Source organism: Serratia proteamaculans, assembly GCF_013337185.1.
GTDB classification, from domain to species: Bacteria; Pseudomonadota; Gammaproteobacteria; order Enterobacterales; family Enterobacteriaceae; genus Serratia; species Serratia proteamaculans_D.
Map to the genome: position 1 here is coordinate 113,128 of NZ_SWDE01000006.1, position 57,671 is coordinate 170,798.

Below are 57,671 nucleotides of genomic sequence, written 5' to 3' on the forward strand. Positions count from 1 at the left end.
TATCGCAATTTCGCGCTATACCCGCTGTCTTTTAAACCACCCTGTTGTTAGCTGCGCAGCAGAAGTGGCCTGATGTTAATCATCGGTCAGGTCGTGCGGTTTGCGGCCCAGTTGCCATATTTTTTCAGCGTAGTGGCCTAATGCCCACAGGCTCAGGCCGAGCAGCACAAAGAAAATCGCCTTCGGCATCGCGCCCCAGAAAAATTCGAAGAAGCGGGTATAGAGGTTAATGCCAAGGAAAGTCAGGCCGAATCCGCGCAACATGCCGTCGTCACGTTTCAGCCCCAGCCAAATGCAGCCGATGGCGACCAGGCCGAACAACAGGCTCCAGTGGAACAGTTCAATCTGACGCGCGTTGTACCAACTGTCGAGGTCACCATAGTTGCCAAAGATTGACAGCAACCACAGGGCAATAAACAGATACAACAAGCCCATCGCCAGGGAAACTCGTTCCAGCCCGCGGCTGGCGAGCACCGGTCGTAACAGCAAGGCCGCGGCGATCAGGACCACCCCGAAGGCGATAAAGCGCATCGGGAAGCTCATGCCCAGCCAATAAGCGCCCCAGCCGGACATATAACCGGTTTCGGCGCCGAAGGCGTTGCCGAGTGACAGCAGGGCAAACCACCACACCAACCCGGAGCGGCTGAACCAGCCAATCACGCCATACAATAGGGCGGCGAATATCAGCAGCAGCGAAACCCGGCCGCTGCCGTTATCCAGCCAGACGCCCATCTGCCACAGGGCACAGGCGGTAAACAGCACGGCAACGAACAGCGCGGCCTCATTACCGTAGCGTTTCTCCGGATGGTGCCGACGGCGACGCAGCGCCCAGACATAGCAAAGTGCGGCTACCACGGCTGTGATAGTCATGCGCACCGGTGCGTCGAAGCGGAACAGCTCGCTCAAACGATAAAGCAGCTCGCTGTCGGCGAACAGGCTGCTGATGGCAATCACCAGCGAAGCCAGCGCGGCGAGAAACGCATAACGCGCCAGTCGTCGCCAGTCGAAGGGCTGCACTTCGAGATGTTGCAACAGCTGTTGCTGCTGTTGTGTGGTTAATGCCCCTTCACCGACCCAACCGTCCAGCGCCTTGCGCACCACGACGGCATTCTTTTTGCTGAATTTCATGTTTCCTGTCCCTGAAAAACACTGTTATTCAATCAGTATATACCCGTTGTATTTCAAGCAGCAGAGTTCAACTTTGCTCCCACCTGTAGGGGGCGAATATATTCGCCCCGGCTAACACGGGCGCAGCATGCAGCGCCCCTACTGTGTATAATGCCCGCCGCAAAGTGCACGAGGAATGATGCAATGACTGAATATAACGATGAATACTGGATGCGTCAGGCATTGCGGTTGGCCCTGCGTGCGCAGGAAGAGGGTGAAGTACCGGTAGGTGCACTGCTGGTGCTGGATAATCAGGTGATTGGCGAAGGCTGGAACCGGCCGATTGGCCGCCACGATCCGACGGCGCATGCGGAGATCATGGCGTTACGGCAGGGCGGGGCGGTGCTACAGAACTACCGTCTGCTGAACGCGACCCTGTACGTGACCCTGGAACCCTGCGTCATGTGCGCCGGGGCGATGGTGCACAGCCGCATTCGTCGGTTGGTGTACGGTGCGGCCGATGTAAAAACCGGTGCGGCAGGGTCGCTGGTGGATATTTTGCGCCACCCGGGCATGAATCATCAGGTGGAGATCCTGTCCGGCGTGCTGGCCGAGGAGTGCGCCGCTACTCTGAGCAACTTTTTCCGTATGCGTCGTGAGCAGCAAAAGGCGTTGAAACAAGCGCAGCGCACCGATGTAGATAATAAGCCGGAATAATCAGAAATTCAGTGCCAGTTCCGGCGTCACGGCCGGATAGCCTTTCCCCAGTTCGGCCTGTTCGGCCGCTTCCTGTGCCGCTTTTCTCTCTTTTTCCAGCAAGTAACCCACCAAACTGACCTGATAGCGGCGAATGTTTTCCACGTAGTTATAGGCTTCGCGCCCACGCGCATAGCCGTAGGTTAATTGCGGGTAGTAGCGTTTCTGGCTGAGCATCGGCAGGCGTTGTTTGACGTCGACCCAGCTGTCCGGATTACCTTTTTGCATTTTGGTCAGTTTACGGGCATCGAGCATATGGCCCCAGCCCATGTTGTAGGCCGCCAGTGAGAACCAGATACGCTCATCTTCCGGCACGCTGTCGGGCACCTTGGCCATCAGCCTTTGCAGGTAAAGGGCACCGCCCTGAATGCTTTCCTCGGGATCGAGACGATCGTTAACCCCCAGGCCGTCGGCAGTGGCTCGTGTCAGCATCATCAGGCCACGCACGCCGGTCGGTGAGGTTGCCTGCGGGTTCCAGTGTGATTCCTGATAGGCAATGGCCGCCAATAGCTTCCAGTCGATCTCGCTAGCATATTTTTCGAACAATGAGCGGAAGGTCGGCAGTACCGAATCGATGGCGGACAGGAAGGTCTTGGTGTCGACGTAATCGAAACTGCCTACGTGGCCGAGGTACTTCTCTTCCAGCCGCGCCAACGTGCCGTCGTCAACCATCTGGCTGTAGAAGTCCAGCATGGCAGCATACAGGCTGTCGTCGGTGCCACGCTTAAGGTACCAGGTAACCGGTTCTTCATCGGTGACGTCGAAGGCCACCGCCAATTGCGGGTGGATGCGTTGCAGCAGCGCGATGGTAACGGAATCGCCGAGGGTATAATCCAGCTTACCGTCGGCCACCTGTTCCAACAGCTCTTTGGAGGTGAGATCGCTGGAGGCTTCCCAACTGAGATCCGGGAATTTACTTTGCTTGAGCTGTTTCAGGGTGCTGACGTGTGCCGAGCCGGAGGCCACCGCCAGTTTGCCTTTAATGTCGGCAAAGGTTTTCGGCCGGGCAGTACCCAGGCGATAAACCAACTGTTGGGAAACGGAATAATAGGCCGGGCCGGTGCGCGCGCGGCTGAGGCGATCCTGATTGTAGATCAGACCTGCGGCCAACAGGTCGGCATCGTCATCGTCCAGATCGTCAAACAGGTCATTAATGTTCTTGTGCGGGATCACCACCAGTTTCACGCCCAGGTAGTTGGCAAAGCGTTTCGCCAACTCGTAGTCGAGGCCGCTCGGCCCCTGCTTGGTGGTGAAATAGGTTAACGGCGAGTTTAGCGTACTGATACGCAACTCTCCGCGCGATTTGATCTCTTCGAGTTGCCCGCCCTGGCCGCCGCGCCAGGTAATATTGGGCCACAGGGCGAGCGCCAGAAGCAAGGTAACAACACCGATTAGAATGTAGTTTATTTTAAGGCGTTTCAAATAGTTATCCAGTGGTGGCACACATGCACTGCTGACGGCTGCTAAGCACTTTCTTATGGTTAAATCACCAGTGCCGGGGCATTTTGCGCAACAAAACGCCAGCGTGCAACTTTATTGACACGTTATGACAATTCGAGTGTGCGGAGAGCTTTTATCAATAATAGCTACGCAAACGGTTTCGTCGGCGGCGTAGATTCTCTATAATGGCGCGCGTTTTCCCCCTGTTGCGCCCAATGAAGTGCTGAAGTCAGTTGCTTCGAAGACGAGAGAACTTTGATTATGGAAATACTGCGTGGTTCGCCCGCTTTGTCGGCTTTTCGTGTTACCAAACTGCTGTCCCGTTGCCAGGACGCTCACCTTCCTGTCAGTGATATCTACGCCGAGTACGTCCACTTTGCTGATGTTAGCGCACCGCTAAATACCGAAGAGCACGCCAAGCTCGCGCGCCTGCTCAAGTACGGCCCCTCTCTCGCCGAACATGCCCCTGAAGGCCGCCTGCTGTTGGTGACGCCGCGTCCGGGTACCATTTCTCCATGGTCTTCCAAAGCCAGCGATATCGCCCATAACTGCGGTTTGAAGCAGGTGCTGCGGCTGGAGCGCGGTCTGGCGTTCTACGTCAAGGCAGAGACGCTGACCGAAGCCCAATGGCAGCAGCTTGCCGTCTTGTTGCACGACCGCATGATGGAAACCGTCTTCAGCAGCCTGCAACAGGCGGAGCAATTGTTTACCCAGCATCAGCCGGCACCTTACCAGAGGGTCGATATGCTGGGGGAAGGGCGCAGCGCGCTGGAGCAGGCTAACCTCAAGCTGGGTCTGGCACTGGCCGAGGACGAAATCGACTATCTGCTGAATGCCTTTACCGGTCTGGGGCGCAACCCGACGGATATCGAACTTTACATGTTTGCGCAGGCCAACTCCGAGCACTGCCGCCATAAAATTTTCAACGCCGATTGGATCATCGACGGCGAACAGCAACCGAAGTCGCTGTTCAAAATGATCAAGAATACCTTCGAACAGACGCCGGATTACGTGCTGTCGGCTTATAAAGACAACGCGGCGGTGATGGAAGGCTCGCAGGTCGGTCGTTTCTTCGCCGCACCGGAAAGCGGCCAGTATGACTACCATCAGGAGGAAGCCCATATCCTGATGAAGGTGGAAACCCATAACCACCCAACGGCGATCTCCCCATGGCCGGGTGCCGCTACCGGCTCCGGTGGTGAGATCCGTGACGAGGGCGCAACCGGTCGCGGTGCCAAACCCAAGGCCGGTCTGGTGGGCTTCTCGGTCTCCAACCTGCGTATTCCCGGCTTTGAACAGCCCTGGGAGCAGGATTTCGGCAAGCCAGACCGCATTGTGACGGCACTGGACATCATGACCGACGGCCCATTGGGCGGTGCGGCGTTCAACAACGAATTCGGCCGTCCGGCGCTGGTGGGTTACTTCCGTACCTATGAAGAGCAGGTCAACAGCCATAACGGCGTGGAACTGCGCGGCTACCACAAGCCGATCATGCTGGCGGGCGGTATCGGTAACATTCGCGCCAACCACGTACAAAAAGCAGAAATCACCGTCGGTGCCAAACTGGTGGTGCTGGGTGGCCCGGCGATGAATATCGGCCTGGGCGGCGGCGCGGCATCATCTATGGCTTCTGGCCAGTCTGATGCCGATCTGGATTTCGCTTCGGTACAGCGCGACAACCCGGAAATGGAACGTCGTTGCCAGGAAGTGATCGACCGCTGCTGGCAGTTGGGCGAACAAAACCCGATTCTGTTTATCCACGATGTCGGCGCCGGTGGCTTGTCCAACGCCATGCCTGAACTGGTCAGCGACGGTGGCCGCGGTGGTCGTTTCGAACTGCGCGATATTCTGAACGATGAGCCGGGCATGAGCCCGCTGGAAGTCTGGTGTAACGAATCACAGGAACGATATGTGATGGCGATTGCACCGGCACAGATGGCGCAGTTTGACGAGATTTGCCGCCGTGAGCGCGCGCCTTATGCGGTGATCGGTGAAGCCACCGAAGAACAGCATCTGACGCTGAATGACAGCCATTTCGACAACCAACCGATCGACATGCCGCTGGACGTGCTGCTGGGCAAAACGCCGAAGATGACGCGTGACGTGACTCGTCTGCAGGCCAAAGGTCAGCCGCTGCAGCGTGATGAGATCACTCTGAATGATGCGGTCAACCGCGTACTGCATCTGCCGGCGGTTGCAGAGAAAACCTTCCTGATCACCATTGGCGACCGTACCGTGACCGGTATGGTGGCGCGCGATCAGATGGTAGGCCCGTGGCAGATCCCTGTCGCCGACTGCGCGGTGACCACTGCCAGTCTGGACAGCTATTACGGTGAAGCGATGTCGATCGGCGAACGTGCGCCGGTGGCCCTGCTGGACTTCGCCGCCTCTGGCCGCCTGGCGGTCGGGGAAGCGCTGACCAACCTGGCAGCGACCGAAATCGGTTCGCTCAAGCGCGTGAAGCTTTCCGCTAACTGGATGGCGGCAGCCGGTCACCCGGGTGAAGACGCCGGTTTGTATGAGGCGGTAAAAGCGGTGGGCGAAGAACTTTGTCCGGCGCTGGGTATTACTATTCCAGTGGGCAAAGACTCTATGTCGATGAAAACCCGCTGGCAGGAAGGCAACGAACAGCGCGAAATGACCTCGCCGTTGTCACTGGTGATCACCGGTTTTGCTCGTGTAGAAGATGTGCGCCACACCGTGACGCCACAGCTGCGTACTGATAAGGGCGACAGCGCACTGCTGCTGATCGACCTGGGTAACGGCCATAACGCGCTGGGTGCCACTGCGCTGGCGCAGGTTTATCGTCAACTGGGCGACAAACCGGCCGACGTGCGTAACGTTGAGCAACTGGCAGGCTTCTTCAATGCCATGCAACAGTTGGTGGCCGATCGCGCGCTGTTGGCTTACCACGACCGCTCCGACGGCGGCCTGCTGGTCACGTTGGCGGAAATGGCGTTTGCAGGCCACTGCGGCGTGCAGGTGGATATCAACGCGCTGGGCGACGACGCACTGGCTGCGCTGTTCAACGAAGAGTTGGGCGCGGTGATCCAGGTCACCAATGACCAGCTTGCTGTGGTACAGCAGGTGTTTGCTCAGCATGGCCTGGTGGACAATGTTCACCACATCGGTAGCGTGCAGGCCGGCGATCGCTTTGTGATCACACAGGGCGATAAAACGGTATACAGCGAAAGCCGCGCTACGCTGCGCACCTGGTGGGCGGAAACCACCTGGCAGATGCAGCGCCTGCGTGATAACCCGGAATGTGCCGATCAGGAGCACCGGGCCAAGCAGGATGAACGCGACCCTGGCCTGAACGTCAAACTGAGTTTTGCTCCGGAAGAAGACATTGCTGCGCCGTATATCGCCAAGGGCGCACGCCCTAAAGTGGCGGTGCTGCGTGAGCAGGGGGTTAACTCCCACGTTGAGATGGCGGCAGCATTCCATCGCGCCGGTTTTGATGCGGTAGACGTGCATATGAGCGATTTGCTGGAAGGCCGTCGCGACCTGCAGGACTTCCATACGCTGGTGGCCTGCGGTGGCTTCTCGTACGGTGACGTACTGGGCGCCGGTGAAGGCTGGGCGAAGTCGATTCTGTTCAACGATCGCGTGCGTGACGAGTTCGAATCCTTCTTCCACCGTCCGCAAACCCTGGCGTTGGGCGTGTGTAACGGTTGCCAGATGATGTCGAACCTGCGCGATCTGATCCCAGGGGCCGAACATTGGCCGCGTTTCGTACGCAACCTGTCAGACCGTTTTGAAGCGCGTTTCAGCCTGGTGGAAGTGGCGGCCAGCCCGTCGCTGTTCATGCAGGGCATGGCGGGTTCACGTATGCCGATCGCCGTCTCGCACGGTGAAGGGCACGTCGAGGTGCGCGATGCGGCACATCTGGCGGCATTGGAGCACCATAACCTGGTGGCATTGCGCTTTGTCGATAATGCCGGTCAGGTAACGGAAACCTACCCAGCCAATCCGAACGGTTCACCGAACGGGATCACCGCAGTGACCAGCAGCAATGGCCGCGCGACGGTGATGATGCCGCATCCGGAGCGGGTATTCCGCACCGTCAGCAACTCGTGGCATCCGGAAGAGTGGGGCGAAGACAGCCCGTGGATGCGCATGTTCCGCAACGCCCGTAAGCAACTGGGCTAAGCGAGCATTTAGCGGTAGCCTGAGGGGCGCAAGAGATTGCGCCCCTTTTTATTGCTCCGCCTGCCGAGCGTTGTCGGCATTTTGCGACAGGGGCTATTTTCACTGTCTCTAAAAAGAGACACTTAACACATTGATTTTTAAGGGTGGAAAATTAATTGACTTAAGTTGTCGGTTTTTGGCGACAGGATGGCGTTTTTTTCTTCGCCGGATAGGCTACTTATTTTATAACTCTGGCGATGGTTTTATTTTTTATTTAATAATATCAATAAGTTAAAAATAACTTGAAAAGTTGGCACGCTAAGTGCATTATCCTCTCCAGTTGCTCATTCAACTATTTATGACGGCCCCGTATTTAGACGGAATTGTTGCCTCATAAGCCTCCGAATGATGCCAAAGAAATGGTGCCTATCGTCCAACCAAACCGATAACAGACGCGCAAGCGCTTTATCAAGCATCGGGCGACACGTGGAGTGAGGCACCGCCTGTATCCAACTGTGATGAGTGTTCATCAATCCCGGATACGTACGGATGCTATTCGTCCTGTTCGATGCCAGCCTGGTGCTACATCACCCTGGGGACGAGATTCAAGGGCATCCACACATTCTTGCGATGGGGCAGCCCTGCCCCAGCGTTAAATCTTCAAATTCCTGTTACCTCTCTTTCATTAGCGCCAGATCCAAACGCAAACTTCTGCCCAAGGCCCACTTGCCGGTATTTTCCTGACGCTGCGCTGAACGCCGGGCTTTCCTCTCATCGGCGACTCGGTTAGCATCAAAGCAGACTAGAGACAATGAGATGATTTCGTTGAAAAGATGGCGTTTATTTCCCCGTTCGCTGCGCCAACTGGTGCTGATGGCGTTCCTGCTGGTGCTGCTGCCATTGCTGGTGCTGGCCTATCAGGCTTACCAGAGCCTGGATCACCTCAGCGCGCAGGCGGCAGACATCAACCGCACCACGCTGGTGGATGCGCGACGCAGTGAGGCAATGACCAGCGTGGCGCTGGAAATGGAACGCAGCTACCGCCAGTATTGCGTACTGGTCGATCCCACTCTGGCGCGGTTGTACCAAAACCAGCGCAAACAGTATTCACAGATGCTCGATGCCCACGCGCCGATCCTGCCGGATGAACGTTATTATCAAACCTTGCGCGATCTGCTGACTCAGCTTGCGGCGATTAAATGCCAAAGCAGCGGCCCGGACGCACAGGCTTCGACGTTGCTGGAGTCATTCTCGCGTTCCAATGCCGAAATGGTGCAGGCCACGCGCGCCGTGGTGTTCTCTCGCGGCCAGCAGTTACAGCAGGCGATTGCCGAGCGCGGTCAGTTCTTCGGCTGGCAGGCATTGATGCTGTTCCTGGTCAGCGTGATGCTGGTGGTGTTATTCACCCGGATGATTATCGGCCCGGTAAAAGCGGTAGAGCGAATGATCAACCGTCTGGGGGAAGGGCGAGCGTTGGGCAGTACCGACACCTTCAAAGGGCCGCGTGAACTGCGTTCGCTGGCCCAGCGGATTATTTGGTTGAGTGAACGGCTGGCGTGGCTGGAGTCGCAGCGCCATGAGTTCCTGCGCCATATCTCGCATGAATTAAAGACGCCGCTGGCCAGCATGCGTGAGGGCACCGAGCTGCTGGCGGACGAAGTGGCCGGTCCGCTGACCTCCGATCAAAAAGAGGTGGTGGCCATTCTCGACGGCAGCAGCCGCCACCTGCAGCAACTGATTGAACAACTGCTGGATTACAACCGTAAACTGGCCGATGGCCCGGCAGAGCATGAGAATGTCGAGCTGGAAGAGATGGTCGAAATGGTGGTGGCGGCACACAGTTTGCCGGCCCGGGCAAAATTGATCCGCACCGAGATCCAATTGGATGCGGAAATATGCTGGGCAGAGCCTACGCTATTAATGCGTGTGCTGGATAATCTCTACTCCAATGCGGTGCACTACGGCAAGGAATCCGGTAACATTTGGATCCGCAGCCGTCAGGTTGGGCAACGGGTGCAGATTGATGTCGCCAACAGCGGCACGCCGATCCCCGAAGCCGAGAGAACCATGATTTTTGAGCCTTTTTTCCAGGGTAGTCACCAGCGAAAAGGGGCGGTAAAAGGAAGCGGTCTGGGGCTGAGCATTGCGCAGGATTGTATCCGCCGCATGCGTGGCGAACTGCAGTTGGTTGACGTCGCCGGCACAGACGTCTGCTTCCGTATTGAATTGCCATTAACCGCCGAGAATGAATAATAATGTATACATGGTCTAAACGCCTTCGTCTCTCGCAGACCGAACGTTCACCGCGTGCCACACAGGGCACGCCGCTCGGCAAGCGTCGATTTTCCTTTTTAGGCAGCGTTCTTTTTATGCCGTTTCTGTTGGCGGGTTGCGTCGATCGTGCGGTCAGCGGTGGCCTGAATCAGCCGCAGCAGGAAGCGATCCCGGACACCAAAGTGGTGGATTACCGTATCGCAGCGTGCGACAGCCTGTGGCCGCTCGATGAAAAAGACGCGCTGAATAACTCACTTTACTGGCTGCGTGCCATGGACTGCGCCGATCGCATCGGTTCAACCCAGGCTCGTGCGCTGGCGAAAACCCTGCCCGGCAATAGCTGGGACGGTATTTTCAAGCAAAGTATCCTGCTGGCCAGTGCCGAGCCGACCTCGGGCGAACGTCGCCAGATGATCGACCGCCTGAACAGTTATCGCATGGAGTTCCCAAGCTCACTGCGCCCGCTGTTACAGCTGTGGCGTCAACAGCAGGTGCTGCAGATCACCCTGTTTGATGAAAAGGCGCGCTATCAGCACCTGCAGGAAAGCTCCGACAGTCAGATAGATACGCTGCGTCAGAGTCAGGTGCGTTTGCAGGCGCAATTGCAGGACACCTCGCGCAAGCTGGAAAACCTGACCGATATCGAACGCCAGCTCTCTTCGCGCAAGCAGATGCAGAGTGACATCCCGGACAACAGCGGAACGCAGCAAAAAACCGACGCCACGGGCAAGAAAGTCGCGCCGGCCAAGGCTGCAGAACCGGATGCTGAACCTGAGAAGGGTACCGCTTTGCCGGTGGAGCCGGAAGATACCTACGCGCCGCCCCCCGCTAACAAGGAGTCTCACGCGCAATGACCGCACGCAAACCGGCCAATTTGTTATTGGTTGACGACGATCCCAGCCTGCTTAAGCTGCTGGGAATGCGCCTGACCAGCGAAGGTTTTCATGTCACCACCGCCGAAAGCGGCCAGGAAGCGCTGCGCCTGTTAGGGCGCGAGAAGATTGATCTGGTGATCAGCGACCTGCGGATGGATGAAATGGACGGCATGGCGCTGTTTGCCGAAATCCAAAAGCATCAGCCTGGCATGCCGGTGATCATCCTGACCGCCCATGGCTCAATTCCGGACGCGGTGGCGGCTACCCAGCAAGGGGTGTTCAGCTTCCTGACCAAACCGGTGGATCGCGATGCGCTGTACAAAGCCATCGACGATGCCCTGTCGCTGTCACTGCCGGCCGGTGATGACAGTTGGCGTGAAGACATCGTCACCCGCAGCCCGATTATGCTGCGCCTGCTGGAGCAGGCAAAAATGGTGGCGCAGTCTGATGTCAGCGTACTGATTAACGGCCATAGCGGCACCGGTAAAGAGGTGTTGGCGCAGGCGATCCACGGCGCCAGTCCTCGCGGTAAAAAGGCGTTTATCGCCATTAACTGCGGTGCATTGCCGGAGCAACTGCTGGAGTCCGAGCTGTTTGGTCATGCCAAAGGGGCCTTCACCGGTGCGGTCAGCAGCCGCGAAGGGTTGTTCCAGGCGGCAGCCGGCGGCACGCTGTTCCTCGACGAGATCGGCGATATGCCGCTTTCGCTGCAGGTTAAGCTGTTGCGCGTATTGCAGGAGCGCAAGGTGCGCCCGCTGGGCAGCAACCGCGATCTGGACATTGACGTCCGCATCATTTCCGCCACCCACCGCGATCTGCAAAAGGCGATGGCGAAAAACGAATTCCGCGAGGATTTGTACTACCGCCTGAACGTGGTGAACCTGAAGATCCCGGCGTTGAATGAGCGTGCCGAGGATATCCCGCTGCTGGCCAATCATCTGCTGCGCGAATCTGCCAAGCGCCACAAACCCTTTGTCCGCAGCTTCTCAACGGATGCCATGAAACGCCTGATGACCGCCACCTGGCCGGGCAACGTGCGCCAACTGGTGAACGTGATCGAACAGTGTGTGGCCCTGACCTCTGCGCCGGTGATCAGCGAAGCGCTGGTTGAGCAGGCATTGGAAGGGGAAAACACCGCCTTGCCGACCTTTGTCGAGGCGCGTAATCAGTTTGAATTGCACTATCTGCGCAAACTGTTGCAGATCACCAAGGGTAACGTGACCCAGGCCGCGCGTATGGCGGGCCGTAACCGTACCGAGTTTTATAAGTTGCTGTCGCGCCATGAACTGGACGCCAACGATTTTAAAGAATGATGTTTTCCGCCGTAGCCTGCGCACGCAGGTTCTCAACAAATGCGGCGGAATGATTTACACTCCGTTCTCTTGTTAGTGGCGTGGCCCAACACAGAGCACCATGGAACGTATTAAGCGGGATCCTAAACAATGAGCAGATCACTTTCCATCGCACTGGCCCAGCTGAATTTGCTGGTCGGTGACATTGAAGGCAACACCGAACGCATGTTGCAAACCGTGCAAGAGCAGCAGAAGGCGGGAGCCGATCTGGTCATGTTCACCGAGTTGGCGCTCTCCGGCTATCCGCCGGAAGACCTGCTGTACCGCAACGATTTTTATCAGCGCTGTGACGCGCAGCTGCAGCGTCTGCAGCAGGCCTCTGCCGAGGTCGCCATTCTGGTTGGCCATCCGTGGCGCGAAGGCGACAAGCTGTATAATGCGCTGTCGCTGTTTTCTGAAGGACAGCTGCTGGCGCGTTACTTCAAGCAGCAGTTGCCGAACTACGGCGTTTTCGATGAGAAACGCTACTTCCAGGCCGGCAGTGAAACCTGCGTGGTTGAGCTGAAAGGCTATCAACTGGGCCTGCTGATTTGCGAAGATCTGTGGTTCCCGGAGCCGGTCGATGCCGCCAAGGCTGCCGGTGCCGAAATGATTTTGTCGATCAATGCCTCACCGTACAATCGCGAAAAGCCTTACATCCGCAAGACGCTGATGGCCGGCCATTGCCAGCGTACCCATCTGCCGCTGGTGTATCTCAACCAGATTGGCGGGCAGGATGAACTGATTTTCGACGGTTGTTCGAAGGTGTTCGATGCGGCCGGCAATATGACCCATCGGCTGACGGCGTTTGCCGAGCAGGTAACCCTGCTTGAGCTCAATGAGCTGGAGGTGGTGCCAATGACCGCACCGGCCGCCGAGCTGCCACAGCTGGCGCAGGTGTACGAAGCTCTGGTATTGGCCGTGCGTGATTACGTCACTAAAAACGGCTTTAAGGGCGCGGTGCTGGGGTTGTCTGGCGGTATCGATTCGGCGCTGACGTTGGCGATTGCCGTTGATGCCTTGGGCAAAGATAAAGTGCAGGCGCTGATGATGCCGTTCCGCTACACCGCGGATATCAGCATCGCCGATGCCAAAGAAGAGGCGGAAATCCTCGGCATTGAATTCGATATCGTCTCGATTGAACCTATGTTCGACGCCTTTATGGGTCAACTGACGCCAATGTTTGCCGGTACCGAACGCGACACTACCGAAGAAAACCTGCAGGCACGCTGCCGCGGCGTGGTGTTGATGGCGCTGTCCAACAAGCGCCGTAGCATCGTGCTGACCACCGGCAACAAAAGCGAGATGGCCGTAGGCTACGCCACGCTGTATGGTGATATGGCAGGCGGCTTCGACGTACTGAAAGACGTACCGAAAACGCTGGTGTTCAAACTGTCTGAATACCGCAATACTGTTTCTTACGTGATCCCGCAGCGGGTTATCGATCGTCCACCGTCCGCAGAACTGGCACCGGATCAGCTCGATCAGGACAGCCTGCCGCCGTACGACATTCTGGATGCGATTCTGGAAGGTTACGTCGAACGTGATAAGTCGGTTGCCGATCTGGTGGCCGAAGGCTTCGACGAGGCGATCGTGCGCAAGGTTATCCGCCTGGTGGATATCAACGAATACAAACGGCGTCAGGCTGCCGTTGGGCCGCGCATCACCGCCCGCAATTTCGGCAAAGACCGCCGCTACCCAATCACATCCGGCTTTGGCCGCAAAAATTGGTAAAGGAAACAAGATGAAAAAGATCGACGCTATTATCAAGCCGTTCAAACTCGATGATGTCCGTGAAGCGCTGGCTGAGGTTGGCATTACCGGGATGACCGTCACCGAAGTGAAAGGCTTCGGCCGCCAGAAGGGCCACACCGAGCTGTACCGTGGCGCGGAGTACATGGTCGATTTTCTGCCAAAGGTGAAAATTGAGATCGTGGTGGCCGACGATATCGTCGATACCTGCGTGGAAACCATCATGCAGACCGCGCAAACCGGCAAAATCGGCGACGGCAAAATCTTTGTCTTCGACGTGGCGCGCGTAGTGCGTATCCGTACCGGCGAGCAGGACGAAGAAGCGATTTGATGTGACGTTTCTGGTCTGAAATCCCTGAGGGCGCAGCATGCTGCGCCCTTGTCATATCTGCAGTCTGTTATCTCCTCTCCCCGATTTATTTCTCCTTCTCTGTCATTGCTGCCGTTAGCGTTCTAAAAAAGCGAATGCTGTCGCATTTTTGATAGTTTATTCGATCGCTTTCCTCGCGGCATCTTACACTCAGCCCAACTGTTTTGATTGAGGTTGTGACCCATGATGACGCTGCGCCAAATCCGCCACTTCATTGCGGTGGCGGAAACCGGATCGATCTCCGCCGCCGCGCAGGCGGTGTTTGTTTCCCAATCCTCGCTGACGCTGGCCATCCAGCAACTGGAGACCGACATTGGCGTACGGCTGTTTGATCGCCACGCCAAGGGCATGAACCTGACGCACCAGGGCCACCAGTTTCTCCGCCAGTCTTATCTGATCCTCGCTACGGTGGACAATGCCAAACGCAGCCTGCAATTGGGCACCGAAAGCCTGACCGGCAAGCTGACCATCGGCGTGACCAGCCTGGTGGCCGGGTACTTTTTGGTCGAGCTGCTCAAGCGGTTTAAATCGGCCTATCCCAATGTCACCATTCAGATGATAGAGGATGAACGTCCTTATATTGAACACCTGCTGGTGAGTGGGGAGATCGATATTGGCGTACTGATACTGTCGAATATTGAGGATCGTGATGCGCTACAGACCGAAGTGCTGATGCATTCGCCTTATCGTCTGTGGCTACCGCCACTGCACCCGCTGCTGGATCATGAAAGTATCGGGCTGGCGGATGTGGCGAAGCTGCCGCTGATCCAGCTTAACGCCGACGAAATGGACGTGCATGCGCGGCGTATCTGGGCGCGCGCCGGAGTGAAACCGGAGATCGCCATGAAAACCGGTTCGACGGAGGCGGTGCGCAGCCTGGTCGCGGCGGGCATGGGCGTCTCAATTCTGCCAGACATGGCCTATCGCGCCTGGTCGCTGGAGGGCAACATGATTGAGGCTCGCAAGCTGGTGGATCTGCTGGAGCCGCTGGACATCGGCCTGGCGTGGCGACGCGGCAGTGCGCGGCCGGAACTGGTTACGCCATTCCTCACCATTGCCCGTGAGAATGGCAATATGCACGCTGCCGGGCTGAAGCATTCGATTTAATCGAACGCGGCGTTCAGTATTTAGAATTTGTTGGCTGCCTGATGCTCGCTTAGTCTGATTGAAACTAACTTATTCACATTTAGTTAACGTTTTGGTCACTTAGGGGCAATACACCATGGCAGATGTGCACCTCCTTTCAGGTTTATCCTGTCAGCAATTCATTAACGGTCAGTCGGTCGAGGGCGAAGGCCAGCAGGAGTGCATCGTTAATCCGGCCAATGGTGAAACGCTGGTTTCCATCACTGAAGCCTCATCGGCGCAGGTGGGCAGCGCGGTTAAGGCGGCACAGCAGGCTTTCGGCCACTGGTCGCGCACCACGCCGGCCTTCCGTGCTTCCATTTTGCTACGTATTGCCGACGCCATCGAACGTCAGGCCCCGCGCCTGGCCGGTCTGGAGGCGCTCAACTGCGGCAAGCCACTGCATCAGGCGCTCAATGACGACCTGCCGGCCGCCGTCGACGTGTTTCGTTTCTTTGCCGGCGCGGTGCGTACCCAGCAGGGGCAACTGGCCGGTGAATATATTGAAGGGCACACCTCGATGATCCGCCGCGACCCAATCGGCGTGGTGGCCTCGATTGCGCCATGGAACTACCCGCTGATGATGGCGGCGTGGAAGATCGCTCCGGCGCTGGCGGCGGGCAACACCGTGGTATTCAAACCTTCCGAACATACCCCGCTGACCATTCTTGCGCTGGTGCCTGCGCTGCAGGACATCCTGCCGCCGGGCGTGCTGAATATCATCTATGGCGGTGGCGAAGGGGTTGGCAGCCATCTGGTTGGGCATCCTCAGGTGCGCTTGGTCTCGGTGACCGGCGATATTGTCACCGGGCAAAAAATTCTGCAGGCCGCGGCGAAAAGCGTCAAACGCACGCATCTCGAACTGGGCGGCAAGGCCCCGGTGATTGTCTGTGACGACGCCGATCTGGATGAAGTGGTTAACAGCATCCGTACCTACGGCTATTACAACGCCGGGCAAGACTGTACCGCCGCCTGTCGCATCTACGCGCAGGCGGGGATCTATCCCAAGCTGGTGGAAGCGTTGGGCGAGGCGGTTGCCAGCCTGCGTTTTGCCCGCAAACGCGATGAAGATAACGAAATCGGCCCGCTGATCAGCAGCCGCCAGCGCGATCGTGTCGCCAGCTTTGTCGAGCGGGCGCTCAGCCAGCCGCATATTGAATTGATTACCGGCGCCGCCGCGCATTCCGGCCCGGGTTTCTATTACCAACCCACGCTGCTGGCCGGCTGCCTGCAAAGCGACGAAATCGTCCAGCGTGAGGTATTCGGCCCGGTGGTGAGCGTCACCCGCTTCGAACATCTGGAGCAGGCGGTCAACTGGGCCAACGATTCCGAATACGGCCTGGCCTCGTCGGTCTGGACGCAGAATATCGATCGGGCGCTGCATATTGCCGCGCATCTGCAATACGGCAGCACCTGGATCAACACCCATTTCACCCTGGCAAGTGAGATGCCGCACGGGGGCCTGAAACGCTCTGGCTACGGCAAAGATCTGTCCAGTGATTCACTGCAAGACTACAGCGTAGTCAGGCATGTAATGGCGAAGTTTAAAGCCAGCTTCTAATGAAACTAGAGCGGCAGCCGTTCCCTGCCGCACACAGATACGCAACACAGGGGTCATTACGATGGGAAAAACTACCGCAGTCACCACCACAGTTTCCGCACTCTGTTTCACCGTGCTTTGCGGCCTGGCTCAGGCGGCCGACTTGCCGCAGGCGCTGGGCAAAGGCGAAGGCCGTCTGGATATCATCGCCTGGCCGGGCTATATCGAACGTGGCCAGTCCGATAAAAACTATGACTGGGTCAGCCAGTTTGAAAAGCAAACCAGCTGCGCGGTGAATGTGAAAACCGCCGCCACCTCCGATGAAATGGTCAGCCTGATGGCCAAGGGCGGTTATGACCTGGTCACCGCTTCCGGCGATGCCTCGCTGCGATTGATCTTCGGTAAGCGGGTACAGCCGATCAACCCGGCGCTGATCCCTAACTGGAAAAATATCGACCCGCGTTTGCTGAACGGTGCCTGGTACACCGTAGACGGAAAAACCTACGGCACGCCCTATCAGTGGGGGCCAAACCTGCTGATGTACAACACCAAAACCTTCCCGACGCCGCCAGACAGCTGGGCGGTAGTGTTCCAGCAACAAAATCTGCCGGACGGCAAGAGCAATCAGGGCCGGGTGCAGGCCTACGACGGGCCGATTTACATCGCCGATGCGGCGCTGTTCCTGAAGGCTACTCAGCCGCAGCTTGGCATCAGCGACCCGTACCAGTTAAACGAAGAGCAATATCAGGCGGCATTGAAGCTGTTGCGCACCCAGCATGCGTTGATTCACCGCTACTGGCATGACACCTCGGTGCAGATGAGTGATTTCAAAAACGAAGGTGTGGTGGCCTCCAGCGCCTGGCCGTATCAGGCCAATGCCCTGAAAGGGGAAGGCCAGCCGATTGGCACCGTGTTCCCGAAAGAGGGGGTTACCGGCTGGGCGGACACCACCATGCTGCACAGCGATGCCAAGCATCCGAACTGTGCTTACCTGTGGATGAACTGGTCGCTGGAGCCGAAAGTGCAGGGCGACGTTGCCGCCTGGTTTGGTTCGGTACCGGCATCACCGGCGGGCTGCAAGGCCAGCACGCTACTGGGCGACAAAGGGTGTGAAACCAACGGCTTCAACCAATTCGACAAGATTGCCTTCTGGAAAACACCGCAGGCACAGGGCGGAAAATTCGTGCCATACAGCCGCTGGACTCAGGACTATATCGCCATCATGGGCGGTCGCTAACCCGCGGGGGCGTAGCCTGCTACGCCCGATGAATGCCTATCAGGAGCGCAGATCATGACCATTGCCGTGCAATTTATCGATGTTTCGCGGAGCTTCGGCGAGGTTCGCGCCGTAGACCGGGTTTCTATCGAAATACAAGACGGGGAATTTTTCTCCATGCTTGGGCCTTCGGGTTCGGGCAAAACTACCTGCCTGCGACTGATCGCCGGCTTTGAACAACTCAGCGCCGGTTCAATTCGTATTCACGGCCAGGAGGCGGCCAACCTGCCGCCGTATCAGCGCGACGTGAATACCGTATTCCAGGATTACGCCCTGTTCCCGCACATGTCGGTGCTGGAAAACGTGGCCTACGGATTGATGGTGAAGGGCGTCGCCAAACGTGAACGGCTGGCGCGGGCACAGGAAGCGCTGGACAGCGTGGCGCTGGGATTCGTCGCCGAGCGTAAACCGGCGCATCTTTCCGGTGGCCAGCGTCAACGTGTGGCACTGGCCCGCGCGCTGGTCAATCGACCGCGGGTGCTGTTGCTGGATGAACCGCTGGGCGCGCTGGATCTCAAGCTGCGTGAACAGATGCAGGGTGAACTGAAAAAGCTGCAGCGCCAACTGGGGATCACCTTTATTTTCGTCACCCATGACCAGAGCGAAGCCTTGTCGATGTCCGATCGGGTAGCGGTGTTCAACAACGGGCGAATCGAGCAGGTGGATGCGCCGCGTGAGCTGTATATGCGGCCGAAGACGCCGTTTGTCGCCGAGTTTGTCGGTACCTCTAACGTGGTGCGCAGCGAGCTGGCGCAGCGCTTGCTCGGCCAGACCGCCACCTTCTCGATCCGCCCCGAGCATATTCGCTTAATGGATCAGGCCGGTGCCGCACAGGGTGAAATCCAGGTACAGGGATTGCTGCAAGAGATCCATTATCAGGGCGCGGCTACGCGCTACGAAATTGCGTTGAGCAGCGGTGAGAAACTGCTGGTCAGTGAGGCGAATCCTCAGTGGCACGCCGCCGGGCAGCAGCATCTGATCGGTCAGCCGGTCACCGCCTGCTGGTCACGTGAGGCGATGGTGCCGCTGCTGGAGGAGAGGTGAGATGGAGATGAGCATCGACTATCCCGCGCCGCGCCGCGGTACCTTGCGCACCCTGTCGACCTTTCTCTATCGCCGGCCGACGCTGTACCTGCTGCTGTTACTGGTGCCACCGCTGTTGTGGTTCGGCGCGGTGTACCTTGGCTCATTACTGACGCTGCTGTGGCAGGGGTTTTATACCTTCGACGACTTCACCATGACGGTGACGCCGGATCTGACCTTCGATAACCTGCGGGCGCTGTTCAACCCGGCCAACTACGACATCATCCTGCGCACACTGACCATGGCGGTGCTGGTGTCTCTGGCCAGTGCGGTGTTGGCGTTCCCGATTGCCTACTACATGGCGCGTTACACCAGTGGCCGCGTCAAAGCGTTCTTTTATATCGCGGTGATGATGCCGATGTGGGCCAGCTATATCGTCAAGGCCTACGCCTGGACGCTGCTGCTGGCAAAGGATGGCGTGGCGCAGTGGTTCCTGCAACATCTGGGGCTGGAGCCGGTGTTGGCGGCAATCCTGACCGTGCCGGGCGTGGGGGGCAACACCCTGTCGACCTCCGGGCTGGGGCGTTTTCTGGTGTTTGTTTATATCTGGCTGCCGTTCATGATCCTGCCGATCCAGGCGGCGCTGGAACGCCTGCCGCCTTCGTTGCTGCATGCCTCGGCGGATTTGGGCGCACGCCCGTCGCAGACTTTCCGTTACGTGATCCTGCCGCTGGCGGTGCCGGGCATTGCCGCCGGGTCGATCTTCACCTTCTCGCTGACGCTGGGAGACTTTATTGTGCCGCAGCTGGTGGGGCCGCCGGGCTATTTCATCGGCAGCATGGTGTACGCCCAGCAAGGGGCGATAGGCAATATGCCGATGGCCGCGGCCTTTACCCTGGTGCCGATTGTGTTGATCGCGATTTATCTTTCCATTGTGAAACGTCTGGGGGCCTTCGATGCACTCTGAGCGCGCGCCATTAGGGCTGAAACTGGCCGCCTGGGGCGGTCTGATCTTCCTGCATTTCCCGCTGGCGATTATCGCCATCTACGCCTTCAACACCGAGGACGCGGCGTTCAGCTTCCCGCCGAAGGGTTTTACGCTGCATTGGTTTAGCATCGCGGCCGGTCGGCAGGACATTATCGATGCGATGCTGCTTTCCGCGCAGATTGCTGCGCTGGCGACGGCGGTGGCGCTGGTGCTGGGCACTCTGGCAGCGGCGGCGCTGTACCGGCGTGATTTCTTCGGCAAGGACAGCATTTCACTGTTGCTGCTGTTACCGATCGCGCTGCCGGGCATTGTTACCGGTCTGGCGCTGCTGGCGGCGTTCAAGGCGCTGAATATCGAGCCGGGAGTACTGACCATCGTGATCGGTCATGCCACCTTCTGTGTGGTGATCGTGTTCAACAACGTCATCGCTCGTTTCCGCCGGACTTCCCATAGCCTGATCGAGGCTTCGATGGATCTCGGTGCCGACGGCTGGCAAACCTTCCGCTACGTGATGTTGCCCAACCTGGGTTCAGCATTGCTGGCCGGTGGCATGCTGGCGTTCGCGTTGTCGTTTGATGAAATCATCGTCACCACCTTTACCGCCGGGCATGAGCGCACGCTGCCGCTATGGCTGCTCAATCAGCTCGGTCGCCCGCGCGATGTGCCGATCACCAACGTGGTGGCGCTGTCGGTGATGTTGCTGACCATGATCCCGATTTTGGGGGCTTATTACCTGACCAAGGGCGGCGAAAGCGTCGCCGGCAGCGGCAAATAAATAGCCTCTTGACCCTAATGCGTACCAGACATCTTATAAAGGATAATCCTATGCAAAGCCAACTGTTGATTAACGGCCAACTGGTTACCGGCCAGGGGGCGTTGTTGCCGGTGTATAACCCGGCAACCGGAGAGGTAGTGGTACAGGTGGCTGAAGCCAGTGCAGAGCAGGTCGATCAGGCGGTGCTGGCGGCCGACGCCGCATTTGAACACTGGGGGCAGACCACGCCGAAGGAACGTGCTGAACACCTGCTGAAGCTGGCGGATTTGATCGACAGCCATGCAGAAACCTTCGCCCGCCTGGAATCGATTAACTGCGGCAAACCCTATCACTGCGTGCTGAATGATGAACTGCCGGGCGTGGCTGACGTCTTCCGCTTTTTCGCCGGAGCCAGCCGTTGTTTGAGCGGGCTGGCGGCCGGTGAATATCTGGCGGGACACACCTCGATGATCCGCCGCGACCCCTTGGGCGTGGTCGCCTCGATTGCCCCCTGGAATTACCCGCTGATGATGGCGGCGTGGAAGCTGGCTCCGGCGCTGGCGGCGGGCAACTGCGTGGTGCTTAAGCCGTCGGAACAAACACCGCTGACCACCTTCAAGCTGGCCGAGCTGGCCGCCGGGCTGTTTCCGCCGGGCGTGTTCAACGTGCTGTTTGGCCGCGGCGCCAGCGTCGGCGACAGGCTGACCGGTCATAGCAAAGTGCGCATGGTGTCGCTGACCGGCTCAATCGCCACCGGCGAACATATCATTGGCCATACCGCGTCCGGCATTAAGCGCACCCATATGGAGCTGGGGGGCAAGGCGCCGGTGCTGGTGTTTGATGATGCCGACCTGCAACAGGTGGTGGAAGGGATCCGCAGCTTTGGTTTCTACAACGCCGGTCAGGACTGTACTGCCGCCTGTCGCATTTACGCGCAGAAAGGCATTTATCCGCAGTTGGTGAAGGCGTTGGGCGAGGCCATTGGCAGCCTGAAGATCGGACCACCGGAAGAGGCCGACAGCGAACTGGGCCCGTTGATTACCGCTCAGCATCTGGAGCGCGTGGTGGGGTTTGTCGAGCGCGCCAAGGCATTGCCGCACGTGCAGGTGGTGACCGGTGGTGAGCGGGTTAACGGCCCTGGCTACTATTTCCAGCCGACGCTGTTGGCCGGTGCTCGCCAGGAGGATGAAATCGTGCAGCGTGAAGTGTTCGGGCCGGTGGTGACCGTCACGCCGTTCGACGATGAGGCGCAGGTGCTGGCCTGGGCCAACGAGTCTGACTACGGGCTGGCGTCGTCATTGTGGACCCGGGACGTGGGGCGGGCACACCGTCTGAGCGCCCGTTTGCAATACGGCTGCACCTGGGTGAATACCCATTTCATGCTGGTGAGCGAGATGCCGCACGGTGGCCAAAAGTTGTCCGGCTACGGCAAGGATATGTCGATGTACGGCCTGGAAGATTACACCGCTATCCGCCATGTGATGTTTAAGCATTGATTAATCAGGTTATATCTGCAAAATAACGCGGCTTTCAGACCGGCTCCGGCCGGTCTGATGATAATAAAAATAGAAGGAAGCCAATTATGAGCATCACCAGACGCGATTTTCTTAATGGGGTGGCGATCACCATCGCCGCCGGGTTAACGCCGATGCAGATCCTGCGGGCATCGCCGCAAACCGCCAATCAAACCCTCTATTACCCGCCGACGCTGACCGGGCTGCGCGGCAACCATCCCGGTTCGTTTGAGCATGCACACCAGCTGGGGCGTGACGGCAAGGCCTTCGATTTTGCCGCAGTACCGGCCACAGAGGAGTTCGATTTGGTGGTGGTCGGTGCCGGTATCAGCGGCCTGGCCGCGGCCTGCTTCTGGCAGCAAATGAAAGGTCAGCAGCAGCGTATCTTGCTGATCGACAACCATGATGACTTCGGCGGCCACGCCAAGCGCAATGAATTCAGCAGCGAAAATGGCACCATTCTCGGCTACGGCGGCAGCGAGTCGCTGCAGTCACCGCGCTCCAACTTCAGTCCGGTGGCGATGGGGCTGCTGCAAAAACTGGGCGTCAGCATCGACAACCTGGAAAAAGCCTTCGATAAAACCTTCTACCCGGATCTGAACCTGAGTCGCGGCGTCTATTTCGATCGCAAAAACTTCGGCGTCGACAAAGTGGTGAACGGTGACCCTGGCCGTATGGTGGCGGATGATATTCCCCATGATCGTCTCAATGGCCGTTCCTACGAAGCCTTTATCGGTGATTTCCCGCTGCCGGAAAGCGATCGCCAGGCGCTGATTGCACTGCACACGGTGGATAAGGATTACCTGCCGGAGATGAGCCAGGAGCAGAAAAGCGAATGGCTCGACAAGCACAGCTATACCGAGTTCCTGCGTGACAAGGTCGGTCTGAGTGAAATGGCGATCCGCTATTTCCAGCAAACTACCAGTGACTTCCAGGCGGTGGGCATCGACGCCACTTCTTGCAGCGATGCGCGTATTTGCGATCTGCCTGGCCTGAACGGCATGAACCTGCCGCCGCTGGATGAAGAGTCACAGGCGGATCTCGACGATCCTTACGTGTTCCACTTCCCGGATGGCAACGCCACGCTGACACGCTTAATGGTGCGCCATCTGATCCCGGCGGTAGCGCCTGGCGGCAAGGATATGAATGACATCGTGCTGGCGAAGTTCGACTACAGCCAGCTTGACCGCGCGGAGTCACCGGTAAAACTGCGGTTGAACAGCACCGGGCTGCATGCGGCCAACGTCGGCGACAAGGTCGAAGTGACCTACCTGACCGGCGAGAAAATGACCAAGGTGCGCGCCGGGCAGGTAGTGATGGCCGGCTACAACATGATGATCCCTTATCTGGTGCCGGAAATGTCGCCGGAGCAGCAGCAGGCGCTGAAGCAGAACGTCAAGTCGCCGCTGGTGTACAGCAAAGTGGTGATCCGTAACTGGCAGTCGTTTATCAAACTGGGCGTGCATGAAGTTTACTCGCCAACGGCGCCTTATTGCCGTGTGAAGCTGGATTATCCGGTGAGCATGGGCGGCTACCAGCACCCGCGCGATCCGAACCAGCCGATTGGCCTGCACATGGTGTATGTGCCGACGCTGGCGGGCAGCGGGTTAAGCCCGCGTGAACAGTCGCGCAAAGGCCGAGCCTTGCTGTTGGGCACGCCGTTTGAAGTGCATGAGCAGATGATCCGCGAGCAGTTGCAGGGCATGCTCGGCTCTGCCGGTTTTGATCACCAGCGTGATATCGAAGCGATTACCGTAAACCGCTGGTCGCACGGCTATTCCTACTTCCTCAACGGGTTGTTTGACGACGAGGACGAGGCGAAGAAAATTATTGAAACGGCGCGTAAGCCGATCGGCAAAATTGTGATTGCCAACTCGGACTCCGACTGGAGCCCATACGCCAACTCGGCGATCGATCAGGCGTGGCGCGCGGTTAATGAACTGGCTTTCGGCCATGTTCCCGCTGCTGCCAAGGAGGGAGCATGAGCATGCGTTCACTGTATTTACTGACCTTACTGGCGGCTGGCGGTTCGGCGCAGGCGATGTCGGCCGGGGAATATGTCGCCAGGGCCGGTGACTGCACCGCTTGCCATACCACGCCGGGTGGCGCGCTATTTGCCGGTGGCATGAAGTTCCCGACCCCGATGGGCAATATTTACGCTACCAATATTACGCCGGACAAACAGCAGGGCATCGGTGCCTATTCCTTTGACGAGTTTGACCGTGCGATGCGCCAGGGGATCGCCAAAGATGGCCATCGACTGTATCCGGCGATGCCATACACCTCTTACGCCAAAATGAACGCGGAAGATATGCGCGCGCTGTACGACTATCTGATGAAGGAAGTCCCGGCGCAGAACACCGCCAACCGCGCCAGTGATATCAGTTGGCCGCTGTCGATGCGTTGGCCGTTGGCAATATGGAACCAGCTGTTCCATGAGGATACGCCTTATCAACCGGACAGCAGCCAGAGCAGTGAGTGGAACCGTGGCGCCTATCTGGTGCAAGGGGCGGGGCACTGCGGCAGTTGCCATACGCCGCGCGGCTGGGCGATGCAGGAGAAAGGGCTGGACAGCAAAGATCCGGCCTTCCTGAGCGGTGCCGAACTCGATGGCTGGTACGCTTCTGGAATTCGCGGGCTGAAACAGGATGAAGTGGTGGCCTTGCTGAAAACCGGGCGCAGCCAACATGCGGCCGTCGCAGGGCCGATGAGTGACGTGGTTAGCCACAGCACGCAATATCTTACCGACGGTGATTTGAACGCCATTGCTACTTACCTGCACAGTCTGGCGGCAGAAAAACCGGCGGCGGAGAAACCTGTAGCCATGGCGGTCGACAACTGGCAGGCGGGGCAACGCAGCTATGCCATGTACTGTTCAACCTGTCACGGTAACAAAGGTGAGGGCAGCTCCAATACCATTCCGGCATTGGCGGGTAACGCAACGGTCACGGCGGATAATCCACTAACCGCGCTGCGCGTGGTGCTGGAAGGAGCACATACGCCGATCACCCAGCATGCAACTGCGCTCGCCATGCCGGGTTACGCCTGGAACTTGAATGACCAGCAGGCTGCCGATCTGATGAGTTATTTACGGGGAAGCTGGGGCAACCAGGCGGCACCGGTCACGGCGCAGCAGGTAAAAGAGACTCGCAAGCTGGCGGAAAAATAACGGAAGGGCGCGGTAACAGGCCGCGCCCCTTTCAATTACATGACCTTGTGCGGACCGAAGCATTCATAGTGGATGCGATCGGCCTCTACGCCCATCTCCAGCAGTTGGCTGGCCACAGACTGCATAAACGGCAGCGGCCCGCAGAAGTAGTAATGCATCTGCGGCGTGGCAAGCGTTTCGCGCAGGGCACTGAGGTTCATCAGGCCACGGCTCTGGTAGTCGCGGCCTGCCACATCATTGGCACCCGGTTGGTTGTACCACACGTGACGGCTCAGATTCGGCATGCGGCCGGCAATATCCGCCACTTCATCGGCAAAGGCGTGAACGCTGCCGTTTTCCGCCGCGTGCAGCCAGTGCACGTCCGCTGGGTGCTGGTTATCGTGCAGAGTATGGAGCATGCCAAGCATCGGTGTTTGGCCGACACCGGCGGAGATCAGTGCCACCGGGGTTTCCGGCTGCGCTTCGAGGAAGAAATCCCCGTGCGGCGGGGCGATATAAATTACGTCGCCTTCTTTGGCCTGCTGGTGCAGGAAGTTCGATACTTTCCCCTGATCCTCTCGTTTCACCGCAATGCGATAGTATTCGCCGTTCGGTGAGGTGGTCAGTGAGTATTGGCGAATTTCCTGATTTTCCATGCTGTCGTGCTTGATGTAGACCGCCAGGTATTGGCCAGGTTTGAAGTCGATGACCTTGCCCCCGTCAACCGGTGCCAATACGAAACTGCAAATCACTTCGCTCTGTGGCTGCTTTTTGACGATGCGGAATGCACGTCGATCGCGCCAGCCGCCCTCGGCAGTTTCGCTGGCCTGGTAAATCTGGCCTTCGCGCTGGATAAATACGTCCGCCAACACCCCGTAGGCTTTGCCCCAGGCGTCCAGCACTTCCTGGCCTGGGCTGAACATCTCGTCCAGCGTGGCAATCAGATGGCTGCCGACAATCTGATACTGGTCCGGGCGAATATTCAGGCTGGTATGCTTTTGGGCGATACGTTCCACCGCTGGTAACAGCGCCGCCAGATTCTCGATATTCACGGCGTAGGCGCAGATGGCATCGAACAGGGCCTGACGCTGATCGCCATTGCGCTGGTTGTTCATATTGAACACATCTTTTAACTCGGGATTATGCTCGAACATACGGTCGTAGAAGTGGGCGGTCAGCTTTGGCCCGGTAGCGGCCAGCAGGGGAATGGTAGATTTTACGGTGGCGATGGTTTGGCTATCCAGCATGGTGGCGCTCCTTGGTCGGACATTATTGGAATATTCTAATGATGCATTTAAAATGCACCTTTGTGTTTGAACGCATCCTAACGGTTTCTGCCGTGGCTGTAAATACCCCTGTTTTTCTTACGGAGTCGCCAGCCGACGATCTCGCTCACAGAACATGAAAAAACCGCATTCTCAGCATGAGTAAAAGTCCGTTGTCGAATTGGGTGCTTTATCGGATCAAAGCCTTGCTGCGCCTAATGCCAATCGTTTGCGTAAAAACCTCTGTCAAGACCTATCCTCGGTGGGGCGAAACAGTTTACACTGTGGCCCAGAACCCGAACGGGTAGTTATTTGGTGATTTTTTAGTTAGCTGATTTAGTCAGGAGAAGCCGGATGTTAAAGCGTGAAATGAACATTGCTGATTACGATGCCGAACTGTGGCGTGCAATGGAGCAAGAAGTTGTGCGTCAGGAAGAGCACATTGAGCTGATTGCGTCTGAGAACTACACCAGCCCGCGCGTAATGCAGGCCCAGGGCTCCCAGTTGACCAACAAATACGCTGAAGGTTATCCGGGCAAGCGTTATTACGGCGGCTGCGAATATGTGGATATCGTTGAGCAACTGGCCATCGACCGCGCAAAAGAGCTGTTCGGCGCAGATTACGCCAACGTCCAGCCGCACTCCGGCTCCCAGGCGAACTTCGCTGTCTATACCGCGCTGCTGCAGCCGGGTGACACCATTCTGGGCATGAATCTGGCGCACGGCGGCCACCTGACCCACGGTTCACCGGTCAACCTGTCCGGCAAGCTGTATAACGTGGTGCCTTACGGCATCGACGAAAAAGGTCAAATCGATTACGAAGATCTGGCTAAACAGGCTCAGACTCATAAACCAAAAATGATCATCGGCGGCTTCTCTGCCTTCTCCGGTATCGTTGACTGGGCAAAAATGCGTGAAATCGCCGACAGCATCGGTGCTTACCTGTTCGTTGACATGGCGCACGTAGCGGGTCTGATCGCCGCCGGCGTTTATCCGAACCCGGTTCCTCACGCACACATCGTGACCACCACCACCCACAAAACCCTGGCAGGTCCGCGCGGCGGCCTGATCCTGGCGAAAGGCGGTGATGAAGATCTGTATAAAAAGCTGAACTCCGCCGTGTTCCCAGGCGGCCAGGGCGGCCCGCTGATGCACGTGATCGCCGGTAAAGCGGTGGCGCTGAAAGAAGCCATGGAGCCTGAGTTCAAAATTTACCAGCAGCAAGTGGCCAAAAACGCCAAGGCTATGGTGGAAGTGGTGCTGGAGCGCGGCTACAAAGTGGTTTCCGGCGGTACCCATAACCATCTGTTCCTGCTGGATCTGGTTGATAAGAACCTGACCGGTAAAGAAGCTGACGCAGCCCTGGGCCGCGCCAACATCACCGTGAACAAAAACAGCGTGCCAAACGATCCCAAGAGCCCGTTCGTCACCTCCGGTGTGCGTATCGGTACTCCGGCAGTGACCCGTCGCGGCTTCAAAGAAGCTGACGTGCGTGAACTGGCCGGCTGGATCTGTGACGTGTTGGACAACATCAACGATGAAGCCACCATCGAACGCACCAAGAAGAAAGTACTGGATATCTGCGCCCGCCTGCCGGTTTACGCATAATTTCCATTACGGGTAAAAAACGCTGAGGCGTCAGGCCGGTCACTTGGGTGACCGGCTTTTTTTTATCCCTCTGGCGATAGTTAGAGTTCGAATGTCGTATATATGTTTCTGTCATTAATATTAGTTATTAATATATTTAATAAAAACAGGTTGTGATATTCATCGCCTTTTAATTAATCGCAGGGTTTTGAGAGCCTGTTATGTGATGTGAGTCTATATGATTGTTATTTACTCTCATGGTATACCTTAATAAAGGACGGTTATATACTATGGAGTGTCGTATGACGCAGGTGATTCACTTTATTCTCTCTTGTCTGTTAGTGACGGTAATGGCCTTGCTGGTAAGCCATAACCGAAAGTTAATTAAAATTCGCTATATTATTCAGCTGCTGGTGATTGAGGTATTACTTGCCTGGCTGTTCCTGCGTTCTGATATTGGTACCGGATTTACCGCGCAGGTTTCCACGGTGTTCAACGGCTTGATGCTGTTTGCCGGTGAAGGTACTGACTTTTTATTCGGCGGAATGCAGGCGCAAGGGTTGGCATTCTTCTTCCTTAATGTGTTATGCCCCATTATTTTTATTTCTGCATTAATCGGTATTATTCAGCACATCAATTTATTGCCGGTTATCATTCGGGTGGTGGGGACGGTATTATCCAAAGTCAATGGCATGGGCAAGCTGGAGTCTTTTAATGCCGTCAGCGCATTATTGCTGGGGCAGTCAGAGAACTTTATCGTTTATAAAGACGTGCTGGGCAAGATGTCCGAAAACCGTATCTACACTATGGCTGCCACCGCGATGTCAACCGTCTCGGTTTTTATGGTCGGTGCCTATATCAATATGGTCGATGCCCGCTATGTCGTAGTTTCATTGATTCTGAATATGTTTAGTACATTTATCGTGCTGTCACTGATTAATCCTTATCGTGTCGATTTGGAAGAAGAGGTTCAGATGCAGGATCTGCATCGTGGACAAAGCCTGTTTGAAATGCTGGGTGAATATATTCTTGCTGGCTTTAAGGTCGCAGTAATCATTGCGGCCATGCTGCTGGGCTTTATTGCCCTGATTGCCGCCATCAACGCGTTGTTTAGCAGCCTGTTCGGCATCAGCTTTCAGGGGCTGCTGGGTTATCTGCTTTATCCTTTTGCCTGGGTTCTTGGCGTGCCGGCCCATGAGGCGCAGCAGGTCGGCAGTATCATGGCGACCAAGATTGTCGCCAACGAGTTCGTTGCCATGACTGATCTGCAACAGATTAAAGCTGCGCTGTCGCCACGTGCCGAAGGGATCCTGTCGGTCTTTCTGATCTCCTTTGCCAACTTCACTTCGGTGGGCATTGTGGCCGGGGCGATTAAAGCGCTGAACGAGGAGCAGGGGAACGTGGTTTCCCGTTTCAGTCTGAAACTGTTGTATGGCTCAACGTTGGTGAGTTTCTTATCGGCCGCGGTAGCGGGCCTGGTTATTTAACTCCTCTTGCAGGTTCGACTCAGGAAAAATTTATTCCCGGCGGCGTTTAAAATCAACCGACATAAGGAAGTGTTGCAATGAAGATTTTGTTTATTGGTGAGTCATGGCATATTCACATGATCCATTCCAAAGGCTTTGACAGTTTTACCTCGAGTAAATATGAAGAGGGTGCAGACTATCTGTTGTCCTGCTTACGTGGCTCTGGTATTTCCATCGACTACATGCCGGCGCATACCGTACAAACCGCCTTTCCACAAACGTTGGACGAATTGCTGATTTATGATGCTGTGGTGATTAGCGATATCGGTAGCAACACCTTCTTATTGCAAAATAAAACCTTTTATCGAATGGAGGTAATGACCAATGCCCTGTCGCTGATAAAAGACTTTGTCGCCATGGGGGGCGGGGCGTTAATGATAGGCGGTTATCTTTCCTTTACCGGCATAGAAGCAAAGGCAAATTATAAAAATACCATTCTTACCGAAGTATTACCGGTTGAAATGTTAGACCACGACGACCGCGTTGAATTACCACAAGGCTGTAAACCCCTCACGCTGAACAAGAGTCACGAGATCACCCGTGGGCTAAATGAATGGCCGCCTTTACTGGGCTATAACAAATTTATTGCCAAGCCCGGTAGCGAAACCCTGGCTGAGATTAACGGCGATCCCTTGCTGGTGGTTGGCAAGTATCAGGAAGGTCATGTTGCCTGTTTTGCCAGTGACTGTTCCCCCCATTGGGGCGGGCCGCAATTTATGCAATGGGAAAACTATAGCGGCTTCTGGTGCAATTTAATGAATTCAATCAAAAGGAGAAATTGAAATGGATGACAAAGACCGGATCCAGCAAATGATTGCCACGGCCGCTAAAGCCAGGGAGTTCTCTTATGCCCCTTATTCGAACTTTACCGTGGGGGCGGCATTAATCACCAAGAGCGGTAAGGTGTTCACCGGCTGTAATGTCGAATCCGTCTCTTACTCGCCAACCACCTGCGCAGAACGCGTGGCGATCCTGAAAGCGGTCTCCGAAGGTGAGCGCAGTTTTGAGATGATTGTGGTGATCGGCGGCCCCAGAGTGGGGGAAAGCAAGGCTAAAGGTTATTCCGGGCCCTGTGGCGTTTGCCGCCAAATGATTTATGAATTCGGCAAGGATACCCAGGTCATTATCGCCAACAGCCTGGAAGAATACTATGTGCACGATATCTCTGAGCTTTTCCCACTTGGGTTCGGCCCGGATCATTTGTTGGGCTAAATAGCGGCTTCTCCATAATCAGGGCAATTGCATGCTGTGCCCTGATTATCGGGCTAAACTGTGAACTGCCTTGCAGTCTACTCCCTCGATGGTGAATGCACATTGCTAGCCAGTGTGAGCTCTGTCAAAGTATCGCCCTCACACCGGAGGGATCATGGTTCTGCAATCTACGCGTTGGCTAGCTCTCAGTTATTTCACCTACTTCTTTTCTTACGGCATTTTCTTACCTTTTTGGGGCGTTTGGTTAAAAGGTGAGGGCATACCGCCTGAAACCATCGGTATTCTGCTTGGTGCCGGTCTGGTTGCACGTTTCCTCGGTAGTTTGTTGATTGCTCCCCGGGTAAAAGATCCCTCTCATCTGGTGACGGCATTGCGCCTGTTAGCGTTGCTGACGTTGGCTTTTGCCATTGGGTTCTGTTTCGGCAACGGCTGGGGCTGGCTGATGCTGGTGATCGCCGGCTTCAACCTGTTCTTCTCGCCGCTGGTCCCGCTGACCGATGCGTTGGCCGGCACCTGGCAAAAACAAATCACCATGGATTACGGCCGGGTCAGGCTATGGGGCTCGCTGGCGTTTGTGATTGGCTCGGCGCTGACCGGGCAGATGGTTTCCGTCTGGGGCCATAACGCTATCCTCTACAGCCTGATAGCCAGCATACTGGCGATGCTGTTGGGCATGATGCTGAAACCGAGCGTGATGCCGCAGGGGGAGGCGCGAACCCACAGCGAAACCGAGCGTTCTTTGTGGGAGATGCTTAAGGAAGGGCCAGTCTGGCGTTTCCTGCTGTGCGTAACGCTATTGCAGGGCGCGCATGCCGGTTATTACAGTTTCGGTTCTATCTACTGGCAGGAGGCGGGCTACTCGGCTTCGACCATTGGTTACTTGTGGTCGCTGGGCGTGGTGGCAGAAGTGATTATTTTCGCCAGCAGTAATTTCCTGTTCCGTCGCTGGAATGCGCGCAATCTGCTGCTGCTCTCCGCCTGCTGCGGGATACTGCGCTGGAGCCTGATGGCCAGCAGTACCGAGTTAGGGTGGCTGCTGGTGATCCAAATTCTGCACTGTGGCACCTTCACCGTCTGCCACCTGGCCGCGATGCGTTTTATCGCCGCGCGCAAGGGGCCGGAAGTGATCCGTCTGCAGGCGGTTTATTCAGCGCTGGCGATGGGCGGCGGCATTGCGATTATGACGGTAATCGCCGGTTTCCTGTTCGAGCATCTGCAGGGTGGCGTGTTCTGGGTGATGGCGGCAGTGGTGTTGCCGGCGCTATTTATCCGCCCGCCGGCCGTTATGGTCAGCAGCAGCCGTTAAGAGGTTTCCAGCAGCGCACGGATGACTTTGCGCTGCTGGCGCGCCAACGGTAATTCGGTATAAATCAGCGGCGGCTGTGGCGCACTGTGCTCCGTGGCATAGGGGGTGATCACCAGGGTGACTCCCTGCGGCGCGCCAGAATGCAGATAGTCGCGCAGTGGCAAATACTTGATATTCAGCGGCAGCAGCGTTAATTCTCGGATCTGATATTCCACTTCATCTTCCAACTGCGGGTTGTCCAGCGTCAGCAATAACACCTGCTTTTCCTGCAACGCATTGCCCTGCATCAACCAGGCACCGAAACTGATGGCGACCAGCCCGGCTTCCTCGCTGGAGAAATGAATACCATATTCCTGTTCGAGCGGGGCCAGCGCCTCCTGAGCGGTGCGCATCAGGCGCGGATACTTGCGTTCAACTTCTTCCAGCAGCGTGTTATCGATACCGATCTCGAAGCGACAGCGTTCAACCGCGGGGGCCAGATGGGCAAACAGCTGGCTGATCAAATCTTCTTTACTGCTGAAAGTCATGCCAGAAATCTGTTGGAAGCGCTCGACCATATTTTCAATCGCGGCCATCAATCGCAGATCTTCCGCAGAGTCATTGCTGTGGTAGCTGTGGTTTTTCAGCATGGTAAACATCAGCAGCAGAAAATCGCTTTCGCTGGTTTCGGGGGGCAGGGAAAATAGCTGATTCAATGATTGCTGCAGCAAGCCGGTCGCCTGATGCTCCGGTTTCTGATGCAGCCAGTCGCGTTGTGCGCGGCTGAATGTCGGGTGCCGCTGGCGTTGGTTCTCCCATGCGCAGTAGCGCAGGTAATGTTGCAGAAACTGACGATCGCGCCGATCAAAGCTGCGGTTGATCAGTGCTTCATACTCGCTGATGCACTGTTCCAGCTGCGGTGTCAGGTCGGTACTTTGCCCCAGAGCTTGCTGCAACCAGCGGGAAAAATGTTGCTCGATAAATTCCGGGCTGCAGCGCAGGGCTCTGCGCAGCCAGTGGAGCAGGCAGAGGCGTTGATTGAGTGCGCTGCCCCTGATCCGGTAACCCTCGTCGGGATTACCGTCGATCTCCAGATGGTGGAAACGCTGGATTTCACTGGCAACCTCGGCTATATCTTGCCGGGTAACCGGGGGGGAAACGCCATTAATTTGGCTGATAGTCTCCAGTTGTACTGCGGGCACCGGCGCATACAACATCAATAACAGATGGCAGCGTCGTTGTTGACCGGAGAGCTCAGGCACGGGGGCAGTGTCCAGGCTCATATCACCTTCGGGCAGGTAACGTTTAAATTATGAATAAGCATAGCAAAAGGTGATGCGCGGCGCGGCAACGGCACCCGGTTTTACTTCGGCTTACAACTTTCGTCACAAATATTGGGCGGAAACGCGGTGGTTGAGGAACGGTTGATGTTACTTTATAACAATAATGAGTATCGTTTGATGATGAAGTTACGTTTTATTCTGGCCGGTTTTTTAACGCTTTTCAGCGTCGGCGCTATCGCACACCCGCACAGTTTTATTGATATGAACACCACCTTTGTGGCGAAGGATCAACAGCTGGTCGGTTTGAAAATGGTTTGGGTTATGGATGAAATCACCTCGGCAGATCTGCTGTACGATGCGCAAAATGCCAAAAACGACTCGGAAATGTGGAAAAAGCTGGCGGCGCAAGTGATGGCCAATGTCCTGGGGCAACACTATTTCACGGATGTTTATCGCGACGGCAAGCCGGTGAAATACCTGAATCTGCCAACGGAATACCATCTGTCGCGCCAGGGGCATCAGGCGGTGCTGGAGTTTGTGCTGCCGCTGGCCGAGCCGCAGCCGCTGGCGGGCAAGCCGTTTGAGATCTCCACCTACGATCCGACCTATTTTGTAGATATGACCTATAAAGATAAAACGGCACTGCATTTGCCGCCGGAGATGGCTTCGCAGTGCAAATTCAAACTGATGACGCCCAAACCAGACTCTTCTTTACAGGCTTACGCCTTGTCCCTCGATAAAAACGATTCACCCGGCGAAGATATGGCGCTGGGGCAGCAGTTCGCCCAGCGGGTCAGCCTGCAATGTCAATAAACCTCAGCCAACACACGCCGCGTAAGCGACACTGGGCTTTCAGCCTGTGGCCGTTGTTGCTGTTTGCGCTGTTACTGGCGCTGGGCGCGCAGTTGGCGTGGCACTATTGGCCGCAATTACTGATGCAAAGCGTGGTGTGGCAGAAAGGGCTGCACCTGCAGTTGGCGGGGCTGTTGCAGCAGGTAAAAGCGGCACCGCAGCAGGCCGGACTGGCGTTGATGCTATTCAGCCTGAGTTATGGCGTGTTGCACGCCCTTGGCCCCGGCCACGGTAAAGTGGTGATTGCCACCTACCTGGCCACCCATCCGGCGCGGTTGAAAAGCAGCCTGAAACTGACCTTTGCTGCGTCGTTGGTGCAGGGGCTGGTGGCGATCGCGCTGGTGACGTTGATGCTGGTGGTATTGCAACTGTCGTCCCGGCAACTGCACCAGAGCAGTTTCTGGCTGGAGAAGGGCAGTTTTATTCTGGTGATGTTGCTCGGGGTGTTGCTGAGCTGGCGAGCGCTGAAGCGTTTGTATTATGCGGTGAAGGCCATGCGTCCAGTTCCGGCGCTGCGAATCAACAGCCTGCAACCGCTGCCGGCGGATCACGTTCACAGTGAGCATTGCGGCTGTGGTCACCGCCATATGCCGAGCGACAGCGAACTGCAGGCCGGCAGCGACTGGCGTACACAGACCGCCATCGTGTTGGCGATGGGAATGCGGCCATGCTCGGGCGCAATACTGGTGTTGCTGTTTTCCAAGGTGATTGGCGTGTTTGTCTGGGGCGTTTTCTCGGCGTTGGCCATGGCGCTGGGCACTTCACTGACCATCTCATTGCTGGCTTTGTTGGTGCATTACAGTCGCCGATTGGCGGTACGTCTCAGCCAATCACGTGCACCTGCGGCCTGGAGCGCGGTGGCCTGGGGTTCACTGGCGCTGGCCGGTGGCCTGATTCTGCTGTTCGCCGGGCTATTGCTGTATCTCACTGCCCAGTCGGAGTTTATCGGCGGCATCCGGCCTTTCTCCCGCTGACAGGCATAAAAAAAGCGCTGCAATAAATTGCAGCGCTTTTTCTTTATTCATTCACTTCGCGATATTAACGCTTCAGCGCTTCGCTCAGTTCTTCACGCATGGTGGAAAGCATGGCTTTCACTACGCGCGGGTTGCCGGCTACCACGTTGCCGGAGCTGAAGTGGTTGTGGCCGCCAACAAAGTCGGTCACCAGGCCGCCGGATTCACGCACCAGCAGTTCACCTGCGGCGAAATCCCATGGCTTCAGGCCAATTTCGAAGAAACCGTCAACGCGGCCGGCGGCCACATAGGCCAGATCCAGCGCGGCAGAACCGGTACGACGGAAGTCGGCACACTGAGTGAACAGTTTGCCAACCACATTAATGTAGGGAGTTGCGTGCTGCTTAACCTTGAACGGGAAGCCGGTCGCCAGGATGGTGCCATCGAGATCTTTGGCATTGGTGCCGCGCAGACGGTAACCGTTGAGCTGTGCGCCCTGGCCGCGAGTGGCGGTAAACAGTTCGTTGCGCATTGGATCGTAAACCACAGCCACTTCAGTACGGCCTTTAATGCGTACGGCGATGGAAACTGAGAAGTGTGGGAAACGTTTGATGAAGTTTGATGTGCCATCCAGTGGATCGATCACCCATTGTACATCTTTGTCTTCGCCGGCCAATTCGCCGCGTTCTTCGGTAACAATAGTATGTTGCGGATAGGACTTGCGAATGACGTCGATGATCAGATGCTCTGCATCGCGATCGACGTTAGTGACAAAGTCATTGGTCCCTTTCTGGCTCGCTTCTACAGCGTCCGGGGTTTCGTAGTTTTTGGCAATCAGGTTACCGGCCTTGCGCGCAGCGCGCACGGCGATCGTCAGCATCGGATGCATGGGTATCTTCCAACTAGGATGTTAAAGAACAGGAAACGGCGCGAAGTATAGCAGGTGTTCGGCAAAATGCCTACGGCTGTGTTAAGCTGCTGTGATTTTCCGCTACGCTCAGAGTTTGTATGCTGCATAACATCCGCATTGTTCTGGTAGAAACCTCTCATACCGGTAACATGGGCTCGACCGCCAGAGCCATGAAAACCATGGGATTGACCAACCTTTATTTGGTTAATCCGCTGATAAAACCTGATTCTCAGGCGATCGCCCTGGCCGCTGGTGCCAGCGACGTGATCGGCAACGCCACTATCGTAGACACCCTGGATGACGCCATTGCCGGCTGCAGTCTGGTGGTGGGAACCAGTGCGCGTTCACGCACCCTGCCGTGGCCGATGCTGGAACCGCGTGAATGCGGCATCCGCGCCGTGCACGAAGGTGAACATGCGCCGGTAGCGCTGGTGTTCGGCCGTGAACGTGTCGGCCTGACCAATGATGAGCTGCAAAAGTGCCATTACCATGTCGCCATTCCTGCCAACCCGGATTACAGCTCGTTGAATCTGGCGATGGCGGTGCAAATTCTGGCGTATGAAGTGCGTGTGGCTTACCTCGATCGTCAGCAGGTCGGCGCGCCGCAACTGGAAGAAACGCCGTATCCGTTGGTGGACGACCTGGAACGCTTCTATCAGCACCTGGAACAAACGCTGCAGCACAGTGGCTTTATCCGCCCATCCCATCCGGGGCAGGTCATGAGCCGTTTGCGCCGTTTATTCACCCGCGCGCGGCCGGAAGCTCAAGAGCTGAATATCCTGCGCGGTATGCTGACGTCGATCGAAAAACAGGACAAACATCAAGGTAATTAATTTGATGTGAAATGACGGCTTGCGGTAATAGTATTAGTTATCTAACGGTTATAATGTGTATTTTATATGCATATTATCTGGCTTAGTCCAAAACGTGCTAATACTTGAGTAAATTACTAGGTTAAATAGTTGACTGATTTACTCAGGAATGTCAGACTTTCGGCCATGTTTGACCAACAGGTAACCACTTAGCTATGAGACTGACATCCAAAGGCCGTTATGCCGTAACCGCTATGCTTGACGTGGCATTGCACTCCCAGGAAGGGCCCGTTCCTCTGGCGGATATTTCTGAGCGCCAGGGTATCTCGCTCTCTTATCTGGAACAATTATTCTCCCGTCTGCGCAAGAATGGCCTGGTGGCCAGCGTACGTGGACCGGGCGGTGGTTATCTGCTGGGCAAAGACGCGAGTGAGATTGCCGTAGGTGCAGTCATCACTGCTGTCGATGAATCGGTAGACGCAACCCGTTGCCAGGGTAAAGAAGGCTGTCAGGGTGGCGATCGCTGCCTGACCCATACCCTGTGGCGCGATCTGAGCGAGCGCATCAGCGGGTTCCTGAACAACATTACGCTGGCTGAACTGGTGAACAACCAGGACGTGCTGGTGGTGGCGGACCGTCAAAACAACGATACCCGTCGCACGGCCAACGGTCGTCAGCAAGAAACTATCAACGTTAATCTGCGCGCATAAGCAGCTGGCGATATTTTTTTAGTTTTTGGAAGTGATGTACGGAGCACAAGAGCAATGAAATTACCGATTTATCTGGATTACTCAGCAACGACGCCGGTTGACCCGCGTGTTGCTGAGAAAATGATGCAATTTTTGACTCTGGACGGGACTTTTGGTAACCCGGCTTCCCGTTCCCACCGTTTCGGTTGGCAGGCGGAAGAGGCGGTAGATATCGCCCGTAACCAAATTGCTGAACTGGTTGGCGCTGACCCGCGCGAAATCGTGTTCACTTCCGGAGCCACCGAATCCGACAACCTGGCGATCAAAGGCGCTGCCAATTTCTATCAAAAGAAAGGCAAGCACATTATCACCAGCAAAACCGAACACAAAGCCGTGCTGGACACCTGTCGCCAGCTCGAGCGTGAAGGCTTTGAAGTGACCTATCTGGCACCGCAGAGCAACGGTATTATCAGCCTGCAGGCCCTCGAAGCCGCGATGCGCGAAGACACCATTCTGGTTTCTATCATGCACGTGAACAACGAAATCGGCGTGGTGCAGGATATCGAAGCTATCGGCGAAATGTGCCGTGCGCGCGGTATCATTTATCACGTTGATGCTACCCAGAGCGTGGGCAAATTGCCTATCGACCTGAGCAAGCTGAAAGTTGATCTGATGTCATTCTCCGGCCACAAAATTTATGGCCCGAAAGGCATTGGTGCACTGTACGTGCGTCGTAAGCCACGTATCCGTATCGAAGCCCAGATCCACGGCGGTGGCCATGAGCGCGGCATGCGTTCCGGTACCCTGCCTGTCCATCAGATCGCCGGTATGGGCGAAGCCTACCGTATTGCCAAAGAAGAAATGGCGACGGAAATGGCACGTCTGCGCACGCTGCGCGATCGTCTGTGGAACGGCGTGAAAGATATGGAAGAAGTGTATCTGAACGGCTCGCTGGAGAACGGGGTGCCTAACATCCTGAACGTCAGCTTCAACTATGTTGAAGGCGAGTCGCTGATTATGGCGCTGAAAGACCTGGCCGTCTCTTCCGGTTCTGCCTGTACCTCCGCCAGCCTTGAGCCATCCTACGTGCTGCGTGCGTTGGGCATGACTGATGAATTGGCGCATAGCTCGATCCGTTTCTCTCTGGGGCGTTTCACCACAGAAGAAGAGATCGATTACACCATTCAACTGGTGCGTAAATCTATCGGCCGTCTGCGTGACCTGTCTCCACTGTGGGATATGTTCAAGCAGGGCGTGGATATCAACAGCATCGAATGGGCACATCATTAATTCTCAGGATTCAGGAGCAAGGTCATGGCTTACAGCGAAAAAGTAATCGATCACTATGAAAACCCGCGTAACGTGGGTTCTTTCGACAACGAAGATCCTAGCGTTGGCAGCGGCATGGTGGGTGCACCGGCCTGTGGCGACGTGATGAAGTTGCAGATCAAAGTCAACAATGAAGGTATCATTGAAGACGCCCGTTTCAAGACTTACGGCTGCGGTTCCGCCATCGCCTCCAGTTCGCTGGTGACCGAATGGATGAAAGGCAAGTCTCTTGATCAGGCCGAAGCGATCAAAAACACTCAGATCGCCGAAGAACTGGAATTACCGCCGGTAAAAATTCACTGCTCAATCCTGGCCGAAGACGCCATTAAAGCAGCGATTGCCGACTACAAGAGCAAACACAGCGCCAAGTAATTATTTCTGAGTCATTTAGCCCGGCCTTGGTTGGGCTTTGAAGTGTGAGGTTGTGATGTCAATTACCATGAGCGACAGCGCTGCACAGCGCGTTCAGGCATTTATGAATAACCGTGGCAAAGGCCTTGGCCTGCGTCTGGGGGTGAGAACCTCTGGCTGCTCCGGGATGGCGTACGTGCTGGAATTTGTTGACGATATGAACGATGACGACATCGTTTTTGAAAACAAAGGCGTTAAGGTGATCATTGACGGCAAGAGCCTGGTCTACCTTGACGGCACCGAGCTTGATTTCGTTAAGGAAGGCCTGAACGAAGGCTTCAAGTTCAACAACCCCAATGTCTCAAGCGAGTGCGGCTGCGGCGAAAGTTTCAACGTCTGACAGTCCATCGTGCTCCCCCGCCAGGTGCGGGGGAACTTCATCCGATAACGCCCAGAGCACGCTATGGATTACTTTACTTTATTCGGGCTGCCAGTTCGCTATCCCGTGGACGGCAGCCTGCTTGCCTCTCGCTATCAGGATCTGCAGCGCCAATTCCATCCCGATCGTTTTGCCAGTCAGCCAGAACGCGAACGCCTGATGGCGTTGCAACAGGCAGCGACTATCAATGAAGCCTACCAAACGCTGAAGCACCCATTAAAACGCGCGGAGTATATGCTATCTTTGCACGGCTTTGATTTGGGCAACGAGCAGCACACTATGCGTGATACCGCGTTCCTGATGGAACAGTTGGAACTGCGCGAAGAGCTTGATGCCATTGAGCGCAAAGCAGATGCACAAACCCAGTTGGCCAGCTTTGGCGCGCGGGTGAACGAGACGGTGAAACAGCGCAGCGCTTTGATGATTCAGCAACTCGAGAGCCAGCAGTGGATTGATGCCGCCGACACCGTGCGTAAGCTGCGCTTTTTGGACAAACTCCAGCAACAGGTTGAACAACTCGAAGAAAAACTGCTGGGTTTTGAGTAACACATTTTTGATTGTGGAAGCTTCAATATGGCCTTATTACAAATTAGTGAGCCCGGCCTAAGTGCTGCGCCGCACCAGCGCCGTCTGGCTGCCGGTATTGATTTAGGCACCACCAACTCTCTGGTCGCCACGGTGCGCAGCGGGCAGGCGGAAACGCTGGCCGATGCCGAAGGGCGCGATTTACTGCCCTCGGTGGTGCATTACCAGGCTGACACCTTGCGCGTCGGTTGGGATGCGCGCCGGCAGGCAGCAGAGGATCCCGCCAATACTATCAGCTCAATCAAACGCATGATGGGCCGCTCATTGGCCGACGTACTTGCGCGTTACCCGAACCTGCCGTATCAGTTTCAGGCCAGTGACAACGGCTTGCCGATGATCGTCACTGCCGCCGGTGCGGTTAACCCGGTAGGGGTTTCTGCCGATATCCTCAGAACCCTTGCCGAGCGCGCGAAAACCGCGCTGGAAGGGGATCTGGACGGCGTGGTGATCACCGTTCCTGCCTATTTTGATGATGCACAGCGCCAGGGCACCAAAGACGCCGCGCGTCTGGCCGGGTTGCACGTGTTGCGTCTGCTGAACGAACCGACGGCGGCGGCGATTGCCTATGGCCTGGATTCCGGGCAGGAAGGCATTATCGCGGTGTACGATTTGGGCGGCGGTACCTTTGATATTTCCATTCTGCGGCTGAGCCGTGGGGTGTTCGAAGTGTTGGCCACCGGCGGGGATTCCGCGCTGGGGGGCGACGACTTTGACCATCTGCTGGCCGACTGGCTGCGTGAACAGGCCGGTGTGGCTGACCGTAGCGATCACGGTGTACAGCGCCAACTGCTGGATGCGGCCATTGCGGCCAAAATTGCACTGAGCGCTGCCGACAGCACTGTTGTTGAGATTGCCGGCTGGCAGGGCGAAGTGACCCGGGCACAGTTTGATGCGCTGATCGCCACTCTGGTGAAACGTACCCTGATGGCCTGCCGCCGTGCGCTGAAAGATGCGGGCGTGAGTGCCGAAGAAGTGCTGGAAGTGGTCATGGTTGGCGGTTCCACCCGCGTGCCTCTGGTGCGTGAACAGGTGGGCACGTTCTTCGGCCGCACGCCGTTAACTTCGATCGATCCGGATAAAGTTGTCGCTATTGGCGCTGCTATCCAGGCGGACATTTTGGTGGGCAACAAGCCGGACAGTGACATGCTGTTGCTGGATGTGATCCCACTTTCGCTGGGTCTGGAAACCATGGGCGGTCTGGTAGAGAAAGTGATCCCGCGTAACACCACCATTCCGGTGGCGCGAGCGCAAGAGTTCACTACTTTTAAAGACGGCCAAAGCGCGATGATGATCCATGTGCTGCAGGGCGAGCGCGAACTGGTGCAGGATTGCCGCTCGCTGGCGCGCTTCTCACTGCGTGGTTTACCGCCTCTGCCTGCCGGTGGCGCTCATATTCGCGTTACCTTCCAGGTGGATGCCGATGGCCTGCTGAGCGTCACCGCGATGGAGAAATCCACCGGCGTTGAGGCTTCAATTCAGGTTAAACCGTCGTATGGTCTGTCCGACGCCGAAATCGCCGGCATGATCAAAGATTCGATGGCCAATGCGCAGAGCGATGTTGGCGCGCGCATGCTGGCGGAACAGCGGGTTGAGGCGTCACGGGTGCTGGAAAGCCTGCAGGGCGCACTGGCCAGCGACGCCGCATTGCTGAGCGAAGCAGAAAGCACGGCAATCCCCGCAGCGGTAGAAGCTTTGCAACAGGCGACGCAGGGCACCGATCCTGCCGCTATTGAAGCCGCAATTAAAACATTAGATGCACAAACGCAAGACTTTGCCGCGCGCCGCATGGATGCTTCCATTCGCCGTGCGCTGGCTGGCCATTCTGTGGATGAGGTTTAATCATGCCTAAAATTGTTTTCCTGCCCCATCAAGATTTATGCCCGGAGGGGGCAGTACTGGAAGCCGAACAAGGGGAGTCAATCCTCAACGTTGCGCTGCGTAACGGTATCGAGATTGAGCATGCCTGTGAGAAATCCTGCGCCTGCACCACCTGTCACTGCATCGTGCGCGAAGGTTTCGACTCTCTCGAAGAGAGCAGCGAACTGGAAGACGACATGCTGGACAAGGCCTGGGGTCTGGAGCCGGAAAGCCGTCTGAGCTGTCAGGCACTGGTGGCCGACGAAGATTTGGTGGTTGAAATGCCGCGTTATACCGTTAACCACGCGCGTGAAGGGTAAGAGGACTGTAGAAATGGGATTGAAGTGGACCGACAGCCGTGAAATCGGCGAAGCCCTGTACGACCAATATCCGGATACCGATCCGAAAACCGTACGTTTTACCGACATGCATCAGTGGATTTGCGATCTGGAAGATTTTGACGACGATCCACAGGCTTCCAACGAAAAAATACTGGAAGCTGTTCTGCTGGTCTGGTTAGATGAAGCGGAGTAAATAGCGTAACGGGCTGCCATAGGCGGCCCGTTTATTTTGTATCCGACACGATTAATAAAAGAATAATCCGGAGTAAGAAGGCTATGACAACTGAATTTATGCTGGTAACGCTGTCGAACCAACCTGCTGACGCTCGCTGGGGCGAGAAAGCGCTACTGAGCACCGGTACAGAAGGGATGACCATCCACCTGACCGGCAAAGATAAACTGGGCAGCATTCAACGTGCGGCTCGTAAGATTGACGGCCAGGGCATCAAAAACGTCAAACTGGCCGGTGACGACTGGGATCTGGAAAACAGCTGGGCATTCTGGCAGGGCTTCCGTGGGCCGAAAGGCAAACGCAGCGTCGAATGGGCACCATTGCCGGAAGCGGAAAGCAAAGAGCTGGAACAGCGCCTGAAGATTGTTGACTGGGTGCGTGACACCATCAACATGTCGGCGGAAGAGTTGGGGCCGGAGCAGCTGGCTACCCGCGCGGTTGATCTGATGTGTGACATCGGTTGTGAAGCCGTCAGCTACCGTATTACCAAAGGTGAAGATCTGCGTGAGCAAAACTACGCCGGTATTCACACCGTGGGCCGTGGGTCAGATCGTTCACCGGTGCTGTTGGCACTGGATTTCAACCCGACCGGTAACCCGGAAGCGCCGGTATTTGCCTGCCTGGTGGGCAAGGGCATCACCTTTGACACCGGTGGCTACAGCCTGAAACAAAGCGCCTTTATGGACTCCATGAAGGCGGATATGGGCGGTGCAGCCACCATTACCGGCGCACTGGCGCTGGCGGCAGCTCGTGGTCTGAAACAGCGTGTGAAACTGTACCTGTGCTGTGCCGACAACATGGTCAGCGGCAATGCTTTCAAACTGGGCGATATCATCCGTTACCGCAACGGCAAAACCGTTGAGGTGATGAATACCGATGCGGAAGGGCGTCTGGTATTGGCCGATGGCCTGATCGATGCGTCCGCGCAGAACCCTCAGTTGATCATCGACTGCGCCACCCTGACCGGTGCGGCGAAAACGGCGGTGGGTAACGACTACCATGCGCTGTTCAGCTTCGACGACGCTCTGGCGCAAGAGCTGCTGGCCAGTGCGGCTGCAGAACAAGAGCCATTCTGGCGTCTGCCGCTGGCTGAATTCCACCGCAGCCAACTGCCGTCCAACTTTGCCGAACTGAACAACGTAGCCGGTCCGGCCTACACGGCGGGGGCCAGCACAGCGGCTGCCTTCCTGTCGCATTTTGTGACTAACTATCAGCAGGGCTGGCTGCACATTGACTGTTCCGCTACTTACCGCAAGGGTGCAGTAGATCAATGGTCAGCAGGGGCGACCGGTCTGGGTGTCCGTGCACTGGCCAACCTGCTGCTGAGCAAAGCCAAATAATTGAATGCCCACCCCGGTGGGCGTTATACCCGTCATCTTTCAAGTTGCAGCGTTGTTACCTGCACTCGCTCACCCCAGTTACTTACTAAAGTAAGCGCCTGGGGATGAGCGAGCTGGGCGCCTAGCTGCAAAATGAAAGCTATAGGGTATAGAATGTCATTTACCCTCGGGGCCCAGCATGCTGGGCCCCGTTATTTGATTGCTGGAGTTTGCCATGAGTTCTCACCATCACGAAGCCGCCGCAGGCGAAAACGAACTTGAACGCCTGTTGAAACTGGCGGTGACGGAGCCGGCCCATCGTCCGGCATTCTTCCGTGAACTGCTTGAGGCTACGGTGTTGATCCTCGGTGACAGCGAACAGGTACAACTCGGTGGTGACATCACGCTCAACGCCGACACACCGGTGAATATTCAGCATTGGGAAAAGCAGGAAGGCGGCAGCATCATCCCGTTTTTCACCTCGGTGGAAGCGCTGCAAAAGGCCGTTGAGGATGAACAGCCCTTTATCGCCATGCCGGCACGAGTCTTATTCGAGATTACGCAGGGTGCGGATCTGTTCCTCAACCCGAAGGCCGAGTACGGCAAAGAGTTTTATCCTGAAGAGGTGGCTATGCTGCTGGCCACCGGCGGCGTAAGCAAACCGGCAGAACGCTATATCGACAAGGATACCCAGATCCTGTTGGGCCAGCCGGAAGAATATCCGTCGGCGATGGTCGATGCCCTGACCACATTGTTCAGCCAGCGCAAGCCGGTCCGCCGCGCGTTTCTGGCGCTGATGCACGATCAGGCGGTCGACGAAAAACCCAATCTGCTGGTCGGGCTGGAAGTAGACGGCGAACAAGGCGATATCGAGGCGCTGATTAATGAAGCGGGCAGCGTGGCCAGCGAAACCGCGCCTAATGACGAACCGGTGGATTTTTGCCTGGTATCGGAAAAGGAACGTGGCGTCAGCCATTACCTGATCACCCATACCCAACCCTTCTACCAGCGCCGCTGGGGCAGTTGGTTGCGCAATATCATTCCTTCAACCGATAAAACCCAGTAATTCTGTTGTTGCCGTTGTTCTCTGTATCAAGGCAAAAGAGAGCGGCCAGCCTCGAAAGGCTGGCCGGATACAAAAATGGGCGCTGGAAAACCACTGCGTCACATCAAAATAAGAGTCAGTTTGGGGCTTTCTTCTTTCTGCTTCCCACCCAGGGCCTGAAGCAGAATGTACGACGTTGTTTAAGTGGGCGCCCCCTCTTCAGAGGGAGAGGGCCGGGGTGAGGGGCTTTGGCGTTGGTATGTATCCCCTCACCCTAACCCTCTCCCAAAGGAGAGGGAACAATATCACCTTAACTGACAAGCATTACCCCGTTTGGGACCTTTCATACGCTGGTGATTGTGGTTCAGGGTTTTAACCGGGCGAGCCCCGCGATGGCTTGTTCAAGATATTGACGAGGGCAGCCGAGGTTGATGCGAATAAACCCCTTTCCCTGCTCGCCAAAGCTGATGCCCATCGAGGCGGCAATTTTTGACTGCCTGATCAACGCCTGCTGTAGGGCGTTATCATCCAGGCCTAAAGCGCGACAATCCAGCCAGGCAAGGTAGGTTCCCTCGGCTGGGGTCATTTTGCACCAGGGCGCAGCATAGGCCAATGCCTGTTCAAACCAACGCCGGTTGTCGGCCAGATAACCTTGTAAATCATCAAGCCAGGCTTCCCCCTGTTGATAGGCTGCCGTTGCGGCAGTCATCGACAGCGCATTGAAGACATCCAACCCATGGGCATTGAGGCGTTCGATGAACGCATTGCGGGTGCGAACATTGGGGATCAGGAAATTGGAGATCCGCAGTGACGACAAGCCAAAGCTCTTGCTCGCCGAGGTCGCCGAAATCAGGTGGTCATGCCAGGCTTCATCCAGGTGCAGCACCGAGGTGAAGGTTTCGCCGGGCAGCGTCAGGTCGGCCCAGATTTCATCGGAAATCACCGTCACCCCATGACGGCTGCATAGCGTCATCAATTGTGTCAGTTCGCTGCGGGTCCAGCATCGCCCGGTGGGGTTATGCGGATTACACAACAGCAGTAACGGCGGTTTACGCTGCTCAAAGCAGATTTCCAGATGCTCGAAATCAAATTGATAGCCCTGCGCGCTTTCCTTCAGCGGATTTTCGAGGACTTCACGGCCGTTCATGGTGATGATCTTGGCGAAAGATCCATAGTATGGTCCCTGGATCACTACCGGATCGCCAGGCTGGCTGAGCAGTTGGATCAGCATCGCCAGACCGGGCACCACCCCTTCTATTGAGGTGAACCATTCACGCTGCAGCGGCAGGTTATGCCTGCGCAAAAACCAATCTATCGCCGCCTGATAATACGGGTCATCACGCTCGCTGTAGCCAAATACGCCGTGATCCACACGCTCATGCAATGCCTGCCGGACTTCCGCTGGGCACTGGAAGTCAAAATCAGAGACCCACATCGGCAAAAGGTCGGTTTCATCGAGATGCAGATAGCGATCGATAAAGTCCCATTTCACCGAACCGGTATGGTGGCGGTCGACTATCTGATTAAAATCGGTCTGTTTCACGTCAGGCTTCCTCACGCTGTAAGTCATTTTGTGGCTGTATTCTGGCAATCCCAAACCCGGTAAAACCATAAATCAGGGCGAAGACCACGGCGGCGTAGCATTGGATGGCCCACGGCAGGAGATCCAGCGTACTGACCCCCAGAGTGGTTGCCATATAAATGCCTGCGGCGGTCCAGGGGATTAAAGGTTCGATGACGGTGCCCGCATCTTCCACGGTCCGCGACAGGTTTTTATTGTCTAATCCCATGCGACGGTATGCGCCTTTGAACAGCTCTGCGGGAATGAGCAGTGCCAGCTTGCCGTCGCTGGTGGCACCGGTCACCAGGATGGTGGTCGCGACCGTTGCGGCGATCAATTGGCCGGTGGTATGAACCACTTTCAGCAAGCGGTTGATGATAACGGTCAGTGCGCCGGTCAGCGTTAAGGCCCCGGCAAAGGAAAATGCACAGAACACCAGAAGAATGGTACTCATCATCGAGAACATGCCGCCGCGGTTGAGCAGGCGCGGAACATCCGCGACGACGCCAGTAATGTTGTGTCCCTGAGCGGTGAACATTGAAAGATTAAAGCCGTCCATCAATGCATTTAAGCCTTGCTGCAGGTTGAACCCCTGGAGCAGTACGCCGATGGCAATGGCCAGGGTACAGGCTGCCAGCATCACGGGGATCACCGGTCGTTTGGTGACGGCCCCCCACAGAACCAGCACCGGCGGAAGGATCAGCAGCAGGTTAAAGTGATACATGCCTTCCAGGGCGGTGACGATTTCGGTGACTTTTTCCGGCGTGGCTACGCTGCCGACGGCGCTGGTGTGCCCGGCAATCAGATACACCACCGCGGCTAAAACGAAGCTCGGCAATGTGGTGTACATCAGGTGCTGGATATGGCTGTAGAGATCGGTATCGGCGACGATGGCCGCGAAATTGGTGGAGTCAGACAGCGGGGAGATCTTATCGCCAAAGTAGGCGCCGGAAACCACGGCACCGGCGGCGGCGGCCAGAGGCACATCCAGACCGGCGGCGACGCCCATCAGTGCGACACCCACGGTGCCAGCCGCGCCCCAGGAGGTGCCGGTACAAACGGAGATCACGCTGGTAATAAAGAACGCGGCGATCAGGATATATTGCGGACTGATCAGTTTTAAGCCCCAGTACACCATGTAGGGAATAGTACCGCTGAACATCCAGGTGCCGATCAACCCGCCGACGCAGATCAATATCATGATCACCGGCATTGCCTTGGCCAGTTTGGCGACGATGGAGTCGATAATGTCGCTCCAGCGATAGCCTTGCCACCAGGCCAGTGCGGCGGCAATGGCGGCCGAGACCAGCAGCAATGGCTCGATCCGCAGCCCAAGTTGGCCGTAGCCGATGATGAGCAGCAATAGCATCGCCACAATGGGCAGCATCGCCAATCCCAGGTTGAGTTTCTTTTTGTTATTCATTAACAACTCCGGTTAAGGATGAGGGTGTGACGCAAGCCTAATGAATTCGTTTTGATTGAGGTGTGAGCGCGGGCAACTGTCCATGTAATCGGTTTCATGAGTAGGCGTTGTGTGCGTCGCCTCTCATTTTTCAGCCTTGTTTTCTTGATTTGAGGTGTTTTTCTCGAGGGAGGCGACCGAGTCTCGCAGGATCAACTCAGCGGAAAACATATTATTCTGTGGCGCCACAGTGGCAGCAGAGTTAAGCTGCAGCGCCAAAGTAGCCGCGCGTCGTGCCATTTTCTCAACCGGATAATGCACGGTGGTCAATGCCGGGTAGAGATATTTTGCCAGGGCCACGTCATCAAAGCCGACAATCGAGATATCTTCTGGCAAGTTCATTTGGCGTTGGCGAAAGGTTCGCATCATACCGGCGGCCATCACGTCATTGAACGTCAGTGCGGCGGTAAAAGGGTGATCGCTGGCCAGGATCTTTTCTGCCGCCAATTCGCCCCCTTGCTCATTGAAGGGGACGCTGATGATCCAGCTACCCGGCACCGAGATCCCAGCATCATTCATGGCACTGCGGTAGCCTTCCAGACGCTGTTTTCTGTCATCGATGGGCAAGTCTGTAGTGATACAGGCGATATTCCGGTGCCCGTGCCGAATCAGCATCTGGGTGGCGGCCCGAGAGGCGCTGACGTTGTCCAGCCAGATGCAGCGGTTGGCGATGGCGGGCAAATAGCGATTGATCACCACCATCGCCGGGGTATGGGCGGCATAGCGTAAAACGTCAGCATCGCTCATCCGGGTCACGTGGGCCACGATGGCTTCGCAACCCTGATTGATCAGAAAATCGAGGCCGTTCTTCTCCAGTTCGGCCTGATGGCCGCCGCTGCAGACCATTAATCTTACGCCGCCTTTGCGCGTAATATCTTCGACTCCCCGTGCCAGACGCGAGAAAAAAGGGTCGTCGAGATTACCGGTCAACAGCCCCAGCATATTGCCGCTTCTTTTCGCCAGGGCCAGCGCGGCGGCATTGCGGTGATAGTTAAACTCGCGCATGGCTTTTTCAACCCGTTCACGGGTGACTGGCTCAACATAGGCGGTGCTGTTGATCACCCGGCTGACGGTGGCCGTCGATACGCCAGCCCGTCGGGCAACATCTTTCATTGTGGCCATATCATTTCCTGCTTCAGGTTTGGGTGACCCTTTCTGTTGAAGGGGAAAAATTGAGCTGGGTCTGATGCTAACAGCGCTGCTATCATTCATCCATATTCGGATATTGCGCCGACGGGTGTCGTTGCGTAAAGGCTGCCAGGGAGTTAAACGATGAAACCATGCCGTTCAGGGGCATTTGCATCAGGCAAGAAGCTTTGTCAGGGGATCGCATTGGCGGGGGGCCTGCTGCTGCTGGCCGCCTGTGATGACGGCGGAAAAAAACCAACCGCAGCGCAGGCTGATGCACAGGCGAGTAGCGTCACGCAGGCCAAACGACCGGACGCCGCCGCGTTGGCGGCATTGGCGAAACGCGACGCCGGTAAGCCGCTGACGCTGCTTGATGCCTCCGAACTGCAACTCGACGGCGCCAGTGCCATGGTGCTGACGTTTTCTTTGCCGCTGGATCCGAGCCAGGATTTCGCCGCGCGAGCGCATCTGGTCGACAGCGTTAGCGGTAAAATCGACGGTGCCTGGGAGCTGTCCGATAATCTGATGGAACTGCGGTTGCGTCATCTGCAGCCCAATCGCAAGCTGGTACTGACCCTCGAGGGCGGCCTGAAAGCGGTCAACGGTGCCGAACTGGGCAAACAGCAAGAACAGACTATTACCACCCGCGACATCAAACCGAGCGTCGGCTTTGCCGGCAAAGGCTCGCTGCTGCCGACCAAGCTGGCGCAGGGGCTGCCGGTGATGGCGTTAAACGTCGATAACGTCGACGTTAACTTCTTCCGGGTGAAGGCCGATGCCTTACCGGCATTCCTGGCCAACTGGGAATACCGCAATTCTCTCTCCAGCTGGGAGTCGGAAGAACTGCTGAAAATGGCCGATCTGGTCTACAGCGGCCGCTTCGATCTCAACCCGCAGCGCAATACCCGCGAACGCCTGCTGTTGCCACTGAGTGGCATCGAAGCCTTGCAGCAGCCGGGAGTCTACCTGGCGGTAATGCAACAGGCCGGGCATTACGGTTATACCAACCCGGCGACCCTGTTCACCCTCAGTGATATCGGCGTCTCGCTGCACAGCTATCACGACCGTCTGGACGTGTTTACCCAGGCTCTGGATGGCGGCGCGGCATTGGGCGCGGTTGAACTGCGCCTGCTGGATGAAAAAGGTCAAACGCTGACCCAGGGCACCACCGATAAGCAAGGGCACGCCCAGTTGGTGAAAAACGCCAAGGCGCGGTTGTTGCTGGCTACCCAACAGGGCCAGACCAGCATGATCGATCTGTCGACGCCGGCGCTGGACTTGGCTGAGTTCGATATTGCCGGGCCGGAAGGCTACAGCAAGCAATTCTTCGCCTTCGGCCCGCGTGATCTTTACCGTCCAGGTGAAACGCTGATCGTTAATGGTCTGCTGCGTGACGCCGACGGCAAACCGCTGCCGGCCCAGCCGGTGAAGGTGGATATCGTCAAACCGGACGATCAGGTGGCGCGCAGCTTTGTCTGGCAGCCGCAGGACGGGTTGTATCAATATCAGTATCAAATCCCTGAAGGCGGGCCGACCGGTAACTGGTCGCTACGTTTCAATCTGGGCGATAACCAGCCGCGGCTTTATAGCTTCAAGGTCGAGGATTTCCTGCCGGAACGCATGGCGCTCGATATTACCGCCGAGAAAACCCCGCTGCGCCCTGATGCACAACTGGTGTTCGACGTCAGCGGCCGCTACCTCTACGGTGCCCCAGCCTCGGGTAACCGTCTGCAGGGGCAGGTGTTCCTACGGCCTCAGCGTGAGGCGGTCAGCAGCCTGCCGGGCTATGAGTTTGGTTCGGTAACGGAAGAAAGCCTGTCGCGCAATATGGATGAATTCGATCAGGCGCTGGATAACGCCGGTAAGGCGCAGGTCGCGGTGGACAGCAACTGGGCAGAAGTGAAATCCCCACTGAAGGCTATTCTGCAGGCCAGCCTGCTGGAGTCCGGTGGCCGCCCGGTGACGCGCCGCGCCGAACAGGCTATCTGGCCTGCCGATGCGCTGCCCGGCATTCGACCGTTGTTCAACAAACAACAGATTTATGATTATCGCAGCAACAGCTACCAGGCCCAGCCGGTGGTGGATGAAAACACCCAGGCCGGGTTTGATATTGTCTACGCCAATGCCGCCGGTGAAAAACTGGCCGTCAGCGGGCTGAAGGTCCGTCTGGTGCGTGAGCGCCGCGACTACTACTGGCAGTGGTCAGAAGGCGAAGGCTGGCAGTCGTTATACGACAAAAAAGATCTGCCACTGGCGGAACAGACTATCGATATCGCCGCCAACGGCAGCGCCAAGGTCAGTTTCCCGGTGGAGTGGGGCGCGTATCGTATCGAGGTAGTGGATCCACAGAGCAATCTGATCAGCAGCCTGCGATTCTGGGCCGGTTACAGCTGGCAGGACAACACTAACGGCAGCGGGGCGGTACGTCCGGATCAGGTGAAGCTGAAGCTGGACAAACCGGCCTACCAGCCGGGTGAGAAAGTGAAGCTGCATATCGAAGCACCGGCCGCCGGCAAGGGCTACCTGCTGGTGGAATCCAGCGACGGTCCGCTATGGTGGCAAGAGCTGGACGTACCGGCCAAGGGCGTTGATGTTGAAGTGCCTATCAATCAGGAGTGGAAACGCCACGATCTGTACCTCAGCGCATTGGTGATCCGCCCGGGTGACAAGCAACAGCAGTCGACGCCGAAACGGGCGGTGGGGCTGTTGCATCTGCCGCTGGTGGACGAAGGGCGCAAACTGGCGCTGCAACTGGATGCACCGCAGCGTATGCGGCCGAACCAAATGCTGACGGTGAAAGTGAAGGCCGCCCACAGCAGCGGTAAACCGCCACAGCAAATCAACGTGCTGCTTTCTGCGGTGGATAGCGGCATCCTCAATATTACCAATTACACGACGCCGGATCCGTATCAGGCCTTCTTTGGCCGCAAGCGTTACAGCGCCGATCAGTACGATGTTTATGGTCAACTGATTGAAGGCAAAGGGCGTTTGGCAAACCTGCGCTACGGCGGCGACGGCGATGACGAGGATGCGTTGTCACGCGGCGGTAAAAAGCCGATCACCGCAGTCACCATTGTTGCCCAGCAGGCGCAGCCGGTTAAGCTGGATGCCAATGGCGAAGGCGAAATTCAGATTGCCATTCCTGACTTCAACGGTGAATTGCGTCTGATGGCGCAGGCGTGGAGCGATGAAGACTTCGGCAAGGCGGAAGGCAAGACCGTGGTGGCCGCACCGGTGGTGGCAGAGTTGGCGACACCGCGCTTCCTGGCCGGTGGCGATAGCACCCAATTGGCGCTGGATGTCAGTAACCTGTCGGGTCAGCCGCAGACATTAACCGTGAAACTGGCTTCCAGCGGGTTAGTGGCGCTGCAGGGGGCTGCCGAACAACAGGTCAGCCTGGCCAACGGCGAACGTACCACGCTGCAAATTCCGGTGCAGGCGCTGATGGGCTTTGGTCAGGGCGAGGTCGCGCTGACCCTCAGCGGTCTGGTGCTGCCGGGGGAAACGCTCAAGGACTATCAGCACAGTTGGAAGATTGGCGTAAGGCCGGCCTATCCGGCGCAGACCCGCCAGTTCGCCAGCGTGATCCACGCCGGTGAAAGCTGGGGCCTGCCGACAGATGCCGCCGCCGGGCTGGTGCAGGCGACGACCGAAGGGCAACTGCTGTTGACCAGCCGTCCGCCAATCAACCTGGCGCGCTATATCAGCGAACTTTATGCCTATCCTTACGGCTGCCTGGAGCAGACCACCAGCGGGCTTTATCCGTCGCTGTATACCAACCGGGCGCAGCTCAGCGCGCTCGGGATCAAATCCGGCACTGATGAAAGCCGCCGCAACAGTATCGACGTTGGCATCGAGCACCTGCTCAGCATGCAGCGCTATAACGGCGGTTTTGGTTTATGGAATCGCGACAGTCAGGAAGAGTTCTGGCTGACGGCCTACGCGACCGACTTCCTGTTCCGTGCCAGTGAACAGAACTACAGCGTCCCGGCCGATGCGTTGACGGCGGCGAACAATCGTCTGCAGCGCTATTTGCAGGACCGCAGTCAGATTGACGTTGCTTCCACCCAATATCCAGACCACACCCGCTTTGCGGTGCAGGCCTACGCCGGCCTGGTGTTGGCACGTCAGCAACAGGCACCGCTCGGGGCATTGCGACAGCTGTTTGAGCGCCGTGCCGATGCTCGTTCGGGCCTGCCGCTGGTGCAGCTTGGCGTGGCGCTGAAGCTGATGGGCGATATGCCGCGTGCCAATCAGGCTATTAAGCAAGGGCTGGCAACGCAGCGCAATGCCAAGGATTACTGGCTGGAAGATTACGGCAGCCCGTTGCGTGATGACGCCATGATCCTGGCGCTGCTGACCGAAAATAACCTGTTGCCGGCCGAGCGTGACCAACGCTTGCTGACGCTATCTGAACGTCTCAACGGCGAGCGTTATCTGTCTACGCAGGAGAGCAATGCCCTGTTCCTGGCGGCGCGCAATCTGATTGGCAGTGCTGAAACGCCATGGCAGGCGCAAACGGCGCAGGGCAAGAGCCTGTCCGGCAGCCAGGCGCTGACGCAAAACCTGTCCGCTGAACAGCTGGCTACCGGGTTGCAACTCACCAATACCGGCAGCGGTACGCTGTACAGCCGGGTCGATTTGGTCGGTTATCCGCAACAGGCGCCGCAACCGCAGAGCAACGTGTTGAATATCCGCCGTGAATTCCTGGGGCTGGACGGAAAATCCGTGGATCTGACCCAACTGAAAAGCGGCCAGTTGATCCTGGTGCACCTGGATGTCTGGGCCGATAACCAGGTGCCGGACGCGCTGGTGGTGGATCTGCTGCCGGCCGGGCTGGAACTGGAGAACCAGAATCTGGGGGACAGCAGTGCCAGCCTGGGCGAAAGCGCCAGCAGCGTGACCGAACTGCTGCAGGACATGCAGCAGGCTGACATCAAACATCAGGAGTTCCGTGATGATCGCTATGTGGCTGCGGTGAATATCGACGGCTACCGTCATACCACGCTGCTGTATCTGGCACGGGCCGTGACGCCGGGCACTTATCTGGTTCCGGCACCGCAGGTAGAGTCGATGTATGTGCCTGCCTGGCGTGCGCTGGGCGCGACGCCACAGCGGCTTGAAATTGCCAAATGATCTTCCTTGCCCCGCCCCGGTGGATTAGCCGGTGGCGGGGCAAGGGAGTGATACCTTCCTGATGAATCGACTTCTCACCCATTTGCGTCGCCGGGCAGCCCTCTGGCTGCTGGTGATTTTGCTGCCGCCCGCTTTGCTGTGGTTGGCGGATCGGCTGTGGCCGTTACCGCTGAAAGATGCCGAGATGGCACGGGTGGTGGTGGCGGAAGACGGGACCCCGCTGTGGCGCTATGCGGACAGTGACGGTGTATGGCGCTATCCGGTCAGTCTGCAGCAGGTCTCTCCCTATTATTTGCAGGCGCTGCTGACCTATGAAGACCGCTGGTTTTATCAGCACCCCGGTATCAATCCATTGTCGCTGGCACGTGCCGCCTGGCAGGATCTGCGCAACGGGCAGATCGTTTCCGGCGGCAGCACGCTGTCGATGCAGGTAGCGCGCCTGATTGATCCCCATCCACGCACGCTGGGTGGCAAGCTACGACAGGTGTGGCGTACCGCCCAGTTGGAATGGCATCTGTCGAAGGATCAAATCCTCGAAATCTACCTTAACCGGGCACCTTACGGTGGCACGCTACAGGGGATTGGCGCGGCCAGCTGGACTTATTTGGGCAAACCGCCTTCGGCGCTGACGCGTGGCGAGGCGGCGTTGCTGGCAGTGTTGCCGCAGGCTCCCAGCCGTTTGCGGCCGGACCGCTATCCGGAACGGGCGCAGGCTGCGCGTGACAAGGTGCTGGAACGCCTGGCGTATTATCAGGTTTGGCCGGCGCAGCAGGTGGCGGAAATCCGGCAGGAAGCTTTGTGGTTGGCTCCGCGCCAGGTACCGCAGTTGGCCCCGTTACTGGCGAGACGGATGACTCAGGGCAATCGTAGCCAGGTGGTGACCACCACGCTGGACGCCACCTTGCAACGGCGGCTGGAAGAACTGGCTCGCGGCTGGAAGAGCCAACTGCCGGAAAAAACCTCGGTTGGCGTATTGGTGGTTGATCACACCAATATGAAAGTACGCGCCTACCTGGGCTCGCTGGATTTGAACGATAACAGCCGTTTTGGCCATGTCGACATGGTGGCCGCCTGGCGGTCGCCGGGCTCGACGCTAAAACCCTTCTTGTATGGCCTGGCACTGGACGACGGTCTGATCCACGCCGAATCGCTGTTGCAGGACGTACCGCGCCGTTTTGGGGATTATCGGCCCGGTAATTTTGATACCGGTTTCCACGGCCCGGTCAGCGCCAGTGAAGCATTGTCGCGTTCACTCAACCTGCCGGCGGTCCAATTACTGGAAGCCTACGGGCCGAAGCGCTTTGCCGCCAATCTGCGTAACGTGGGGGTTGAACTGCGGCTGCCGGCGCACGCCGAACCGAGCCTGGCGCTGATCCTGGGCGGGGCCGGAGCCCGGCTGGACCAGTTGGTGGCCGGGTTTAGCGCGCTGGCTCGTCAGGGCCGGGTGTCACCGCTGCGCTTTACGCCTCAGCAAGGGATTTACGATCGCCAGTTAATGTCGCCGGGCGCCGCCTGGATTGTACGGCGAATACTGGCAGGAGAGGCACGTCCATTGCCGGATGACGCGTTACCTGCCAGCGTGCCGCTGGCGTGGAAGACCGGCACCAGTTACGGCTACCGCGATGCCTGGGCCATCGGCGTTAATGCGCGCTATACGATAGGCATTTGGGTGGGGCGACCGGACGGTACCCCGGTGGCCGGGCAATTCGGCTTCGCCACGGCGGTGCCTCTGCTAAACCAGGTCAATAATCTGCTGCTGACCTCTTTACGCCAGCGTGGTGAAGGCATTCCGGCCGATCCGCGCCCTGCCAGCGTCAGCCGTGCGGTGATTTGCTGGCCGGGTGGTCAGCCACTGCCCGCTGGGGACAGCAATTGCCGCCAACGACGTCTGAGCTGGACTCTCGACGGGACTCTCCCGCCAACGCTGCCCGCGCCCGGTCAGGAAAGCGTGCTGGGCAGTCAGCCGCTAATCTGGTTGAACGCGCGTGGGTTGCGGGTGGCCGCGGATTGCCCAGGGGCGACGCCGCGTCGGCTGGCACTGTGGCCTACGCCGCTGGAGCCCTGGTTGCCTCCGGCGGAGCGTCGTGCCCAGCGCATGCCGGCTATTGATCCGCAGTGCCCACCGTTACAGCAGCAAGAAGCCCCGCCGTTGTTAATGCTGGGTGTGCGTGACGGAGCGGTGCTGCGTCGCCTGCCGGGCAATAATACGCTGGATTTGCGGGTCAGCGCCCAGGGTGGTGGTGGACAGCGCTGGTGGTTCCTCAATGGCCAGTTGGTGGGGGAAGGGGAGTCGCTGCTGCAGACGCTGACCCAGCCTGGTCGTTATCAACTGAGCGTGCTCGATGAGAGTGGTCAGGTGGCATTGCGCGAATTTAGCCTCGATTAAGCCAAGTTTTCATAACCTGTGCTCTGGGCCGCAAAGTGAAGAATAAAGATAATGATTTTTTAATGAAATGTTGATTTTCCCGTAGGCAAGCGTTGGCAGCGCACATATAATCTGCGCCACTTGAGAAGGCCGGCACCCTGTTTGCAGACCGGCCTGTTTTGGAAGTTATACAGAGGCCATCATGACCGTAGAACGTACCTTTTCCATCATTAAACCAAACGCTGTAGCTAACAACGACATCGGCGCAATCTATGCTCGCTTTGAGCGTGCCGGTTTCAAAATCATCGCATCCAAAATGCTGCGTCTGACTCGCGAACAAGCCGAAGGCTTCTACGCTGAGCACAAAGGCCGCCCATTCTTCGATGGTCTGGTTGAGTTCATGACCTCTGGCCCGATCGTGGTTCAGGTTTTGGAAGCAGAAAACGCCGTACAGCGTAACCGTGACATCATGGGCGCGACCAACCCGGACAACGCACTGGCCGGCACCCTGCGTGCTGACTACGCGGACAGCTTCACTGCCAACGCCGTACACGGTTCTGACGCAGTAGAATCTGCACAGCGCGAAATCGCGTATTTCTTTAACGAAAGCGAAATCTGCTCACGTTAATAATACCCGTCGCCTTTCAAGCCGCAGCGTTGTTACCTGCACTCACTCCCCCCAGTTACTTACTTAAGTAAGCGCCTGGGGATGAGTGAGCTGGGCGCCTAGCTGCGACTTGAAA

45 protein-coding genes are annotated in these 57,671 nt (G+C 57.0%); 37 read left to right on the forward strand and 8 right to left on the reverse strand.

What is annotated here, in order from left to right:
* Positions 1 to 75: 75 nt before the first annotated feature.
* Entirely contained in the window at positions 76 to 1,128 is a 1,053-nt protein-coding gene (locus FCL49_RS20370) for a DUF2157 domain-containing protein (RefSeq protein ID WP_174354913.1), read from the reverse strand.
* A gap of 150 nt (positions 1,129 to 1,278) precedes the next feature.
* Here FCL49_RS20370 and tadA point away from each other — a divergent pair, with 150 nt between their 5' ends.
* Entirely contained in the window at positions 1,279 to 1,824 is a 546-nt protein-coding gene (tadA, locus tag FCL49_RS20375) for a tRNA adenosine(34) deaminase TadA (protein WP_375189166.1), read from the forward strand.
* On the opposite strand, the gene mltF is transcribed toward tadA, so the two are convergent.
* Positions 1,825 to 3,285, reverse strand: a complete 1,461-nt coding sequence (gene mltF, locus FCL49_RS20380) for a membrane-bound lytic murein transglycosylase MltF (RefSeq protein ID WP_174354914.1) — start codon at positions 3,283 to 3,285, stop codon at positions 1,825 to 1,827.
* 279 nt (positions 3,286 to 3,564) lie between these two features.
* Here mltF and purL point away from each other — a divergent pair, with 279 nt between their 5' ends.
* From purL to FCL49_RS20455, 15 genes are all read left to right on the forward strand, one after another.
* Positions 3,565 to 7,455, forward strand: coding sequence for a phosphoribosylformylglycinamidine synthase (gene purL, locus FCL49_RS20385; RefSeq protein WP_174354915.1), 3,891 nt, complete (start codon positions 3,565 to 3,567; stop codon positions 7,453 to 7,455).
* Between the two features lie 795 nt (positions 7,456 to 8,250).
* Complete coding sequence (locus FCL49_RS20390; RefSeq protein ID WP_174354916.1) at positions 8,251 to 9,687, forward strand: sensor histidine kinase; 1,437 nt, start codon at positions 8,251 to 8,253, stop codon at positions 9,685 to 9,687.
* A gap of 2 nt (positions 9,688 to 9,689) precedes the next feature.
* Complete coding sequence (gene qseG, locus FCL49_RS20395; protein WP_174354917.1) at positions 9,690 to 10,562, forward strand: two-component system QseEF-associated lipoprotein QseG; 873 nt, start codon at positions 9,690 to 9,692, stop codon at positions 10,560 to 10,562.
* A complete protein-coding gene (glrR, locus tag FCL49_RS20400) occupies positions 10,559 to 11,896 on the forward strand; it encodes a two-component system response regulator GlrR (protein WP_012146357.1) in 1,338 nt (445 codons plus the stop codon). Before qseG ends, glrR begins: the two co-directional genes overlap by 4 nt.
* A gap of 129 nt (positions 11,897 to 12,025) precedes the next feature.
* Positions 12,026 to 13,648 (forward strand): NAD+ synthase, encoded by a 1,623-nt coding sequence (locus FCL49_RS20405; RefSeq protein ID WP_135317625.1) that lies wholly within the window; start codon positions 12,026 to 12,028, stop codon positions 13,646 to 13,648.
* A gap of 10 nt (positions 13,649 to 13,658) precedes the next feature.
* A complete protein-coding gene (gene glnB / locus FCL49_RS20410; protein WP_004847623.1) occupies positions 13,659 to 13,997 on the forward strand; it encodes a nitrogen regulatory protein P-II in 339 nt (112 codons plus the stop codon).
* Positions 13,998 to 14,219: 222 nt separating this feature from the next.
* Positions 14,220 to 15,143: a LysR substrate-binding domain-containing protein gene (locus FCL49_RS20415; protein WP_012146355.1), complete on the forward strand. Its 924-nt coding sequence runs from the start codon at positions 14,220 to 14,222 to the stop codon at positions 15,141 to 15,143.
* Between the two features lie 115 nt (positions 15,144 to 15,258).
* Positions 15,259 to 16,722 carry a gamma-aminobutyraldehyde dehydrogenase gene (locus FCL49_RS20420; RefSeq protein ID WP_135317624.1) on the forward strand — a complete coding sequence of 488 codons (1,464 nt, stop codon included), beginning with the start codon at positions 15,259 to 15,261 and terminating at the stop codon, positions 16,720 to 16,722.
* Between the two features lie 61 nt (positions 16,723 to 16,783).
* A complete protein-coding gene (ydcS, locus tag FCL49_RS20425) occupies positions 16,784 to 17,938 on the forward strand; it encodes a putative ABC transporter substrate-binding protein YdcS (protein ID WP_135317623.1) in 1,155 nt (384 codons plus the stop codon).
* A gap of 54 nt (positions 17,939 to 17,992) precedes the next feature.
* Complete coding sequence (locus tag FCL49_RS20430; RefSeq protein WP_012146352.1) at positions 17,993 to 19,021, forward strand: ABC transporter ATP-binding protein; 1,029 nt, start codon at positions 17,993 to 17,995, stop codon at positions 19,019 to 19,021.
* Positions 19,022 to 19,028: 7 nt separating this feature from the next.
* Complete coding sequence (locus FCL49_RS20435; RefSeq protein ID WP_370452814.1) at positions 19,029 to 19,967, forward strand: ABC transporter permease; 939 nt, start codon at positions 19,029 to 19,031, stop codon at positions 19,965 to 19,967.
* Positions 19,957 to 20,763: an ABC transporter permease gene (locus FCL49_RS20440; RefSeq protein ID WP_174354918.1), complete on the forward strand. Its 807-nt coding sequence runs from the start codon at positions 19,957 to 19,959 to the stop codon at positions 20,761 to 20,763. The genes FCL49_RS20435 and FCL49_RS20440 overlap by 11 nt, the downstream gene beginning before the upstream one ends.
* 50 nt (positions 20,764 to 20,813) lie before the next feature.
* On the forward strand, positions 20,814 to 22,238 hold the full coding sequence (gene patD / locus FCL49_RS20445; RefSeq protein WP_174354919.1) for an aminobutyraldehyde dehydrogenase: 1,425 nt from the start codon (positions 20,814 to 20,816) through the stop codon (positions 22,236 to 22,238).
* Between the two features lie 86 nt (positions 22,239 to 22,324).
* Complete coding sequence (locus tag FCL49_RS20450; RefSeq protein ID WP_174354920.1) at positions 22,325 to 24,241, forward strand: NAD(P)-binding protein; 1,917 nt, start codon at positions 22,325 to 22,327, stop codon at positions 24,239 to 24,241.
* Positions 24,238 to 25,425 (forward strand): c-type cytochrome, encoded by a 1,188-nt coding sequence (locus FCL49_RS20455; RefSeq protein WP_174354921.1) that lies wholly within the window; start codon positions 24,238 to 24,240, stop codon positions 25,423 to 25,425. Before FCL49_RS20450 ends, FCL49_RS20455 begins: the two co-directional genes overlap by 4 nt.
* A gap of 35 nt (positions 25,426 to 25,460) precedes the next feature.
* Here the strand turns inward: FCL49_RS20455 and hmpA are convergent, their stop codons facing one another.
* Entirely contained in the window at positions 25,461 to 26,651 is a 1,191-nt protein-coding gene (hmpA, locus tag FCL49_RS20460; RefSeq protein WP_174354922.1) for an NO-inducible flavohemoprotein, read from the reverse strand.
* Positions 26,652 to 27,023: 372 nt separating this feature from the next.
* Here hmpA and glyA point away from each other — a divergent pair, with 372 nt between their 5' ends.
* The 5 genes from glyA to FCL49_RS20485 all read left to right on the forward strand — a co-directional run bounded on the left by glyA (position 27,024) and on the right by FCL49_RS20485 (position 32,300).
* The gene (glyA, locus tag FCL49_RS20465) at positions 27,024 to 28,277 is read left to right on the forward strand and encodes a serine hydroxymethyltransferase (protein ID WP_012146345.1); all 1,254 of its coding nucleotides are present in this window, start codon (positions 27,024 to 27,026) and stop codon (positions 28,275 to 28,277) included.
* A 281-nt stretch (positions 28,278 to 28,558) separates the two neighbouring features.
* Positions 28,559 to 29,743 (forward strand): NupC/NupG family nucleoside CNT transporter, encoded by a 1,185-nt coding sequence (locus tag FCL49_RS20470; RefSeq protein WP_174354923.1) that lies wholly within the window; start codon positions 28,559 to 28,561, stop codon positions 29,741 to 29,743.
* A gap of 77 nt (positions 29,744 to 29,820) precedes the next feature.
* Positions 29,821 to 30,564 (forward strand): glutamine amidotransferase, encoded by a 744-nt coding sequence (locus FCL49_RS20475; protein WP_174354924.1) that lies wholly within the window; start codon positions 29,821 to 29,823, stop codon positions 30,562 to 30,564.
* 1 nt (position 30,565) lies between these two features.
* Positions 30,566 to 30,994 (forward strand): cytidine deaminase, encoded by a 429-nt coding sequence (cdd, locus tag FCL49_RS20480; RefSeq protein ID WP_174354925.1) that lies wholly within the window; start codon positions 30,566 to 30,568, stop codon positions 30,992 to 30,994.
* 154 nt (positions 30,995 to 31,148) lie between these two features.
* The gene (locus FCL49_RS20485) at positions 31,149 to 32,300 is read left to right on the forward strand and encodes a 3-phenylpropionate MFS transporter (protein WP_174354926.1); all 1,152 of its coding nucleotides are present in this window, start codon (positions 31,149 to 31,151) and stop codon (positions 32,298 to 32,300) included.
* On the opposite strand, the gene csiE is transcribed toward FCL49_RS20485, so the two are convergent.
* A complete protein-coding gene (gene csiE, locus FCL49_RS20490) occupies positions 32,297 to 33,562 on the reverse strand; it encodes a stationary phase inducible protein CsiE (RefSeq protein ID WP_174354927.1) in 1,266 nt (421 codons plus the stop codon). The genes FCL49_RS20485 and csiE overlap by 4 nt on opposite strands.
* Before the next feature lie 144 nt (positions 33,563 to 33,706).
* Between csiE and FCL49_RS20495 the strand changes: the two genes are divergently transcribed.
* Positions 33,707 to 34,375, forward strand: coding sequence for a DUF1007 family protein (locus FCL49_RS20495; protein WP_174354928.1), 669 nt, complete (start codon positions 33,707 to 33,709; stop codon positions 34,373 to 34,375).
* On the forward strand, positions 34,366 to 35,388 hold the full coding sequence (locus tag FCL49_RS20500; protein ID WP_174354929.1) for a nickel/cobalt transporter: 1,023 nt from the start codon (positions 34,366 to 34,368) through the stop codon (positions 35,386 to 35,388). The genes FCL49_RS20495 and FCL49_RS20500 overlap by 10 nt, the downstream gene beginning before the upstream one ends.
* Before the next feature lie 64 nt (positions 35,389 to 35,452).
* Here FCL49_RS20500 and suhB read toward each other — a convergent pair whose 3' ends face one another.
* Positions 35,453 to 36,256, reverse strand: coding sequence for an inositol-1-monophosphatase (gene suhB / locus FCL49_RS20505; protein ID WP_135317609.1), 804 nt, complete (start codon positions 36,254 to 36,256; stop codon positions 35,453 to 35,455).
* Between the two features lie 119 nt (positions 36,257 to 36,375).
* Here suhB and trmJ point away from each other — a divergent pair, with 119 nt between their 5' ends.
* The 11 genes from trmJ (at position 36,376) to sseB (ending at position 45,297) form a co-directional block, all read left to right on the forward strand.
* Positions 36,376 to 37,110 carry a tRNA (cytosine(32)/uridine(32)-2'-O)-methyltransferase TrmJ gene (gene trmJ, locus FCL49_RS20510; protein ID WP_085118287.1) on the forward strand — a complete coding sequence of 245 codons (735 nt, stop codon included), beginning with the start codon at positions 36,376 to 36,378 and terminating at the stop codon, positions 37,108 to 37,110.
* A 194-nt stretch (positions 37,111 to 37,304) separates the two neighbouring features.
* The gene (gene iscR, locus FCL49_RS20515; RefSeq protein ID WP_085118285.1) at positions 37,305 to 37,799 is read left to right on the forward strand and encodes a Fe-S cluster assembly transcriptional regulator IscR; all 495 of its coding nucleotides are present in this window, start codon (positions 37,305 to 37,307) and stop codon (positions 37,797 to 37,799) included.
* 54 nt (positions 37,800 to 37,853) lie between these two features.
* Complete coding sequence (locus FCL49_RS20520) at positions 37,854 to 39,068, forward strand: IscS subfamily cysteine desulfurase (RefSeq protein ID WP_174354930.1); 1,215 nt, start codon at positions 37,854 to 37,856, stop codon at positions 39,066 to 39,068.
* 24 nt (positions 39,069 to 39,092) lie between these two features.
* A complete protein-coding gene (gene iscU, locus FCL49_RS20525; RefSeq protein ID WP_012146333.1) occupies positions 39,093 to 39,479 on the forward strand; it encodes a Fe-S cluster assembly scaffold IscU in 387 nt (128 codons plus the stop codon).
* Between the two features lie 55 nt (positions 39,480 to 39,534).
* A complete protein-coding gene (iscA, locus tag FCL49_RS20530; protein WP_012146332.1) occupies positions 39,535 to 39,858 on the forward strand; it encodes an iron-sulfur cluster assembly protein IscA in 324 nt (107 codons plus the stop codon).
* Positions 39,859 to 39,921: 63 nt separating this feature from the next.
* On the forward strand, positions 39,922 to 40,443 hold the full coding sequence (hscB, locus tag FCL49_RS20535; protein ID WP_135317607.1) for a co-chaperone HscB: 522 nt from the start codon (positions 39,922 to 39,924) through the stop codon (positions 40,441 to 40,443).
* Positions 40,444 to 40,470: 27 nt separating this feature from the next.
* Complete coding sequence (gene hscA, locus FCL49_RS20540; RefSeq protein ID WP_174354931.1) at positions 40,471 to 42,321, forward strand: Fe-S protein assembly chaperone HscA; 1,851 nt, start codon at positions 40,471 to 40,473, stop codon at positions 42,319 to 42,321.
* Positions 42,322 to 42,323: 2 nt separating this feature from the next.
* Complete coding sequence (fdx, locus tag FCL49_RS20545) at positions 42,324 to 42,659, forward strand: ISC system 2Fe-2S type ferredoxin (RefSeq protein WP_006318184.1); 336 nt, start codon at positions 42,324 to 42,326, stop codon at positions 42,657 to 42,659.
* A gap of 13 nt (positions 42,660 to 42,672) precedes the next feature.
* Positions 42,673 to 42,873: a Fe-S cluster assembly protein IscX gene (iscX, locus tag FCL49_RS20550; RefSeq protein WP_012146329.1), complete on the forward strand. Its 201-nt coding sequence runs from the start codon at positions 42,673 to 42,675 to the stop codon at positions 42,871 to 42,873.
* Positions 42,874 to 42,956: 83 nt separating this feature from the next.
* On the forward strand, positions 42,957 to 44,252 hold the full coding sequence (gene pepB / locus FCL49_RS20555) for an aminopeptidase PepB (RefSeq protein ID WP_167796671.1): 1,296 nt from the start codon (positions 42,957 to 42,959) through the stop codon (positions 44,250 to 44,252).
* A gap of 214 nt (positions 44,253 to 44,466) precedes the next feature.
* Positions 44,467 to 45,297: an enhanced serine sensitivity protein SseB gene (gene sseB / locus FCL49_RS20560; protein ID WP_174354932.1), complete on the forward strand. Its 831-nt coding sequence runs from the start codon at positions 44,467 to 44,469 to the stop codon at positions 45,295 to 45,297.
* Between the two features lie 343 nt (positions 45,298 to 45,640).
* On the opposite strand, the gene FCL49_RS20565 is transcribed toward sseB, so the two are convergent.
* From FCL49_RS20565 to FCL49_RS20575, 3 genes are all read right to left on the reverse strand, one after another.
* A complete protein-coding gene (locus tag FCL49_RS20565) occupies positions 45,641 to 46,819 on the reverse strand; it encodes a MalY/PatB family protein (RefSeq protein WP_174354933.1) in 1,179 nt (392 codons plus the stop codon).
* 1 nt (position 46,820) lies between these two features.
* Positions 46,821 to 48,260, reverse strand: a complete 1,440-nt coding sequence (gene nhaC / locus FCL49_RS20570) for a Na+/H+ antiporter NhaC (protein WP_174354934.1) — start codon at positions 48,258 to 48,260, stop codon at positions 46,821 to 46,823.
* Positions 48,261 to 48,383: 123 nt separating this feature from the next.
* Positions 48,384 to 49,421: a LacI family DNA-binding transcriptional regulator gene (locus tag FCL49_RS20575; RefSeq protein ID WP_174354935.1), complete on the reverse strand. Its 1,038-nt coding sequence runs from the start codon at positions 49,419 to 49,421 to the stop codon at positions 48,384 to 48,386.
* 150 nt (positions 49,422 to 49,571) lie between these two features.
* On the opposite strand from FCL49_RS20575, the gene FCL49_RS20580 reads away from it, so the two are divergent.
* The 3 genes from FCL49_RS20580 to ndk all read left to right on the forward strand — a co-directional run bounded on the left by FCL49_RS20580 (position 49,572) and on the right by ndk (position 57,556).
* Complete coding sequence (locus tag FCL49_RS20580) at positions 49,572 to 54,563, forward strand: alpha-2-macroglobulin family protein (RefSeq protein WP_254611119.1); 4,992 nt, start codon at positions 49,572 to 49,574, stop codon at positions 54,561 to 54,563.
* A gap of 61 nt (positions 54,564 to 54,624) precedes the next feature.
* Positions 54,625 to 56,949: a peptidoglycan glycosyltransferase PbpC gene (gene pbpC, locus FCL49_RS20585; RefSeq protein ID WP_174354936.1), complete on the forward strand. Its 2,325-nt coding sequence runs from the start codon at positions 54,625 to 54,627 to the stop codon at positions 56,947 to 56,949.
* A gap of 181 nt (positions 56,950 to 57,130) precedes the next feature.
* Positions 57,131 to 57,556 (forward strand): nucleoside-diphosphate kinase, encoded by a 426-nt coding sequence (ndk, locus tag FCL49_RS20590; RefSeq protein ID WP_012146321.1) that lies wholly within the window; start codon positions 57,131 to 57,133, stop codon positions 57,554 to 57,556.
* Positions 57,557 to 57,671 lie beyond the last annotated feature (115 nt).

Excerpts from the sequence above, each read along its gene's own strand:
- FCL49_RS20370 (WP_174354913.1), bottom strand. The coding sequence starts at position 1,128 with ATGAAATTCAGCAAAAAGAATGCCGTCGTGGTGCGCAAGGCGCTGGAC.
- tadA (WP_375189166.1), top strand. The coding sequence starts at position 1,279 with ATGCCCGCCGCAAAGTGCACGAGGAATGATGCAATGACTGAATATAAC.
- purL (WP_174354915.1), top strand. The coding sequence starts at position 3,565 with ATGGAAATACTGCGTGGTTCGCCCGCTTTGTCGGCTTTTCGTGTTACC.
- FCL49_RS20390 (WP_174354916.1), top strand. The coding sequence starts at position 8,251 with ATGATTTCGTTGAAAAGATGGCGTTTATTTCCCCGTTCGCTGCGCCAA.
- qseG (WP_174354917.1), top strand. The coding sequence starts at position 9,690 with ATGTATACATGGTCTAAACGCCTTCGTCTCTCGCAGACCGAACGTTCA.
- glrR (WP_012146357.1), top strand. The coding sequence starts at position 10,559 with ATGACCGCACGCAAACCGGCCAATTTGTTATTGGTTGACGACGATCCC.
- FCL49_RS20405 (WP_135317625.1), top strand. The coding sequence starts at position 12,026 with ATGAGCAGATCACTTTCCATCGCACTGGCCCAGCTGAATTTGCTGGTC.
- glnB (WP_004847623.1), top strand. The coding sequence starts at position 13,659 with ATGAAAAAGATCGACGCTATTATCAAGCCGTTCAAACTCGATGATGTC.
- FCL49_RS20415 (WP_012146355.1), top strand. The coding sequence starts at position 14,220 with ATGATGACGCTGCGCCAAATCCGCCACTTCATTGCGGTGGCGGAAACC.
- FCL49_RS20420 (WP_135317624.1), top strand. The coding sequence starts at position 15,259 with ATGGCAGATGTGCACCTCCTTTCAGGTTTATCCTGTCAGCAATTCATT.
- ydcS (WP_135317623.1), top strand. The coding sequence starts at position 16,784 with ATGGGAAAAACTACCGCAGTCACCACCACAGTTTCCGCACTCTGTTTC.
- FCL49_RS20430 (WP_012146352.1), top strand. The coding sequence starts at position 17,993 with ATGACCATTGCCGTGCAATTTATCGATGTTTCGCGGAGCTTCGGCGAG.
- FCL49_RS20435 (WP_370452814.1), top strand. The coding sequence starts at position 19,029 with ATGAGCATCGACTATCCCGCGCCGCGCCGCGGTACCTTGCGCACCCTG.
- FCL49_RS20440 (WP_174354918.1), top strand. The coding sequence starts at position 19,957 with ATGCACTCTGAGCGCGCGCCATTAGGGCTGAAACTGGCCGCCTGGGGC.
- patD (WP_174354919.1), top strand. The coding sequence starts at position 20,814 with ATGCAAAGCCAACTGTTGATTAACGGCCAACTGGTTACCGGCCAGGGG.
- FCL49_RS20450 (WP_174354920.1), top strand. The coding sequence starts at position 22,325 with ATGAGCATCACCAGACGCGATTTTCTTAATGGGGTGGCGATCACCATC.
- FCL49_RS20455 (WP_174354921.1), top strand. The coding sequence starts at position 24,238 with ATGAGCATGCGTTCACTGTATTTACTGACCTTACTGGCGGCTGGCGGT.
- hmpA (WP_174354922.1), bottom strand. The coding sequence starts at position 26,651 with ATGCTGGATAGCCAAACCATCGCCACCGTAAAATCTACCATTCCCCTG.
- glyA (WP_012146345.1), top strand. The coding sequence starts at position 27,024 with ATGTTAAAGCGTGAAATGAACATTGCTGATTACGATGCCGAACTGTGG.
- FCL49_RS20470 (WP_174354923.1), top strand. The coding sequence starts at position 28,559 with ATGACGCAGGTGATTCACTTTATTCTCTCTTGTCTGTTAGTGACGGTA.
- FCL49_RS20475 (WP_174354924.1), top strand. The coding sequence starts at position 29,821 with ATGAAGATTTTGTTTATTGGTGAGTCATGGCATATTCACATGATCCAT.
- cdd (WP_174354925.1), top strand. The coding sequence starts at position 30,566 with ATGGATGACAAAGACCGGATCCAGCAAATGATTGCCACGGCCGCTAAA.
- FCL49_RS20485 (WP_174354926.1), top strand. The coding sequence starts at position 31,149 with ATGGTTCTGCAATCTACGCGTTGGCTAGCTCTCAGTTATTTCACCTAC.
- csiE (WP_174354927.1), bottom strand. The coding sequence starts at position 33,562 with ATGAGCCTGGACACTGCCCCCGTGCCTGAGCTCTCCGGTCAACAACGA.
- FCL49_RS20495 (WP_174354928.1), top strand. The coding sequence starts at position 33,707 with ATGTTACTTTATAACAATAATGAGTATCGTTTGATGATGAAGTTACGT.
- FCL49_RS20500 (WP_174354929.1), top strand. The coding sequence starts at position 34,366 with ATGTCAATAAACCTCAGCCAACACACGCCGCGTAAGCGACACTGGGCT.
- suhB (WP_135317609.1), bottom strand. The coding sequence starts at position 36,256 with ATGCATCCGATGCTGACGATCGCCGTGCGCGCTGCGCGCAAGGCCGGT.
- trmJ (WP_085118287.1), top strand. The coding sequence starts at position 36,376 with ATGCTGCATAACATCCGCATTGTTCTGGTAGAAACCTCTCATACCGGT.
- iscR (WP_085118285.1), top strand. The coding sequence starts at position 37,305 with ATGAGACTGACATCCAAAGGCCGTTATGCCGTAACCGCTATGCTTGAC.
- FCL49_RS20520 (WP_174354930.1), top strand. The coding sequence starts at position 37,854 with ATGAAATTACCGATTTATCTGGATTACTCAGCAACGACGCCGGTTGAC.
- iscU (WP_012146333.1), top strand. The coding sequence starts at position 39,093 with ATGGCTTACAGCGAAAAAGTAATCGATCACTATGAAAACCCGCGTAAC.
- iscA (WP_012146332.1), top strand. The coding sequence starts at position 39,535 with ATGTCAATTACCATGAGCGACAGCGCTGCACAGCGCGTTCAGGCATTT.
- hscB (WP_135317607.1), top strand. The coding sequence starts at position 39,922 with ATGGATTACTTTACTTTATTCGGGCTGCCAGTTCGCTATCCCGTGGAC.
- hscA (WP_174354931.1), top strand. The coding sequence starts at position 40,471 with ATGGCCTTATTACAAATTAGTGAGCCCGGCCTAAGTGCTGCGCCGCAC.
- fdx (WP_006318184.1), top strand. The coding sequence starts at position 42,324 with ATGCCTAAAATTGTTTTCCTGCCCCATCAAGATTTATGCCCGGAGGGG.
- iscX (WP_012146329.1), top strand. The coding sequence starts at position 42,673 with ATGGGATTGAAGTGGACCGACAGCCGTGAAATCGGCGAAGCCCTGTAC.
- pepB (WP_167796671.1), top strand. The coding sequence starts at position 42,957 with ATGACAACTGAATTTATGCTGGTAACGCTGTCGAACCAACCTGCTGAC.
- sseB (WP_174354932.1), top strand. The coding sequence starts at position 44,467 with ATGAGTTCTCACCATCACGAAGCCGCCGCAGGCGAAAACGAACTTGAA.
- nhaC (WP_174354934.1), bottom strand. The coding sequence starts at position 48,260 with ATGAATAACAAAAAGAAACTCAACCTGGGATTGGCGATGCTGCCCATT.
- FCL49_RS20575 (WP_174354935.1), bottom strand. The coding sequence starts at position 49,421 with ATGGCCACAATGAAAGATGTTGCCCGACGGGCTGGCGTATCGACGGCC.
- FCL49_RS20580 (WP_254611119.1), top strand. The coding sequence starts at position 49,572 with ATGAAACCATGCCGTTCAGGGGCATTTGCATCAGGCAAGAAGCTTTGT.
- pbpC (WP_174354936.1), top strand. The coding sequence starts at position 54,625 with ATGAATCGACTTCTCACCCATTTGCGTCGCCGGGCAGCCCTCTGGCTG.
- ndk (WP_012146321.1), top strand. The coding sequence starts at position 57,131 with ATGACCGTAGAACGTACCTTTTCCATCATTAAACCAAACGCTGTAGCT.